General features: G+C 66.3%; 46 protein-coding genes (1 of these 46 only partly in view). 25 read left to right on the forward strand and 21 right to left on the reverse strand.

The window, feature by feature from the left end; genetic code table 11:
* The 3 genes in view from F8197_RS00535 to F8197_RS00545 are tightly spaced (at most 22 nt apart) and all read left to right on the forward strand, a layout consistent with a single transcriptional unit that may run on beyond the window.
* On the forward strand, positions 1–179 hold the 3' end of the coding sequence (locus F8197_RS00535) for a tetratricopeptide repeat protein (RefSeq protein WP_193333293.1). It extends 475 nt beyond the left edge of the window; only the last 179 of its 654 coding nucleotides appear in the window; its start codon lies off the left edge, out of view; it ends in the stop codon at positions 177–179.
* Between the two features lie 22 nt (positions 180–201).
* Positions 202–867 (forward strand): response regulator, encoded by a 666-nt coding sequence (locus F8197_RS00540; RefSeq protein ID WP_152879102.1) that lies wholly within the window; start codon positions 202–204, stop codon positions 865–867.
* The gene (locus F8197_RS00545) at positions 864–2,255 is read left to right on the forward strand and encodes a sensor histidine kinase (protein ID WP_152879104.1); all 1,392 of its coding nucleotides are present in this window, start codon (positions 864–866) and stop codon (positions 2,253–2,255) included. Before F8197_RS00540 ends, F8197_RS00545 begins: the two co-directional genes overlap by 4 nt.
* Before the next feature lie 18 nt (positions 2,256–2,273).
* Here F8197_RS00545 and F8197_RS00550 read toward each other — a convergent pair whose 3' ends face one another.
* Complete coding sequence (locus F8197_RS00550) at positions 2,274–3,113, reverse strand: universal stress protein (protein WP_152879106.1); 840 nt, start codon at positions 3,111–3,113, stop codon at positions 2,274–2,276.
* Positions 3,114–3,134: 21 nt separating this feature from the next.
* Positions 3,135–3,680, reverse strand: coding sequence for a MaoC/PaaZ C-terminal domain-containing protein (locus F8197_RS00555; protein WP_152879108.1), 546 nt, complete (start codon positions 3,678–3,680; stop codon positions 3,135–3,137).
* Between the two features lie 138 nt (positions 3,681–3,818).
* Between F8197_RS00555 and F8197_RS00560 the strand changes: the two genes are divergently transcribed.
* The 6 genes from F8197_RS00560 to F8197_RS00585 all read left to right on the forward strand — a co-directional run bounded on the left by F8197_RS00560 (position 3,819) and on the right by F8197_RS00585 (position 13,042).
* Complete coding sequence (locus tag F8197_RS00560) at positions 3,819–5,597, forward strand: alpha/beta hydrolase (RefSeq protein ID WP_152879110.1); 1,779 nt, start codon at positions 3,819–3,821, stop codon at positions 5,595–5,597.
* A 7-nt stretch (positions 5,598–5,604) separates the two neighbouring features.
* On the forward strand, positions 5,605–6,069 hold the full coding sequence (locus tag F8197_RS00565) for a universal stress protein (RefSeq protein WP_152879112.1): 465 nt from the start codon (positions 5,605–5,607) through the stop codon (positions 6,067–6,069).
* Between the two features lie 21 nt (positions 6,070–6,090).
* The gene (locus F8197_RS00570; protein WP_152879114.1) at positions 6,091–6,951 is read left to right on the forward strand and encodes a universal stress protein; all 861 of its coding nucleotides are present in this window, start codon (positions 6,091–6,093) and stop codon (positions 6,949–6,951) included.
* Positions 6,952–6,967: 16 nt separating this feature from the next.
* Positions 6,968–9,466 (forward strand): cation-translocating P-type ATPase, encoded by a 2,499-nt coding sequence (locus tag F8197_RS00575; RefSeq protein WP_152879116.1) that lies wholly within the window; start codon positions 6,968–6,970, stop codon positions 9,464–9,466.
* 139 nt (positions 9,467–9,605) lie between these two features.
* The gene (locus tag F8197_RS00580; protein WP_152879118.1) at positions 9,606–10,646 is read left to right on the forward strand and encodes an HD domain-containing phosphohydrolase; all 1,041 of its coding nucleotides are present in this window, start codon (positions 9,606–9,608) and stop codon (positions 10,644–10,646) included.
* Between the two features lie 11 nt (positions 10,647–10,657).
* Positions 10,658–13,042: a hybrid sensor histidine kinase/response regulator gene (locus tag F8197_RS00585; protein WP_152879120.1), complete on the forward strand. Its 2,385-nt coding sequence runs from the start codon at positions 10,658–10,660 to the stop codon at positions 13,040–13,042.
* 38 nt (positions 13,043–13,080) lie between these two features.
* On the opposite strand, the gene F8197_RS00590 is transcribed toward F8197_RS00585, so the two are convergent.
* Complete coding sequence (locus F8197_RS00590) at positions 13,081–14,430, reverse strand: chloride channel protein (protein WP_152879122.1); 1,350 nt, start codon at positions 14,428–14,430, stop codon at positions 13,081–13,083.
* A gap of 243 nt (positions 14,431–14,673) precedes the next feature.
* Here F8197_RS00590 and F8197_RS00595 point away from each other — a divergent pair, with 243 nt between their 5' ends.
* Together F8197_RS00595 and F8197_RS00600 are read left to right on the forward strand one after the other, a co-directional pair.
* On the forward strand, positions 14,674–15,303 hold the full coding sequence (locus F8197_RS00595; protein ID WP_152879124.1) for a phosphatase PAP2 family protein: 630 nt from the start codon (positions 14,674–14,676) through the stop codon (positions 15,301–15,303).
* A gap of 160 nt (positions 15,304–15,463) precedes the next feature.
* The gene (locus F8197_RS00600; protein ID WP_152879126.1) at positions 15,464–16,636 is read left to right on the forward strand and encodes an aldose epimerase family protein; all 1,173 of its coding nucleotides are present in this window, start codon (positions 15,464–15,466) and stop codon (positions 16,634–16,636) included.
* A 4-nt stretch (positions 16,637–16,640) separates the two neighbouring features.
* On the opposite strand, the gene F8197_RS00605 is transcribed toward F8197_RS00600, so the two are convergent.
* The 4 genes from F8197_RS00605 to F8197_RS00620 all read right to left on the reverse strand — a co-directional run bounded on the left by F8197_RS00605 (position 16,641) and on the right by F8197_RS00620 (position 23,066).
* Positions 16,641–17,756, reverse strand: coding sequence for a hypothetical protein (locus F8197_RS00605; protein WP_152879128.1), 1,116 nt, complete (start codon positions 17,754–17,756; stop codon positions 16,641–16,643).
* 8 nt (positions 17,757–17,764) lie between these two features.
* Positions 17,765–20,491, reverse strand: coding sequence for a TonB-dependent receptor (locus tag F8197_RS00610; RefSeq protein WP_152879131.1), 2,727 nt, complete (start codon positions 20,489–20,491; stop codon positions 17,765–17,767).
* 133 nt (positions 20,492–20,624) lie between these two features.
* Entirely contained in the window at positions 20,625–21,923 is a 1,299-nt protein-coding gene (locus F8197_RS00615) for a hypothetical protein (RefSeq protein ID WP_152879133.1), read from the reverse strand.
* A gap of 75 nt (positions 21,924–21,998) precedes the next feature.
* Entirely contained in the window at positions 21,999–23,066 is a 1,068-nt protein-coding gene (locus F8197_RS00620; RefSeq protein WP_152879135.1) for an alkene reductase, read from the reverse strand.
* A gap of 98 nt (positions 23,067–23,164) precedes the next feature.
* Between F8197_RS00620 and F8197_RS00625 the strand changes: the two genes are divergently transcribed.
* Positions 23,165–24,073, forward strand: coding sequence for a LysR family transcriptional regulator (locus F8197_RS00625; protein WP_193333294.1), 909 nt, complete (start codon positions 23,165–23,167; stop codon positions 24,071–24,073).
* A 194-nt stretch (positions 24,074–24,267) separates the two neighbouring features.
* Complete coding sequence (locus F8197_RS00630; protein ID WP_152879139.1) at positions 24,268–24,636, forward strand: response regulator; 369 nt, start codon at positions 24,268–24,270, stop codon at positions 24,634–24,636.
* A gap of 17 nt (positions 24,637–24,653) precedes the next feature.
* On the opposite strand, the gene F8197_RS00635 is transcribed toward F8197_RS00630, so the two are convergent.
* The 4 genes from F8197_RS00635 to F8197_RS00655 form a co-directional block, all read right to left on the reverse strand.
* Positions 24,654–25,286 carry an ABC transporter ATP-binding protein gene (locus F8197_RS00635; RefSeq protein WP_152879140.1) on the reverse strand — a complete coding sequence of 211 codons (633 nt, stop codon included), beginning with the start codon at positions 25,284–25,286 and terminating at the stop codon, positions 24,654–24,656.
* Between the two features lie 9 nt (positions 25,287–25,295).
* Positions 25,296–26,555, reverse strand: a complete 1,260-nt coding sequence (locus tag F8197_RS00640; protein ID WP_152879142.1) for a hypothetical protein — start codon at positions 26,553–26,555, stop codon at positions 25,296–25,298.
* A 307-nt stretch (positions 26,556–26,862) separates the two neighbouring features.
* Positions 26,863–27,318, reverse strand: a complete 456-nt coding sequence (locus F8197_RS00650) for an RES family NAD+ phosphorylase (protein ID WP_152879144.1) — start codon at positions 27,316–27,318, stop codon at positions 26,863–26,865.
* Positions 27,315–27,800 carry an antitoxin Xre/MbcA/ParS toxin-binding domain-containing protein gene (locus F8197_RS00655; RefSeq protein WP_152879146.1) on the reverse strand — a complete coding sequence of 162 codons (486 nt, stop codon included), beginning with the start codon at positions 27,798–27,800 and terminating at the stop codon, positions 27,315–27,317. The genes F8197_RS00650 and F8197_RS00655 overlap by 4 nt, the downstream gene beginning before the upstream one ends.
* A gap of 165 nt (positions 27,801–27,965) precedes the next feature.
* On the opposite strand from F8197_RS00655, the gene F8197_RS00660 reads away from it, so the two are divergent.
* A complete protein-coding gene (locus F8197_RS00660) occupies positions 27,966–30,167 on the forward strand; it encodes an OsmC domain/YcaO domain-containing protein (protein ID WP_152879148.1) in 2,202 nt (733 codons plus the stop codon).
* Here F8197_RS00660 and F8197_RS00665 read toward each other — a convergent pair.
* From F8197_RS00665 to F8197_RS00675, 3 genes are all read right to left on the reverse strand, one after another.
* Complete coding sequence (locus tag F8197_RS00665) at positions 30,164–33,268, reverse strand: efflux RND transporter permease subunit (protein WP_152879150.1); 3,105 nt, start codon at positions 33,266–33,268, stop codon at positions 30,164–30,166. The two genes, F8197_RS00660 and F8197_RS00665, sit on opposite strands and share 4 nt — an antisense overlap.
* Entirely contained in the window at positions 33,265–34,560 is a 1,296-nt protein-coding gene (locus tag F8197_RS00670; protein WP_152879152.1) for an efflux RND transporter periplasmic adaptor subunit, read from the reverse strand. The genes F8197_RS00665 and F8197_RS00670 overlap by 4 nt, the downstream gene beginning before the upstream one ends.
* Before the next feature lie 84 nt (positions 34,561–34,644).
* On the reverse strand, positions 34,645–35,262 hold the full coding sequence (locus tag F8197_RS00675) for a TetR/AcrR family transcriptional regulator (RefSeq protein ID WP_152879154.1): 618 nt from the start codon (positions 35,260–35,262) through the stop codon (positions 34,645–34,647).
* A gap of 92 nt (positions 35,263–35,354) precedes the next feature.
* On the opposite strand from F8197_RS00675, the gene F8197_RS00680 reads away from it, so the two are divergent.
* The gene (locus F8197_RS00680) at positions 35,355–36,920 is read left to right on the forward strand and encodes a TolC family protein (RefSeq protein WP_152879156.1); all 1,566 of its coding nucleotides are present in this window, start codon (positions 35,355–35,357) and stop codon (positions 36,918–36,920) included.
* 2 nt (positions 36,921–36,922) lie between these two features.
* Here the strand turns inward: F8197_RS00680 and F8197_RS00685 are convergent, their stop codons facing one another.
* On the reverse strand, positions 36,923–37,852 hold the full coding sequence (locus F8197_RS00685) for a LysR substrate-binding domain-containing protein (RefSeq protein ID WP_152879158.1): 930 nt from the start codon (positions 37,850–37,852) through the stop codon (positions 36,923–36,925).
* Between the two features lie 120 nt (positions 37,853–37,972).
* On the opposite strand from F8197_RS00685, the gene F8197_RS00690 reads away from it, so the two are divergent.
* Positions 37,973–38,986 (forward strand): NAD(P)-dependent alcohol dehydrogenase, encoded by a 1,014-nt coding sequence (locus tag F8197_RS00690; RefSeq protein ID WP_152879160.1) that lies wholly within the window; start codon positions 37,973–37,975, stop codon positions 38,984–38,986.
* Here the strand turns inward: F8197_RS00690 and F8197_RS00695 are convergent.
* From F8197_RS00695 to F8197_RS00705, 3 genes are read right to left on the reverse strand one after another with little or no spacing between them, the layout of a single operon-like run.
* The gene (locus tag F8197_RS00695; protein ID WP_152879162.1) at positions 38,970–40,505 is read right to left on the reverse strand and encodes an efflux transporter outer membrane subunit; all 1,536 of its coding nucleotides are present in this window, start codon (positions 40,503–40,505) and stop codon (positions 38,970–38,972) included. The genes F8197_RS00690 and F8197_RS00695 overlap by 17 nt on opposite strands.
* On the reverse strand, positions 40,502–43,624 hold the full coding sequence (locus F8197_RS00700; protein ID WP_152879164.1) for an efflux RND transporter permease subunit: 3,123 nt from the start codon (positions 43,622–43,624) through the stop codon (positions 40,502–40,504). The genes F8197_RS00695 and F8197_RS00700 overlap by 4 nt, the downstream gene beginning before the upstream one ends.
* Entirely contained in the window at positions 43,621–44,805 is a 1,185-nt protein-coding gene (locus F8197_RS00705; protein WP_152879166.1) for an efflux RND transporter periplasmic adaptor subunit, read from the reverse strand. The genes F8197_RS00700 and F8197_RS00705 overlap by 4 nt, the downstream gene beginning before the upstream one ends.
* A 130-nt stretch (positions 44,806–44,935) precedes the next feature.
* Here F8197_RS00705 and F8197_RS00710 point away from each other — a divergent pair, with 130 nt between their 5' ends.
* From F8197_RS00710 to F8197_RS00720, 3 genes are all read left to right on the forward strand, one after another.
* Positions 44,936–45,613: a response regulator transcription factor gene (locus F8197_RS00710; protein WP_152879168.1), complete on the forward strand. Its 678-nt coding sequence runs from the start codon at positions 44,936–44,938 to the stop codon at positions 45,611–45,613.
* The gene (locus F8197_RS00715; protein ID WP_227012001.1) at positions 45,606–46,991 is read left to right on the forward strand and encodes a sensor histidine kinase; all 1,386 of its coding nucleotides are present in this window, start codon (positions 45,606–45,608) and stop codon (positions 46,989–46,991) included. Before F8197_RS00710 ends, F8197_RS00715 begins: the two co-directional genes overlap by 8 nt.
* A 155-nt stretch (positions 46,992–47,146) precedes the next feature.
* On the forward strand, positions 47,147–49,732 hold the full coding sequence (locus F8197_RS00720; protein ID WP_152879170.1) for a bifunctional aconitate hydratase 2/2-methylisocitrate dehydratase: 2,586 nt from the start codon (positions 47,147–47,149) through the stop codon (positions 49,730–49,732).
* A 54-nt stretch (positions 49,733–49,786) separates the two neighbouring features.
* Here F8197_RS00720 and F8197_RS00725 read toward each other — a convergent pair whose 3' ends face one another.
* Both F8197_RS00725 and F8197_RS00730 read right to left on the reverse strand, forming a co-directional pair.
* Positions 49,787–50,242 carry a hypothetical protein gene (locus F8197_RS00725; protein WP_152879172.1) on the reverse strand — a complete coding sequence of 152 codons (456 nt, stop codon included), beginning with the start codon at positions 50,240–50,242 and terminating at the stop codon, positions 49,787–49,789.
* 46 nt (positions 50,243–50,288) lie between these two features.
* Positions 50,289–51,146: a TonB-dependent receptor domain-containing protein gene (locus F8197_RS00730; protein WP_193333295.1), complete on the reverse strand. Its 858-nt coding sequence runs from the start codon at positions 51,144–51,146 to the stop codon at positions 50,289–50,291.
* A 442-nt stretch (positions 51,147–51,588) separates the two neighbouring features.
* Here F8197_RS00730 and F8197_RS00735 point away from each other — a divergent pair, with 442 nt between their 5' ends.
* Positions 51,589–52,461, forward strand: a complete 873-nt coding sequence (locus F8197_RS00735; protein WP_152879176.1) for an alpha/beta fold hydrolase — start codon at positions 51,589–51,591, stop codon at positions 52,459–52,461.
* Positions 52,458–52,901 (forward strand): MarR family winged helix-turn-helix transcriptional regulator, encoded by a 444-nt coding sequence (locus F8197_RS00740; protein WP_152879178.1) that lies wholly within the window; start codon positions 52,458–52,460, stop codon positions 52,899–52,901. The genes F8197_RS00735 and F8197_RS00740 overlap by 4 nt, the downstream gene beginning before the upstream one ends.
* On the opposite strand, the gene F8197_RS00745 is transcribed toward F8197_RS00740, so the two are convergent.
* Positions 52,887–53,795 (reverse strand): LysR family transcriptional regulator, encoded by a 909-nt coding sequence (locus F8197_RS00745; protein WP_152879180.1) that lies wholly within the window; start codon positions 53,793–53,795, stop codon positions 52,887–52,889. The genes F8197_RS00740 and F8197_RS00745 overlap by 15 nt on opposite strands.
* An 85-nt stretch (positions 53,796–53,880) precedes the next feature.
* Here F8197_RS00745 and F8197_RS00750 point away from each other — a divergent pair, with 85 nt between their 5' ends.
* From F8197_RS00750 to F8197_RS00765, 4 genes are all read left to right on the forward strand, one after another.
* Entirely contained in the window at positions 53,881–55,047 is a 1,167-nt protein-coding gene (locus tag F8197_RS00750) for a mandelate racemase/muconate lactonizing enzyme family protein (protein WP_152879182.1), read from the forward strand.
* 142 nt (positions 55,048–55,189) lie between these two features.
* The gene (locus F8197_RS00755) at positions 55,190–56,515 is read left to right on the forward strand and encodes a dicarboxylate/amino acid:cation symporter (RefSeq protein ID WP_152879185.1); all 1,326 of its coding nucleotides are present in this window, start codon (positions 55,190–55,192) and stop codon (positions 56,513–56,515) included.
* A complete protein-coding gene (locus tag F8197_RS00760; protein WP_152879187.1) occupies positions 56,512–56,973 on the forward strand; it encodes an NAD(P)-dependent oxidoreductase in 462 nt (153 codons plus the stop codon). The genes F8197_RS00755 and F8197_RS00760 overlap by 4 nt, the downstream gene beginning before the upstream one ends.
* Before the next feature lie 87 nt (positions 56,974–57,060).
* Positions 57,061–57,465 (forward strand): hypothetical protein, encoded by a 405-nt coding sequence (locus F8197_RS00765; protein ID WP_152879189.1) that lies wholly within the window; start codon positions 57,061–57,063, stop codon positions 57,463–57,465.
* Positions 57,466–57,505: the final 40 nt, after the last annotated feature.

The raw sequence follows: 57,505 nt of genomic DNA on the forward strand, positions 1-57,505 counted from the left end.
TCGACGCCAATTATTTTTACGGCGATTACCTGTTTCGCAAGGGCGACTATGCGGAAGCAACCCGCGTACTGAACAAGGCGTTGCAGGCGCCCGCGCGGCCCGGGCGCGCCATCGCCGACGACGGCCGCCGCAAGGAAATCGATCAACTGCTGGACAAAATCGCGGCGAAAGCCAAATAATGCACAGCAAGGGGGAGACGCATTGAGAATACTTTTGGTCGAGGATGACCCGCTCATCGCGCAGGGCCTGCTGGTGGCGTTGCGGCAGGCGCATTACCTGGTCGAGCATGTCGGCGACGGCGTCGCTGCGGTCGCTGCCGTGGCCGACAATCCCTTCGACCTGATGGTGCTTGACCTGGGCTTGCCCGGGATCGACGGCACCGAGGTGCTGAAAGCGGCGCGCCGCGCCGGCAACCCGATTCCCGTGCTGATCCTGTCCGCCCGCGACGCCATGCGCGACCGCGTGGAAGGGCTGGACCTGGGCGCCGACGACTACCTGGTCAAGCCGTTCGAGCTCGACGAGCTGCTGGCGCGGCTGCGGGTGCTGGGCCGGCGCCGTACCGGCCGCCTGGTCAACCAGGTGCAGGTAGGCGCGCTCAAACTGGAACCGGAAAACCTCGGGGTGCAGTGGCAGGGGCAGGGCGTGGAGCTGCAGCGGCTCGAGTTCATGTTGCTGCTGCAACTGGCCGAGCACCCGCAGCGCGTGTTCAACCGCACCCAGCTCGAGGAACTGCTGTACGGCTGGGGCGAGGGTATCGAGAGCAACAGCATCGACGTCCATGTGCACCACGTGCGGCGCAAGATCAGCCCGGGAGTCATCAAGACCATCCGCGGCGTCGGTTACCGCCTCGGCGACCTGGCCGCATGACGACCCGGCTCTATTCCGGCCGCTGGCGCCTGGTGGGCGCCACCCTGCTGTGCATGCTGCTGATCTTTGCCGGCATCGGTCTTGGCGCGCACCACGTGGCGCGCCGCGAATCGGACGAGCTCTTCAGCGCCAGGCTGGCCACGTCCGCGCGCGTGCTCGAGGCGCTGGTGGCGCACCAGCTGTCGTCGGCGACCATCAGCCGGCCGCTGGTGATTGCCTTGCCGCACGAGCTGGAAACCGATCCCAGCAACCTGCCGCGCGTGTACGGCCACCGCTACGAAACCAAGATCGCGTTCCAGGTGTGGCGCGACGACGGCGCCCTGCTGGCCAAGTCGGCGTCGTCCCCGGTCGCGGCGCTGGCGCCGCTGAAGGCCGGTTTTTCCGAACAGATGATCGACGGCGTGCCGTGGCAGGTGTTTGCGCTGCGCTCGGCCAACGTGTGGGTGCTGACGGCCGAAAAGGACGAGGTGCGCCAGGAGATGTCGCACGACATCGGCATGTCGATCCTGACGCCGCTGGCCGTGGGCGGCGTGTTCATGCTCATTGCCGTGAACCTGCTGCTGCTGCGCAGCATGCGGCCGCTGTCGCAGCTGGCCGCCCGCATCGCCGCGCGCAAGCCGGAGTCGCTCGAGCCGCTTGCGCTGCCGGCCACGCCGGTGGAGCTGGCGCCCATCATTACCGAGCTCAATCACCTGCTCGACCGCATCCGCGCCGCGTTCGAGCGCGAGCAGCGCTTCCTCAACGCCGCCGCGCACGAGATCCGCACGCCGATCGCCGCCGTCCAGCTGCACATGGAAAACGCTCTGCGCGCCGAGGGGCCGCAGCAGCTGCAAACGTCGCTGCAATGCGCGATGGACGGTGCCCGCCGCACCAGCAAGCTGGCCGAGCAGCTGTTGGCGCTGGGCCGCCTGACCGCCGGCAACGATGCCGAACCAATGCGCCGACTGTCGATGCCGGAGCTGTGCTGCGAGGTGATCGGCGCGGTCGAGCCGCTGGTAGCGCGGCGCGGCCAGACCGTGGGCCTCGACGTACAGCAGCCGTGCCACGTGCTTGGCGAGCCCACCCAGTTGCAGCGGCTGCTGCAAAACCTGATCGACAACGCCTCGTCGCATGGTGACCCGCACGGCGACATCGCGGTCACGCTTGACGTGGTGGACGGGACGGTACTGCTTGGTGTGGCCAATGACGGTCCGCCGATCGCCGAGTCAGAACTGGCGCACATCTTCACGCCGTATTATCGCGTGCCCGGCGCGCAGTCCGGCGGCCACGGCCTGGGACTGGCGATCGTCAAGGAAATCGTCGAACAGCACCACGGCCGCATCGTGGTACAGCCGCGCGCCAACGGGCGCGGCACACTGGTCCAGGTCAGCCTGGATGTCGTGGCCTGACCATGCGCCAACCCGGCGTCAGTGCGCCATCAGCACCGGCACGGTCATCGACTGCAGCACGCGCCGCGTGACGCCGCCAAGCAGGATTTCGCGCCAGCGCTGGTGGCCGTAGGCGCCCATCACCAGCAGGTCGGCGCTCTGGTCGGCCGCCAGCGAGAGCAGGGCGGCGCCCACGTCGTAGCCGGCATGGGTGACCTGCTGCACGACCTCGAGCCGCACGCCGTGCCGCGCCAGGTACGGTGCGATGTCGGTGCCGGGCAGCTCGGCCAGCTGGCCATCCCTGGCCCGTTCGAACATTGCCAGCGTGACCTTGGCGCTGTTGCGCAGCAGCGGCAGGGCATCGGTGACGGCGCGCGTGGCCGCGCGGCTGCCGTCCCAGGCCACCAGCGCGTGGCGGTCGAGGTGGTGAAAGGCGCCCGCGTACGGCACCAGCAGCACCGGCCGTCCGCCGTGCAGCGCGAGGTGCTCGGGCAGCTGGCCCAGCATCGACGGGCCGGTCAGGGCCGGGTCGGTCTGGCTGAGCACCACCAGGTCGGCAAAGCGCGCCTGCTGCACCAGTCCAGCGTCGGCCTCGTCGTTGCTGCAACGCCGCTCGTAGCTGATGCCGGCTGTACGCGCCTGTTGTTCGAAACGGTCGAGGGCGAGCTCGGCATCGCGTTTGAGTTCGTTGAGGTGGTCCTGGGTGAGCGGGCCGCCGTACGTCATGTTCATGTTGCGGTAATACTCTGCCGTGATGCCGGTCAGCGCGCAGCCGACCAGGTGCGCCTCCTCGGCTGCCGCCAGGTTGACGGCCAGCGCGATGCGCGCTGGTGCATGCGGCGACTGGTCGACATGGACCAGGATGGTTTTGTAGGACATGGCATTCTCCTTCGGGAACGGTCAGGGTGGGACGGAATGGGGGGTGCCGGTGTTGTACCGGGCCAGCAGCACCGCCAGCGCGGCCGGCGCCGTGCGCGTGAGCTGCGCCGCGCGCGCGCGCGGCCAGCGCACCTTGACGGCGGGGGGCAGCACGGTGGCCACGCCGGTCAGCACCAGGGCGCCGCCCTGGTTCCTGATCTCGCAATCGAGCGTGACGTGGCCACTGCTATCGTCCTTGGCCGTGACGGTGGCCGTGACGCGCAGCTCGTCGCCGAGGTGCACGGGCCGGAGGAACTGCAGCGTTTGCGCCAGGTAGATGGTGCCCGGTCCGGGCAGCGCGGTGCCCAGCAGCCGCGAGACCAGTGCCGCGCTCCACATGCCATGGGCGACCACGCCGTGGAATGCGGTCTGGCTGGCGTAGTCAGGATCGAGATGGGCGGGGTTAATGTCGCCCGAAACCACCGCGAACGCCAGGATGTCTTCCTTGCCCACTGTGCGCGCCAGGCGCGCCGACTGGCCGATGTGCAGCTCGTCGTAGGTGATGTTGTCGATGGTGTCGTGGTCCATGGCCGTCTCTGCTGTGTGGGTGCGATGGTGGCGCAAACAGTGTAGGACGGGGTGATTGGCGAAGTATTTGATTTCGATCAAATACTTCCCACGACATCAATCAGCATAATCACTGCACATCCTTGAACGGGAGCGCATATGAAGTCATCGCCGCTACGTGTCGTCGCGCGCCAGTCGCCCGCGCTGGTGCCGCCTGCTTCGGCCGCATCGCTGCGACCGGACGGCCAGGACCCGCTGGACATGTCCTTCAAGAGCCTGGTGGCAAGGGCCACCGGCGGCATCTCGCCGCTGGCCATGGGACTGGCGTTCCAGGACTGGTACCTGCACCTGCTGGTGGCGCCGGGCAAATGTGCTGAGCTGGCCGGGTGCTGGGCCGGCGCCCTTGCCGGGGCACCCGCCGGCACCGAGCCCGGTGACGACCGCCGGTTTGCCGATCCGGGCTGGAGCGCCTGGCCGTTCCACCGGTACGCCTGGAATTTCAGGCAGGTCGAACATTTTTGGCAGCGCGCCACCAGCGGCGTGGCCGGGGTGGGCCCGCACCATGCCGAGGTGGTGCGCTTTGCGGCGCGCCAGCTGCTCGACATGTGGGCGCCGTCAAATTTCCCCTGGACCAACCCCGAGGTATTGCGCGCCGCCTGGGCGAGCGGCGGCGCCAGCCTGGCGGCGGGCTGGCGCAACTGGCGCCAGGATGCGTGCCGCCACCTGGCGCCACCCGGCGCTGCCGTCTCCGAGCCGCTCGGCGCGCCTTACGTCCCCGGTGTTGACGTCGCGCTCACGCCCGGGAAAGTAGTGTTCCGCAACGCCCTGATCGAGCTGATCCAGTACAACCCGCAAACCGACGCCGTCTACCGCGAGCCCGTGCTGATCGTGCCGTCCTGGATCATGAAGTATTACATTCTCGACCTGTCGCCGCACAACTCGCTGGTAGGCTATCTGGTGCGCAAGGGCCACACGGTGCTGATGATTTCATGGCGCAACCCGGACGCTGGCGACCGCGATCTGGGCCTGGCCGATTACCTGCGCCAGGGCTTGCTGGCCGGGCTGGCACAGGCCGGCGCCGTGGGCGGCGGCGCGCCGGTGCACGCGGTCGGCTACTGCCTGGGCGGCACCCTGCTGGCAATGGCCGCCGCGCTGCACGGCGACGACCAGGTGGCCGGGCGCAAGCCGCTGCCGGCCCCGCTCGCGTCCATCAGTTTGATCGCGGCGCAGACCGATTTCAGCGAACCGGGCGAGCTGGGCCTGTTTATCGACGACAGCGAATTGGCCTTTCTCGACGCCCTGATGTGGGAGCAAGGCTACCTGACCGGCGACCAGATGGCGGCGTCGTTCCAGTTGCTGCATGCGCGCGACCTGGTGTGGTCGCGGATGATGCGCGAATACCTGCTGGGCCGGCGCAGTGCGCCGAACGACTTGATGGCCTGGAACGCCGACAGCACGCGGCTGCCGTTCCGCATGCACAGCGAGTACCTGCACCAGCTGTTTCTGCGCAACGACCTGGCCGAGGGCCGCTACCTGATCGACGGCAAACCGGTGCTGCTATCGTCGATCATGGCGCCGATGTTCGTGCTGGCTACCGAACGCGACCATGTTTCGCCGTGGCGGTCCGTCTACAAAATCCACCAGCTATGCGATGTGCCGGTCGAGTTCGTGCTGGCCTCGGGCGGCCACAACGCCGGCGTCGTGTCCGAACCGGGCCATCCGGGGCGCAGCTACCTGAGCCTTGCCACCGGGCCGGCACGGCCGCGCCGCACCGTGGCCGCGCAATGGGTTGAACACGCGCACCGCACCGAAGGGTCCTGGTGGCCGCACTGGCAGCACTGGCTGGCGCGGCATTCGTCGCCGCACAAGGTGGCGCCGCCCGCGCCGCCGGCACCCGTGCTGGGCGCCGCGCCCGGGCTGTACGTCGTCCAACCATGACGGGGCAATGATGTTTACCCATATTTTATTTCCCACCGATGGCGGTGCACCGTCGCTCGAGGCGATCGTGCCGTGCGCGCAACTGGCCAGGTCGCTCGGCGCGCGCATCACGGTGCTGCACGTGTCCGCGCCGCTGCATTTCGTCGCCATGCGTCCCGCCCTGCTGACTGACATGGCGCCGCTGTACGCGGTGCACCGCCGCGGCGTAGCGCATGCCTGCGCCGAACAGGTGGCCGCTGCCGCCAGATACCATGGCGTGACGTGCGACACGCTGGTGGTAGAGCACGAGTTGCCGTACCAGGCGATTGTCGAGGCCGCCAGCAGCCATGGCTGCGACCTGGTGGCGATGGCCTCGCATGGCCTCGGCGGCTGGCGTGCGCTGCTGATCGGCAGTGAAACCCACAAGGTGCTGGCGCACAGCGCCGTGCCGGTGCTGGTATTGCGTCAGCCCGCAGGCGACGCAGCGCGGTGACCATTTCTACAGGAGGGCACCATGTCCTATCGAACCATACTGGTTAACGTCCAGCCGGGGCCGCACAGCGAGCAAATTGCCGCCTGCGCATGCCGTTTGGCGCATGCCCATAACGCCCATATGGTAGGCCTGGCCAGCACCGGCCTTAACGAACTGGTGTACCAATGCAACGCGGCCGCACCTGGCGTGGCCTTGCTGCCGGACGACCTGGGCGTATTTCAGGGCAGTGCCAGGCAGGCCCTGCAATCATTCTCGGCGCTGGCGGCGCGCATGGGTGTGGCATCGCCCGAGCAGCGCCTCACCGACGACAACCTGCTTGCCGCGCTGGCCCAGCAGTCGCGCTATGCCGACCTGGTCGTTGTCGGACAGGAGACCGATCCCTGCGCGCTGCGGGCCCCGGCCGGCGCCTTTGCGCCCGAGCACCTGATACTGCACAGTCCGCGCCCGGTGGTCGTGGTGCCGGCGGCGGACAGCCAGCACCGTCACCGCACCGGCACGCAAATCGGCGAGCGCCTCGTGCTGGCCTGGGACGGCGGCATGGCGGCCAGCCGAGCAGTGGAAGCGGCATTGCCGCTGCTGCGCCAGGCGACGCTGGTCACGCTGGCCGTGTTCAATCCTGGCGCACATTACAACGCCCACGGGGCGCTGCCCGGCGCCGATCTGGCCACCTACCTGGCGCGCCATGCTGTGTCCATCGAGATCGTGGTGCGCGAGGCCGGCGACGCGGTCAGCGATGCCCTGCTGGGCCTGTGCGGCGAGACTGACGCCGACTTGCTGGTGATGGGGTGCTACGGCCACGCGCGGCTGCGCGAGCTGCTGCTCGGCGGTGTCTCGCGGGCGATCCTGCACCACATGACATTGCCCGTGCTGATGGCACATTGAGTGGGGCCACCACATCATGGCCGTGCCGACCACCGCCGAACCGGCCGAGGGGCTGACCAGCGCCGAGGCTGCTGCCCGGCTCGCCGCGCAGGGCGCCAACGCATTGCCGGCCGCGCGCGAAGAGAGGCGCTGGCGCCTGCTGGTGGAGGTGGTCACCGAGCCGATGTTCCTGCTGCTGGCGGCTTGCGGCGCCATCTACCTGCTGCTCGGTGACCGTGGCGAGGCGCTGATGCTGCTCGGCTTCGTGGTCATCGTGGTCGGCATGACGTACGCCCAGAAGCGCCGCACCGAACGCTCACTCGCCGCATTGCGCAGCATGGCGTCGCCGCGCGCGCTGGTACTGCGCGACGGCCGGCCGCAACGCATCGCGGCGCAGGGGCTGGTCGAAGGCGACCTGGTGCTGCTGGCCGAAGGCGACCGGGTGCCCGCCGACCTGGTGTTGCTGGCCGCGTCCAACCTGGCGTTCGATGAATCGATGCTCACTGGCGAGTCGGTGCCGGTGTCGCGGTCGGCAGGTGCGACGGTGCACGCGGGTACCCTGGTCACCGGCGGCACCGGGCGCGGCCGCGTGGCTGCCACCGGGGCGCGCAGCGCCATCGGCCGCATCGGTGTTTCGATGGCGACCATCGCGCCGCAGGCAACACCGATCCAGCGCCAGACGCGCCAGGTGGTTCGGCAGGTGGCCACTGGCGGGTTGTTGCTGGCAACGCTGCTGTGCCTGCTTTACGGGTGGCTGCAAGGAGACTGGCTGCGCGGCCTGCTGGCCGGCCTGACCCTGGCAATGGCGGTGCTGCCCGAAGAACTGCCGGTAGTATTGACGTTATTCCTCAGCATTGCCGCCTGGCGACTGGTGCGCCGGCGGGTGCTGGCGCGCAGCATGCCGGCCATCGAGCAGCTTGGCGCCACCACCGTGCTGTGCGTGGACAAGACCGGTACGCTGACAGTCAACCGCATGGCGCTGGCACAGCTCTGGTCTGAGCGCAGCGGCGCGATGGTGCCCGGCGCCAGCATGCCGGCGGACCTGCGGGCGTTGCTCGAACACGCGGTGCTGGCCAGCCACCGTACCGCGTTCGATCCGATGGAAGCGGCCCTGGGTGCGGCTGGCGACCAGTGGGGTGCGGCTGCGCCAGCATCATGGCAACCGCTGCGCGACTACCCGGTGGCGCCGACGCTGCTGGTCATGTCGCGCGCGTGGCGGGCGCCGGGCCGGCTTGCTGCGGTGGCCGCCAAGGGCGCGCCCGAGGCGGTTGTGGCCTTGTGCGGGCTGGCGCCGGCACGGGCGGCTGCCGTGACGGCGCAGGTGGCCGCTCTGGCGCAGCAGGGCTTGCGCGTGCTCGGCGTAGCGTGCGCTACGGCCGATGCGGCCGCGCTGCCGGCGGTGCAAACCGGCTTCGATTTCACGTTTCTCGGCCTGGTCGCGCTGGCCGATCCGCTGCGGCCCGAGGTGCCCGCCATGGTGGCGCAATGCCATGCGGCAGGCGTGCGGGTGGTGATGATCACCGGCGACCATCCGGCTACTGCCATCGCCATCGCGCGCCAGGCCGGCATTGCCACTGGGGCGGCCGCTGCGGCCTGCCTGAACGGGCCGGAACTCGACCGACTCGACGCGGCGCAACTGGCCGCGCGGCTGGCGGCTACCTCGGTGTTTTGCCGCATCGCGCCGCAGCAGAAACTACGGCTGGTGCGCGCGTTCCAGGCGGGCGGCGCAACCGTTGCCATGACTGGCGATGGCGTTAACGACGCGCCCGCCCTGAAGGCGGCCGATATCGGCGTCGCCATGGGCGCGCGCGGCACCGACGTCGCCCGCGAGGCTGCCGCGCTGGTACTGCTGGGCGAAGACTTCGGCGCGCTGCTGGCCGCCGTGGGCGAAGGTCGGCGCCTGTTTGCCAACCTGCGCAAGGCGCTGGTGTTCATCGTTGCCATCCACGTGCCGATCGTGGGGCTGTCGGTGCTGCCCGTGCTGTGGCACGGGCCGATGTTGCTGATGCCGGCGCACATCCTGTTCCTGCAACTGATCATCGACCCCGCCTGTTCGGTGATCTTTGCCGCAGAGCCGCTCGAGCCCGGCGCCATGCGCCAGCCGCCGCGCAGTCCATCCATGCAGCTGTTCGATCGCGCGGTCCTGCGATGCGGGCTGTTGCAGGGAGGCGGCCTGCTGGGCCTGCTGACCGGCATGTACCTGTGGCTGCAGGACGCGGCCGACATGGCCCGCACGGCGGTTTTCGTGACCCTGGTGCTGGCCAACCTGGGGCTGATTTTCAGCAATCGCCGCTGGCGCGCCGCCGAGGTGCGACCGACTGCCAGGCGCAACCGCTACCTTGCGGTCGGCAGCCTGCTGGCAGCGGCGGTACTGGCGCTGGTGCTGGGTGTGGCGCCGCTGCGCAGCCTGTTCGCATTCGTACGGCTCGACCTGCCAACAGTCGCGGTATGCATGCTGACCGCCGTGCTCGGTGTTGCCTGGTTCGAGTTGGTCAAGCTGGTGGCAGGCAGGGGGCTGGCCGGACCTGGTCTTTGACGTGCACGTAATTTGCAACAGGAAATTATTATTAGGTAAATTTCAAGCAAGCAGTTGTTGATTTGAGGCATAATTACCCTCATAAAAGATGGCCGTTCGACCGCATGTTGATCACGGCCGCAAACAAGTGGGTGATGCGATGAAAGTCCTGGTAATCGACGACGACCAGATCAACCTCGATCTGTTTTGCCTGATGCTGAGCATGCTCGACATGGCCACCCCGGTACCGGTTCGGCACGCCCAGGCCGCGCTGGACTGGTGCGCCGACCATACGCCCGACCTGGTGGTGGTCGACTACCTGATGCCCGACATCGACGGCCTGGCGTTTCTGCGCCGCTTCCGCGCCCTGCCGGGCATGCGCGAGGTGCCGGTGGTAATGGTGACCGGCGCCACCGAAGTGGCGATCCGCCACGAGGCGCTGCGTTTGAGCGCCAACGATTTTCTGACCAAGCCGGTCAATGGTATCGAATTCAATGTGCGTATAGGCAACCTGCTGGCGCTGCAACACGCCCGCCAGCAACTGGCGCAGCGCGCGGAGACGCTCGATATTGCCGTGCGCAAGGCCACTGCCGACATCGTTGCGCGCGAACACGAAGCCATCCACCGCCTGTCCCGTGCCGCAGAATTTCGTGATGCCGATACCGGTTTTCACCTGTCGCGCATGGCGGAATATTCGCGCCTGATCGCCGTCCAGCTGGGCCTGCCGGAAGCGGAGTGCGACCTGGTGCGCGATGCGGCGCCGATGCACGACATCGGCAAGGTGGGCATTGCGGACGCGGTGTTGCTCAAGCCCGGACCGCTCAACGACGAGGAGCGTGCCATCATGCAGCGCCATCCGCAGATCGGCGCCGACATCCTGGCCGGCAGCGAATCGCCGCTGCTGCAGGCCGGCGCCGTGATCGCCATCAGCCACCACGAGCGCTACGACGGCAGCGGTTACCCGCACGGCCTGGCCGGTGAAAATATTCCGCTGTACGGACGCATCATTGCCGTGGCCGACGTGTTCGATGCCCTGACCAATGCCCGGCCCTACAAGCCTGCCTGGTCGCTCGAACGGGCGATCGGCTATTTTCATGAGCAAAAGGGCAGTCACTTCGATCCTGCCTGCGTGGATGCGCTGCTGCGCGACATGGATGCCGTGCTGGCGATCCAGCAGCGCTTCCAGCACGCTGGCGTCTGAAGTCTTCGACCATGCCCGATTCCCGGCGCTCCCGTACCCTCATCATCGCCACCGGCGCCGCGCTGTTATTGACCATCGGGGCGACGCTGGGGGGAGCGTTGTACGGCGCCAGGCACAGCGAGGTCGAAGAATGGCGCGAACAGCTCGACGGCACCGCCTTGCTGCTGGCCGAGCAGACCGCGCACGAGATGAGCGCGGCCGAACTGGTGCTCGACGGCATGCTCGAGCGCATCCGCCTGCTAAACGTGCGCGATGGCGGCGACCTGCGCCGGCGCCTCGGCGGCAGGGAGGAGTTCGAACGTCTGCAGGAGCGCAACCGCGTCCTGCCGCAAATCGATGTTGCCAGCATTGTGGCGGCGGACGGCCAGGTCGTCAATTTTACCCGCAGCTTTCCCGCGCCCCCGATCAACCTGGCCGAGCGCGATTACTTCCAGGCGCACCGCGCCCGCGCCGACCTGGGCCTGTACGTCAGCGCGCCGGTGCGCAACAAGGGCAATGGCGCCTGGACGTTCTACCTGTCGCGCCGTATCGCCGCGCCGGGCGGCAGCTTTATCGGCGTGGTGCTGGTGGGGATTTCGAGCCGGCAGCTCAGCAGCTTCTACAGCAAGATCAAGCTCGATGGCGAGGGTACGGTCACGCTGTTCCGGCGCGACCGCACCGTGCTGGCGCGCTGGCCCGCGAACGATGCCCTGCTTGGCACCGTCGCCCGCGATGTGCGCAGCTACGAGGACATCGAGCGCCAGCTGCGCATTGCCGGCACTGAGGTCACGACGATGGCCGCCGAGCGCGTGATACCGCATTACCCGCTGATGATCAAGGTGGCCATCCCGGAGCGGGTGTTCCTTGAACAATGGCGATTCTTTGCCCGCCAGCTGGGACTGGTAGGCATGGTGTGCGCCCTGGCGGTGCTGGTCGCGTGCGTGACGGTCTGGCGCGCCATGCGCAAGCGTGATCTCGCGCTGCGCGAACAGCGCACGCTCAAGGCGGCAGCCGACCACGCCAGCGAAGCCAAGTCGATTTTCCTGGCCATGATGAGCCATGAAATCCGCACGCCGCTGACGGCAATCATCGGCTTCGCCGAGCAACTGGCGCAGCAAGGGCGCACCGAAGCGGGCGAGCTGGGCGCCATCATTGCCCGCAACGGCCAGCACCTGTTGCGGTTGATGAACGATGTCCTGGACATGTCGAAAGTGGAGTCCGGCAAGCTGGTACTCGAGCAAGTGCCGTTTGCGCCAGCCGAGGTGCTCGAGACTGTTTCGGCGCTGATGCGCGGCGCGGCGCGCCAGCGCGCCATCGCCTACAACGCCGCGCTGCGCGAGCCAATGCCGGCGCAGGTGCTGGGCGATCCTACGCGCTGGCGCCAGATCCTGCTCAACCTGGTCTCGAACGCCATCAAGTTTACCGAGCAGGGCGCGGTCGAGGTAACGCTGTGGTACGACCAGGCGCGTGAAGTCCTGATCTGCAGCGTGCGCGACACCGGTATCGGCATGAATGCGCAGCAGGTCGCCGCGCTGTTCGTGCCGTTCAACCAGGCCGACAGCACCGTGGCGCGGCGTTTCGGCGGCACGGGCCTGGGTTTGTATCTGGTACGGCAACTGGCCAACGCCATGGGCGGCGACGTGACGGTCAGCAGCAGTCCGGGCGCCGGGACCACCATGACGGTATCGGTGCAGGCGCCAGTGGTTGCAGCGCCGGCGCTGGCCGCCGCGGCGTGCCCGGAACGCACGCCGCCACAACTGGCCGGACGGGTGCTGGTCGTCGAGGACGGCGCCGACAATCGCATGCTGATCCGCGCGCTGCTCGAGGGCATGGGCGTGGAGGTACTGGGCGCCGACAATGGCGCGCAGGGCGTCGAACGCGCACTGGCGACACTGCCCGACCTGGTGCTGATGGATATTCACATGCCGGTGGAAGATGGAGTGACCGCCACCGGGCGCCTGCGCCAGGCCGGCTTCCAGCGGCCGGTGGTGGCGCTGACCGCCGACGTCATGGTGGCAGACCGCGCACGCTACCTGGCCGCCGGCTTCGACGACTGCCTGGCCAAGCCGATCGACCGCGCCGCCTTCGAGCGCGTGGTGGCGCAGCACCTGCCCAAACCGGCGCTGGCGGCACATTTTTCCGACTTGCCAGGGTTTGCAGCGCTGACCAGGACTTTCCGTGACGGCATAGCGCAGCGGGTGGCCGGGATTGCTGCCGCGCTGGCCGGCGGCGACCTGCCGGCCGCGATTCACGAGGCGCATTCGATCAAGGGCTCGGCAGACACGTTCGGCTGTCCCGAAACCGGGCATTGCGCGCAAGTGCTGGAAGCGGCCTGCCGCAGCGGCGACCGGGCCGGCGTGGCCACGGCACTGGCAGCACTGGAGCAGGCCAGCGCGCGCGAGGCCGCCTGCGCCTGAAACTTGTTCCTGCTCCAGCCCTGGCCGCAGGGGGCGGCTCAGTTCGACGCAGGACCAGCGCCGTGCTGGCGCCGGGGCGGCAGCTGGATCGTCGCCAGCGCCGAATACAGCGGCGGCGTCAGCACGCGCGAGACGGTGCTGGCGATCACCGCGCACGCCATCAGGCTCAGTACCATGCCGTGGCCATCGACCATTTCCATCACGATGATGAAGGCGGTGAGCGGCGCCTGCGTGGCCGCTGCCAGAAAGCCCACCATGCCCAGCGCGATCACGGCCGGCGCATACGGGTAGTTGGTCAGCCACGCCACGTCATGGCCCAGCGCCGCGCCGATCGACAGCGACGGCGCAAAGATCCCGGCCGGCACGCCCGACCACGCGGTCACCCAGGTGGCGATGAATTTAAACAGCGCGAAGCCGCCCGGCACATGGCCGTTGCTGTCCAACAGGGCACGCGTGGCCTCGTTGCCGCTGCCATAGGTGGCGCCGCCGGTTACCGCACCGATCACCGCCACGGCCAGGCCGCAGCCGATGGCGAAGCGCACCGGGTAGCGCTGGCGCCAGCGGCTCGGCGCGTCGGGCGACGTGCCGCGCAAGGAAGCCAGCAGCAGCCGGGCGAACAGGCCGCCGGCCAGTCCCGTCACCAAAGTGACCAGCAGGCCCGGACCCACCAGGGCCAGGCCGATCGGGCCCGGGTGGATCACGCCGAAGTGGGTGCCGTTGCCATAGACCGAGACGGCAATCAGGCCGGCCAGCACGATGCCGGAGACAATCAGGCCGCTGTTGCGCTGCTCGGGTGTGCGCGACAGTTCTTCGATGGCGAACATCACGCCGGCCAGCGGCGTGTTGAACGCTGCTGCAATGCCGGCCGCGCCACCGGCCACCAGCAGCGAGTGCGCACTGACGCCGCTGCCGCGCGGCAGCCAGCGGCGCGCGGTGAGCATGATGCCGGCGGCGATTTGCACCGACGGCCCTTCGCGGCCCAGCGACAGGCCGCCCAGCAGGCCGGCCGAGGTGAGGCCGATCTTGGCCAGGCTCAGTTTCAGCGACACCAGCAAGGGGCGCCTGCCGCCCGACAGCGCCGGGTCGAGCGCGGCCATCACCTGCGGAATGCCGGAGCCGCCCGCGCCGCGCGCGTAGCGCCGCGTGACCCAGACGATGGCGCCGCACAGCAGCGGTGTCCACAGCAGCGGCAACCACCAGCCCACGCTGGCGATATCGAGAAATAGTTCCAGCGCCTGCTCGGCCAGCCTGGTAAAACCGACCACCACCAGCCCGGCGACCGCCGCCGCGCCCACCACCACGGTGCGGGTGATCCATACCTCCGGCGAGGCGAACTCGCGGCGAAAGGCGGTGCGCATGTCGTGCGGGGTTTTGTCTGGCGGCTGCATGGGGGAGTTTTGGGCAAGGGGAGCGTCATTATATTCCGATGCGGGCGAAGGCGTGCTCGGCTGGCGGCGAACCGTACGCCATGCGCGGTATTGTTCTGCTAGCATAAAATCCATTCATGCACATTTTTTTGCGGCGATAGACTTGATACCAGCGATCCTCCCTCATCCCATCAGCCGGTGCGCCGCAGCGGCCACTGCCGGCAGCCTGCTGCCGTTCGTCCACGCCCTGATCGTGTCCGCGCCATGACGGCCGGCCTGTTCGACACCCTGCGCGAACTGAACCTGTCCTGGTTCGCCGCCATCAATGCCGATGCCGGCCTCGATGGCTGGCAACTGGCTGGCGCCCTGTTTGCGGCCGAACGGGTAATCTTGCTCGCGCCCCTGGCGCTGGTGGTGTTGTGGCTCACCGGCCGGCGCGGCACGCGCCAGGCAGCGGTGGAGGCAGCGCTGGCCGTGCTGTGCGGCCTGACCGTCAGCGGCGCGATCGGTGCGTTGTGGTTCCACGACCGGCCGTTCGCGGTCGGCATCGGCCAAACCTTTCTCGCCCATGCGCCCACCAGTTCCTTCCCCAGCAACCACGGCACCATCATGCTGGTAACGGCCCTGATGCTGGCTACCAGCGCGGCGCCGTCGGCTCGGCGCTGGGGACTGGTGCTGCTGCCATTGGCCGTGCTGGTCGCATGGTCGCGGGTATTCGTAGGCGTGCACTGGCCGCTGGACATGCTGGGCGCCCTGGTGCTGGCCGTGGCGCTGGTGGCCGTGTTCCGGCTGCACCTGCTGACGGCGCTGAGCGCGGCCGTCACGGGCTGGGGTGTGGCGGTGCACCGCCGTCTGCTCGCGCCGTTGATTGATCGCGGATGGTTGAGACCGTAGTTCGGAGTTTTGGTGGATAATACAAATGTTGCCATTTGCGCCAGCGCCGTTTTGCGCGACGCAAATGGCACCTGTCCAGCGTAGCGCCGGATGTTCATCTAACAATTGCGGTCGCGGACCTGGTCCGACGGCCTGCATATCTAAAGAGACTGCCAACGACATGAATATTTCCATCAGACCCGCAACGACGATCCTGCTCTCCACCCTGGTCGGCCTCTCGGCCTGCAGCCAGCTGCCAGCGGGCGACAAGGCCTCCGCCATCTCGGCTTCGCGCGCCACGTTCGGCACGCTGTCGAACGGCGCCAAGGTCGAAGCGGTCACGCTGAAAAACGCCGCCGGCATGTCGGCCACGCTGATTTCGTACGGCGCCACCGTGCAAAGCCTGCGCTTCCCGGACAAGCAGGGCAACGCCGCCGACCTGGTGGTCGGCTACGACAACCTGGCCGGCTACGAAACCACCCCGGGCTTCACCAACGTCACGGTCGGCCGCTACGCCAACCGCATCGCCAAGGGCACGTTCGCACTCGATGGCAAATCCTATCCGCTGTCGCTGAGCGAACCGCCGAACACCCTGCACGGCGGCACCATCGGCTGGGACAAGCGCAACTGGGTCGTCAAATCAGTGGACCAGACGGCCGACAAGGCCTCGGTCACCTTCACCCTGACCTCGCCGGACGGCGACCAGGGCTTCCCGGGCACCGTCGTCGCCGACGTGACCTATGAACTCAATAACAACAACGACCTGACCATCCGGTACGGCGCCACCACCGACAAGCCGACCGTGGTGAACCTGACTTACCACAGCATGATCAACCTGTCGGGCATTCCGGCCTCGCGCCTGGCCACCGACGCCGATCTCACCATCGAATCGGACGCCATCCTGCCGGTCGATAAAACCCTGATCCCGACCGGTACGCCGCTGCCGGTGGCCGGTACGCCGTTCGATTTCCGCACGCCCGCCAACGTCACCGCGCGCGCCCGCGCCGAGCACCCGCAGCTGGCGCTGGCCAACGGCGGCATCGACCACAACTACGTTCTGCGCGGCGGCAAAACCGCCACGCCGAAACCGGCCGTCACGCTGGAAGACCGCCAGTCCGGTCGCGGCCTGAAAATCGCCACGACCGAACCGGGCATGCAGGTTTACACCGGTAACTTCCTCAAGGGCGAAATCGTGGGCAAGGGCGGCCAGCGCCTGACCAAGTACGAGTCGATCAGCTTCGAGGCGCAGGGCTATCCCGACGCGCCGAACCAGCCGGCGTTCCCATCGACGCGCCTGGACCCGGGCCAGAACTACTCGCAGACCACGGTGTTCCACTTCTACCAGCTGAAGTAACCCGTTACTGCGGCGCTACCCAGTTCGATTCGCTGGGCGGCGGTGGCGCCGCACTGGAGAGCAGCTTGCCGGTATCGGTATCGTAGCGGAAGGTCTCCACCACCTGCCCGGTCGCCACCCGCACGATGCCGGCGGCCAGGTCGTCGATCACGCTGATGGTCACCGGCGCCTGGCCCATGCATGCGACCGTGGCGCCGGTCTCGAATCCCCGGTTTTCCTGCGCCGGTTTGATCACGCAGGGCGTCGCCCCCGCGCGGCCCAGTTCCAGCCACCCTTCGGGCGTGATGCGGTGCTGGTAGATCGGCCGTCCCCGTACATCCCTGGTTGTAAACAGTTCGCCACGGCCGTAGGTGCGGCCCTGGCCGTCCAAGCTTTTCACCCCCACCACGTTGTGCGTGAGCAGACCGCGCTCGTCAATGTAGTAGTGGCCGATCTGGGTGCCGGCGTTGAGCGGCCAGCGCAGGTGCATGTGCATGTGTGGCGGCGCGTCGGTATGGCCGTGCGGGTAATTGGTGTCAAAGCCCATCACCTGGATCGCGCCCAGCTTTTCCTGCGCCACGAAGTCGCCCAGGCCGGTGCGCCGTATCACTTCGCGCTGGGCGAACTGCAGGTTGTCGGCCGCGCGCCGTTGCAAGGCTGGGAAGGTGCCGCTGGCATAGGCGCCGGCGCGGCGGGCAAGGTCGGCGTGCTCGAAGCGCAGCACCATGCCCGGCTCCACGATATGGGTGGCGAATTCACCGGCCGTCACGGCGTCGCCGGCAACCGGCGGCACCCACACGGTGACGCTATCGCCGTCGACCGTGAATGGCAGGTCGCCGCTTTCGAGCACAACGCGCCTGACGCTGCCGGGCGCAGCGCGGAAGCGCAGATCCAGCGTGCGCCGCGCGGGCAGCGCCAGGGCCACCAGCGTTTCGCGGCGGTTGTCGCGGGCCAGGGCGGGGTCGCCCAGCACCGTGCAGGCGGCGCAACTGTCGGCGAGCAGCGTGACCGGCGCCATGCCGGCGTGGCCCGGTTGCTTGACGAACTTGAGGACCACGGTGACCTGGCCGTCATCGGCCATTGCCGCCGGTGCGGCGATGATCAGCGCGCCGGTCAGCGCTGCCATTAAGGCGATATGCATGCGCGCCATCACAGGTCCGCCTCGTAGGTCAAACCGACAAAGACCGTACGGCCCACCGGGAAGTAATTATTCAACAGTTCGCGGTGGGCGCCCTGGCGCACCACGAACGGTGCGCGCGTCAGGTTCTGGCCTTGCACCACGGCGCGCAGCGAGCGGCTGAGCTGGTAGCTGGCCTGTACATCGACCTGGTTGCGCGCCATCGCCACCAGGTCGCGCTCGCGCGTGTCCTGGTCCACCGATTCGAGCGCCTTGCCGATGCGGTTGTACGACAGGCGCACATCGAGCGGACCGGCCGCATACGACAGCGTGGCGTTGGCGATAAAGTCCGGCTGGTGGATCAATCCGGACGAGCGGCGCGTGGCCGGGCCGCCGTTGGCCACGCTCGCGGCGCTCATCGGCTGGTTGAAGAAGCCCTTGAGCCAGGTGACATTGGTCGAGAAGCCCAGCCCGCGCAGTGGGCGCGGCAGGAACATGAAGCGGTCGGCGATGTATTGCAGCTCGATGCCGCGCAAGCCCGCCCTGGCGGAATTGAGCGGCTGGGCGATGGTCACCTGCGAGTAGGTCCGGCCCTGGTAATCGGTGGCGGGACCGACAGCGCTGGTGGTGAAAATCTCGTTGCGGATATCCTTGTAAAATGCCGCCGCAGAGACGATGCCGCCGCGCGGCAGGTACCATTCGTAGGCCACGTCATAGTTCCAGGCCTCGCGCGGCGCCAGTGCCGGGTTGCCCTGGTTGACGGTCAGGCTGCCGTCGGTGCCGACCGAAAACGTCTTGCGTGCCGCGTACTGGGCGAAGTCGGGACGGCCGATGGTTTTACTCACGCCACCCTTGATGCGCATGTCGGCGTCCAGCTGGTACGTGGCCAGCATGGATGGCAGCAGGAAGCGGTAGTCGCTGCTGCGGCTCGATGGCGTGTAGGCGGTGCTGCCTGCTGCAGTCGGGGCCTGGTAGCCGTCCACCTTGACGTCGGTGCGGTCCTCGCGCACGCCGGCCAGCAGCATCCAGCGCTCGCCTTGGTAAATACCCTGGGCATAGAAGGCTTTCACTTTTTCGGTATCGCGGTAATCGTCGGCGAAGTTGTTGGCCAACTGGTTGGTGGCGATGAACGATGAAGCGTAGGTACTGGTCAGCTGTGCCGCGCGCTGGCGGTCGGGCAGCAGGTAGCCGGCCTGCGGGGTTTCATAAGTGGGGAAACGCGCTGGTATCAGCACACTGGCCAGCGTACCGATGGTCTGCTGGGCGGCCACGTCGCGCGGCACCAGTTCCTGGTAGCGCACGTCCCAGGCCTGCGTGGTCCGCGTCAGGTTGACGCCGAGGTTGAAGCCGAAGCCGCGATCGCCGGGTTTGAAATTGTGCTTGTAATCGGCGCGCACGAAATCGACGTTGTTATCGAGGTCGCGGTTGATGTCGCGCCAGTACAGGCCCTTGTAGTTGGCCGGATCGGTGGCCGCTTGCGGGTTGTCGAAGGCGAGTCGTGGCGCGCCGCCCGCCATCGTGTACGAATATGCCAGCGCGGGCAGGGTCTGGGCGGTGGTGGTGCCGGCCCTGGGATTGGTGGTGTACTTGATCATCTGGCGGTACTCGCGGTACGTCGCCTTGGACGACGATGCCGTCACGCCCACGTCGGCATTGGCGCCCGCTTCGAACAGGCCGTCCACCGTAAATAGATTGGTACGGCGCTTGACCGGCTGATAGGTAAACCCCTGCTGGACGTCGCCCAGCGCGTAGCGCCCGCCGGTGGCGGTGGGCACCACCGCCGAGCCGGGGCTGGTGAGGGTTTCGTAGCGCGTCTCGGTATCCTTGTCGGCATAGTGGCCGGCAAAGGCGGACAGGCGGCTGCGCGCGCCGAAGCGGTATTCGAGCTTGGTATTGAGGCTGGCGCGCTCGCGCAGGTTGTCGAACGCGAAGTCCTGGTTGCGCACCGGCGCCGGCTGTCCCGTCGCCGACAGGTTGTTGAACGGGGTGCGCGCACCGTTGGCAGTAAAGTATGTCCAGCCGGCGCCGCTGGTGTCGCCGGGCAGTTCCGAGAAGGCGTTCGACGGCAGCCGTTGCAGTTCGGCGGAGACCACGATGCCGAACTGGCGGTGGTCGCCGAAGATGGCGGCGCCGGTGGCGTCGGCGCGGCCCGAATTCTTTTGATCGGACAGGAATTTGCCGGCGCTGGAATTGCGTCCCGCGAAAGCGTTGGCGACAAAAAAGCGGTCCTGGTCGCGGGCAAACGCGCTGCGGCTCACCAGGTTGACCTGGCCGCCCAGCGCGTGCGGGTCGTATTCGGCGGTGACGGTCTTGATGGCCTGGATTTGCGACACCAGCCCCGCCGGCAGCATTTCCAGGCGCGCGCCGCGGTAGGTCTGGTCGGCCGAGGCGATCGGCACGCCGTCGACGGTCACCAGGTTGTAACGGCTGTCCAGGCCCCGGATGGTGGCGCGCTGGTAGATGTCGCGGTTCTTGGTGGCGTCGCCGCCGCCCACCACCGACAGGCCGGGAATGCGGCGCGACGCTTCTACGATATTGAAGTCGGGCAGCTGGCCGATATCGTCCTGGCTGACGGCATCGACGATCTGGCGCGTCGCCTTCTTGGTTTGCACGGTGGCGTGTTCGGCCGCGCGCAGACCGCTGACAACGACCTGCTGCACATCGCCTTCCGCCTCCTGGGCGTAAGCGGGTAGGGTGAGCATCACCGCCGCCGCGAGCGGCAGCAGGGGAAGGGGGGCGAGACGGTGTTTGATACGCATTATGACTGCTCCATGGGGGCTGGTTCGAGTGGATCCGGTTGCTTTCCGGTCGATGAAGATCGGAGAAAATGGTAGCAACGCTGAACCGGCCCCGGAGGCCTTTAACAGTCAGTTTTAACGGTGAAAAATACGGTTATTTGATGCGCACGCCGATCACCTGGACGTCGGTGGTGCCCGATGCGCGCAGTGCGCATTGCAGCAGGATTTCGAACGGCCGCACGCTGCCATCGGGCCGCATCGCCCTGGTCAAAACAGCGCGCAAACGGTCGCGGTCGAGCAGGAAATCCATGCCGGCCTCGGTGCCGACCGACGAGGTACCGCCGATCATCAGCACGTGGCCGTTGCCGCTCAGGTTGGGGGTATAGGCCAGCACCGCGAAGCCGTGCTTTTCGCGTTCGGTGCCGGCGAATTCGATCAGCGCGCGCTCTCCGGCGGCCGGGGCGTCGTTGCGCACCAGGATTCTGTCGTTGGGGACGTCGAGGTCGATGTGGTAATTGAGGCGGTCGCGAAACAGCGATACCCACGGGTTGGCGTCGGCAGTGCCCACCAGTACCGCGTTGGACTGCTTGAGTTCATTGAGTTGCAGGTCGCGCGCGTAGCGCACCCGCAGGCCGCGCGGTGCATTGGCCGCCAGCTTGCCCAGCTCCACCGCCAGCGTGACCGAGATCACACCCGTGTAGCGGCGCCAGTGGAAGGGCGGCGGCGCTGGACCGTGGACGTTGTTGGTCGACGCATCGAAGCGTTTGGCGATGTAGTCGTCGAGCGAAATCTGGCGGCCGATGGCCCGCTGGTGCATCACCAGTTCCGAGTCGGCGGGAATGAACAGCGTTTCGTGGCCGGCGAACAGCAGCGACTTCCAGAACGCGTCCACCGGATCGGTTGATTTTTCGGGCGCGGCAAACGCACCGACGATCGCCACCAGCAGCAGTGCGGCAAAAACGCCGAAGATGGTGCGGTACTTGTGGACGCTAAGCAGGTTGCGCCAATGGCGCGGTGCAGGCGATGATTGAATATCCGGCCGCGGTTCGGGTGAGATATCGGTGGGATCGAGCACGAACGGCGCCGGCGAGGCGGCAGCTGGCGCAACAGCGTCATTGGCGACAAACACCGGGCTGTACGAACCGCGTGGAATGGCGATGCGCACCGGATCGCCCAGGCCTTCGCTTTCGTAATACTTGGCCAGGCGCTTCCTCAGCATCGCCGCCGTGGTGCGCACGATGGTGTCTTCGGCCGGAATGTAGTTGTCGGGCCGGCCGAAGACGTGGATGCCGATATGCTGTTCGGTCAGGCGCACGGTCTTGTGGGTGAGTACAGTCTCGCACACGTACGCCAAAAACGAGGAGAGCCGCTCGCTGCGGGAGAATTCGGCGCTTGCCAATACCTTTTCCAATGCCACGCGTTCGGCCGACGGCGCTTCCGGTTCCATGTCCATCGGCGCAGGATAACAAGCCGGTATGACAGGGGCATGACAGGCGCGCCGTCATCCGGCCTGGGTTCAGGCGACGATTCAGGCTTGTTCGGCCAGTGTCGGATAGTCGGTATAACCAACCTCGGTGCCGCCGTAGTAGTTGGCGTGCTTCGGCGCGTTCATCGGCGCATCCTGCTGCAGGCGGGCGATGAAGTCGGGGTTGGCGAGCACCATCTGGCCGTACGCTTCCACGTCGGCCAGACCGCTGGCAACGTCGGCGCCGATCGCCTCGCGCGGCCGGCCGGGGCGGTTCAGTACCAGCGTGCCTTGCCAGGCAGCGCGCAGATCGCGCAGCAGCGTTTCGTCGCCCTGGTCCATCAGGTGCAGGTACGCCAGGCCCAGTTTGTCCAGCGCCGTCACCAGGTGGCGGTACAGGGCTGGACCTTCTGCGCCTTCGGCGATGCCGCCGGCCGTGCTGCCGGGCGAGAGGCGGATGGCGGTGCGGTCGGCGCCGATTTCGTCAGCGACGGCCGCCGCCACTTCCAGCGCAAAGCGTACGCGGTTGGCAATGTCGCCGCCGTACCGGTCGCTGCGCGTGTTGGCGTTGGGTGCGAAGAACTGGTGCACCAGGTAGCCGTTGGCACCGTGGATTTCCACGCCGTCGGCGCCAGCTTCAATGGCGCGGCGCGCGGCCAGGCGGAAGTCGGCCACGGTCGCCTGCACTTCGGCGGTGGACAGGGCGCGCGGCACCGGGATGTCCTGCATGCCGGTGGCGGTAAACATCGGCGCGCCGGGGGCGACCGCCGACGGCGCGACCGGGGTGCGGTGGTGCGGCGTGTTGTCCGGGTGGGACATGCGGCCAGCGTGCATCAGCTGGATGAATAAACGGCTGCCCTGGGCGTGCACGGCGTCGGCCACCGGCTTCCAGCCGGCGACATGGGCGTCGGTGTAGATGCCGGGGGTAGACAGGTAGCCCTGGCCGTCGTCGGACGGCTGCGTGCCCTCGGTAATCACCAGGCCCACGCTGGCGCGCTGGCCGTAATACAGCGCTGCCAGTTCGCCGGGCGTGCCGTCGTACCGGGCGCGCGAGCGCGTCATCGGGGCCATGGCCACGCGGTTGGTCAAATCGTAGCGTCCGGCGCGGACAGGTTGAAACAGTGTGGTCATGATGGTCCTTTCGTGGAGTCGATGCGCTATCATGCACTGCTTATCCAGTGGGATAAATACGGTTTATTGCAATACACTGATCCAAAAATGGAGCAATGATGGCGTTCTTGAACGATATGGCGATCTTCGTGGAGGTGGTGAAGGCCAGGGGCTTTCGTGGCGCGGCCGAGGCGCTGCACATGCCCAATTCCACCATCTCGCGCCGCATCGGCCTGCTGGAAAAGGCCATCGGCCTGCGCCTGCTTCACCGCACCACGCGCAAGGTCGAACTGACCGAGGCGGGGCAGGTGTATTACGAGCGCTGCAAGCGCATTGTGGACGAGGCGCGGCTGGCGCATGAACAACTGGGTGACATGCTGGCGCAGCCCACCGGCACCCTGCGGGCGTCGCTGCCGGTCGATTTCGCGGTGATCTACATGGCGCCGCTGATCGCCGAATTTGCGCAGTTGTACCCGGGCCTCACGTTCGACTTCGACCTCACGCCGCGCCAGATCAACCTGGTGACCGAGCCGTTCGATGTCGCCATCCGCATCGGCGAGCAGGAAGATTCGCACCTGGTGGCGCGCCATTTGGCGTCGTTGACGCCATTTTTGTATGCGTCGCCCGCGTACCTGGAACGCGAGGGAGAGCCGGCCACGCCGGCGCACCTGGCGGGCCACCAGTGCTTCAACATGAATAAAGACGGGCTATGGAACCTGCACGGCGGGGACGAGGTGGCGCAGGTGGCGGTGGGGTGCCGCTACACGCTCAACAGCGTGGGGATGTTACGGCGCCTGGCCACGCTCGACCAGGGCATCATCCTGATGCCGCCGGCCATCGTGGCCGACGACGTGGCGGCGGGCCGGCTGCGCCAGGTGCTGCCGGCATGGCACGGCAAGCCGGTACCGGTGTATGCGGTCACCGAGACGCGGCTGCTGCCGGCCAAGACCCAGCGCTTCATCGAATTCATCAAGCAGCGGCTGGAAGCGGAGCATGGAACTCGCCCACCCGCTGCTGCACGCCCATGACGTTGACAAACGCGCGGACCGAGGGCCTGTGTGGCTGAAAGAGGGGCGTCCCTGTTGGAAGCAAGCACGCGCCCGATATGGCCCGGAATGCTATGATGTCTTTATGTAAAACGATTTACCTCGCCAGCGTTCAGCCACGCGTTACCGCTTTCTTGAATTACCAGTGACATAGCCGCTTACAGCAGGACCGGAATATGGGACAACTTTTAGCGCCACGTCGGGTCTTGATCGTCGACGACAATTGCGATGCCGCCGACATGGTCGGCGCGCTGCTCGAGGCCTGCGGCTGCGCCATCATGGTGGCCTACGGCGGACAGCAGGCGCTGGCCATGGCCGACGACTTCAAGCCCGACGTCATTTTCCTCGACATTAACATGCCCGGCATGGACGGCTACCAGGCCGCCACCGCGCTGCGCCAGCGTGCCAGCGGCAGCACCGCCCGCATCGTGGCGCTCACCGCAATGAACGACGCCGCCTCCCGCGCCACCATGGCCGCCGTCGGCTTCGACGGCCACCTGGCCAAGCCGGCGTCGCTGGAGTCGTTGATCGGGGCCACGCGGTAGGAGCGGCGCACCGGCGGCTATATCTCGGCAGCCGGTCCCGACAAACTGTCGAATGTCAGTACCTGTGCGCCCACCGCCTTGGCAAACGCCTGGTCATGGCTCGACACGAACACCACCGCATTGGCGCTCTTTTCGCGCAGCAGATCGACCAGCACCGCGTGCGCATCGACATCGAGACCGTTCGACGGTTCATCGAGCAGCAGCACGGACGGCTCGCCGATCCACGCCGCCGCCAGCATCAGCTTCTTTTGCGTACCGAGCGACATGTCGCCACAGCGCGTGCCCAGGTGGCGATCCAGGCCGAAGCGTTCGACCACCGCATGCACCTGCGGCGTAAGCGTGCAGCGCTTGGCCTGGGCGACGAACGCCAGCAATTCGCTGCCGGTGATGAACGGGTAGATCGGGCATTCGTCGGGCGCGTACGCGAGCCGCAGCTTGGCCTCGATCGGTTCCTGGTGCAGCGCATGGCCGTCTATCCACACGGCGCCGCTGTCCGGTGGCGTGACGCCGGCCAGCACCCGCAGCAGCGTCGATTTGCCCACGCCATTGGGACCGCGCAGCATGTAGGCGCCGGGCTGGCAGGTCAGGCTGATCGAGCGCAGCACCTGCCGCGCGCCAAACGATTTACACACTTGTTCAACACGCAGCATGGGAATTCCTCAAGTCAGGCAAACGAAGGTAGCAGCAATCCACAAGCCGGTCACGATGGTGCCGATCACCACGGCGTGGCGGTCGGTCACCAGGTGCGGCACCGACAATGCCGCCAGCAGTACGAGATACGACGCGACCGAGGCGGCGGCATGCCCGGGCGTGGTCGCCCCCATGTTCCAGGCAGCGATGGACAGCACCGCCAGCAACGGCAGGCAGCACACGGCCACCACCGCCAGGTCGAATGGCCGCCACCAGCGCGGCGCCAGCGGCAGCGCGCCGAAATAGCTGGCGCTGTCGACATGCGTGAGATGCAGGAAGCGCAGCATGCCGCTCATGATCAGCACCACCACGCCTTGCGCGATCACGATGGTGGGGAAGCTGCGCGCGTCGCCCTCGAATATGCGGGCCAGGCTCCAGGCGCCTGCCGCGATGGCCAGTGCCGTCAACGTTTTGCCGGTCAACTCGTTGCGGCGTTCGCGCCAGAGCAGCGCCAGTGACAGGTGCAAAGGAGCGAAGTGCGCGACTGCACCGGCGCCGCTGCCGGTGCGACCGATACGCGGCGCCTGTATCCTCTTGCGCGCGGTTGGGTCGGCAGGCGGGGGACCGCGCCACAGCACCACCAACGCGCAGGCGCCGACCAGCACTTCGATGGCCAGTGCAGCACGCGTGCCGAAACTGGCGGCGAGCAGCACGCACGCCGCCACCAGCACCAGCGTTTGCAGGCTGGCCAGCCGTTGCTCCAGCACGGCCACCTGCACCAACAGGGCCAGCACCAGCACATCGCCCAGCAGCAGCGTGTGCACGAGCGGGCGATGGTGGCCGATAGTGACCGCCATCGCGCCGATCGCCAGCAGCAGCAACGGTCCGTTGGCCAGTACCAGTACCAGCACATCGACGTGGCGCAACTGGCGCGCCGTGAACGGCAGCGATTTCAGGAACGCCATGAACGGCCCGCCCTCGATCTGCGCGCGCTGCATGCCGGCCCACAGGCCCGCGAACGCCAGCAGCGCCGCCAGGTGCAGGCTGCGCTGGAGCACGTCATGGTGCGGCGCCAGCAAGGAGAGCAGGGGATAAGCCAGCGTGGCGATATTGCTGAGCAGCGAACTGCCCAAGGCCGCGCTCAAGCCAAAGAACAGTACGGCCGCCTGCCAGCGCCGCAGCAGCAGACGTGCAGTGGTGGTTGCGTACCAGCGCAGGCGGTGGGTGAGCAGGGGGAGGGCGAAGATGGTGGGCTCCAGGTCGTGGCACCGTCGCGCCGTCAGTTTCAAGTTCCTTTCGGCGCAATCGCCGGGGGCAGGGCTGCTGCCGCATCGGCAGGCGTGGAGCGAGCGCCTATCTCGCGCAGTTCTGGCCGCGTCGGCAGATCACCCGGCAGCCTGAAATCCCACGCCAGGCCGGCACACTCCATGCCGCGCAGTACCCACCATCCCGGATCCCATTCGCCTTCGGCAAGGCCAAGGCGGGCCGACCCCGGATAGGCGTGGTGATTGTTGTGCCAGCACTCGCCCATTGTCAAGAGCGATGTGAGGTGGATGTTCCGGCCTTGCGCCGCTGCGCCAGGCGACCGGCCAAGCGCTACTTTGCCAGGCGCCGGTCGAATGAAAATGGCCGCAATGCCGTCAGTTGCACCTGCGGGTAGTCCGGGTGCATGGGATTGATGACGAAGTTGGCTTCTTCCGGCACGATCACTGATGGAATTTTCATGGTCAGGGTGTCGCCGCGACGTAGCCAGTCGCCGCCGAACGATTGCGCGGTGGTCGACAGCGGCAGTGCATCCCACCCGTCTGGCAACACCTCGGTGTCGGGCGCGTACACCGCGCTGGCATCGGGCAGGTCCACCGCCACCAACACCAGCGGTGGCCAGGGCGTTGTTCCCAGGTGCACTAGCTTTTCGAGCGAGGTGATGGCGATGGTGCTGCCGCAATACAGCGCCGGCAGGCCGATCGGATTCCAGCGCCCGCCATACATGGCCGCGCCGGAACAGTGCCTGTCGAGCGCGTATTTGCGGTGAGCGATCCGCCAGAGTCTCATAGCGCACCGCCAGTGGCGATGGCGTTGAGCACCTGGCGGACCGCGATGGCGCCGGGCTCGGTATCGAGATAGTCCATGGGCGCCGTATCGTGGAACGTCAGGTTGGGCGTGCGCAGCCAGGCTTTGGCGGCCTCTTCGTCGTCGAACACTTCTTGTGCCAGGCTCATCAAGTCCGCCAGCCGCCACATCCGCTCCGAGGCAGCTGCATCCATCAACGCGCCACGCTTGACCAAGGTGTGGGCTGTGGTTTCCGGCAAGCGTGCAATGCTGCGAATACGCTGGGCCGGAACGTCGAAATAGATGCCGGCATCCTTGATCATGCCAGCGGGAAAACCGATGCGTATCGCATCGACCGCATCGCTGCCTCCCGACAGCTGCATCAGTTCGGCGAAACTGGCGGGCTTGACTTGGTCGGCGGGATCAAGGGGCGCGGTGCGTGGGGCGCGGGGAACGCTACTACCGGTATGGGCCTTCTCTGTCATGATAACCTCCGTATGGAAGTTCAGGTTATACCTTTTGGAGGTCTGTTGCAAGTGCCACCGCGCTGCCGCCAGCTGACGCTTGTCCCTACGCAAACCCCGCAGCCGCGCCGATTTGACCGATAATGCTGGCTATCTCATTTTTAGCACCAGAATTGGAAGCCTCCCATGGAAATCAAGGTCAACTTTCTCGACAAGCTGCGGCTCGAAGCCAAGTTCGATGATTTTACGGTCATCGCCGACCAGCCCATCCGCTACAAGGGCGACGGTTCGGCCCCCGGCCCGTTCGACTATTTTTTGGCGTCGTCTGCCCTGTGCGCAGCGTATTTCGTGAAGTTGTATTGCAATACGCGCAATATCCCGACCGAGAATATCCGTCTCTCGCAGAACAACATCGTCGATCCGGAAAATCGTTATAAACAGATCTTCAAGATCCAGGTCGAGCTGCCGGCCGATATCTCCGACAAGGACCGCCAGGGCATCCTGCGCTCGATCGACCGCTGCACCGTGAAAAAAGTGGTGCAGGAAGGCCCCGACTTCGTGATCGAAGAAGTGGCCAATCTCGACGCCGACGCGCAAGCGCTGCTCACGCTTAACCCGGATGCCGCCGCCCGCACCTTCATTCCGGGCAAGGACCTGCCGCTCGAACAGACCATCGCCAATATGTCGGGCGTGCTGGCCGACCTGGGCATCAAGATCGAAATCGCCTCGTGGCGCAACATCGTGCCCAACGTGTGGTCGCTGCATATCCGCGACGCCCATTCGCCGATGTGCTTCACCAACGGCAAAGGCGCCACCAAGGAAAGCGCGCTGGCCTCGGCGCTGGGCGAGTATATCGAGCGCCTGAACAACAACCACTTCTACGCCGGCAGCTACTGGGGCGAAGACATCGCCAACGCCGATTTCGTCCACTACCCGAACGAGCGCTGGTTCAAGCCGGCCCGCCGCGACAAGCTGCCCGCCGAGATCCTCGACGACTACACGCGCGACATCTACGACGCCGACGGCGAACTGCGCGGCTCGCACCTGATCGACACCAACTCCGGCAACGCCGCACGCGGCATCTGCGCGCTGCCGTACACGCGCCTGTCCGATGGCGAGACCGTGTACTTCCCGTCCAACCTGGTGGAGAACCTCTACGTCAGCAACGGCATGAGCGCCGGTAACACGCTGGTCGAAGCGCAGGTGCAGTGCCTGTCCGAGATTTTCGAACGCGCCGTCAAGCGCGAAATCCTCGAAGGCGAAATGGCGTTGCCGGACGTGCCGCAGGAAGTTCTGGCCAGGTACCCGGGCATCGTGGCCGGCATCAAGGGACTGGAAGAGCAGGGCTTCCCGGTGCTTGTAAAAGATGCGTCGCTCGGTGGCGTGTACCCGGTCATGTGCGTCACGCTCATGAACCCGCGCACCGGTGGCGTGTTCGCCTCGTTCGGCGCCCACCCGAGCCTGGAAGTGGCGCTCGAACGCAGCCTCACCGAACTGCTGCAAGGCCGCAGCTTTGAAGGCCTGAACGACCTGCCGCAGCCGACGTTTGCCAGCGAAGCGGTGACGGAACCGAACAACTTCGTCGAACACTTCATCGATTCGAGCGGCATCGTCTCGTGGCGCTTCTTTAGCGCCAAAGCCGACTACGATTTCGTCGACTGGGACTTCTCGGGCAAAGGCGAAAATTCCAACGCCGAGGAAGCGGCCACGCTGTTCGGCATCCTCAAGGACATGGGCAAGGAAGTCTACACGGCCGTGTACGACGACCTGGGCGCGGTGGCCTGCCGTATCCTGGTGCCCGGCTACTCGGAAGTCTATCCGGTGGAAGACCTGGTCTGGGATAACACCAACAAGGCGCTGCTGTTCCGCGAAGACGTGCTCAATCTGCACCGCCTGGACGACGACGCGCTCGAAGCGCTGCTCGAACGCCTGGACGACAACGAGCTCGATGAATACGGCGACATCGCCACCCTGATCGGCATCGAGTTCGACGAGAACACAGAATGGGGCCAGCTCACCACGCTGGAACTCAAGCTGTTGATCAACCTGGCGTTGAAAAACTTCGACGAGGCCAAGGAACTGGTCGAGTCCTTCCTGCAGTACAACGACAACACGGTCGAGCGCCGCCTGTTCTACCAGGCGCTCAACGTGGTGCTGGAAGTGGAACTCGACGACGACATGGACCTGGAAGACTACGAAGTCAACTTCCGCCGCATGTTCGGCGACGCGCGCATGGACGCGGTGCTCGGCTCCATCGCGGGCACGGTGCGCTTCCATGGCCTCGCGCCAACGAGCATGCAGCTCGAAGGCCTGGAGCGCCACGCGCGCCTGATCGACAGCTACAAGAAGCTGCACGCGGCGCGCGCGAAGGCGGCTGCGCGCGCCTAGTGGTGTAACACCGGCGCTGTCCCACCGGTCGGCGCCGCATCCGGCGCCGGAGGCGCGATCTTGAACCAGATCGCATACATCGCCGGCAGGAACACCAGCGTCAGCACGGTGCCGGCGATGGTGCCGCCGATCAGCGTATAGGCCAGCGTGCCCCAGAATACCGAGTGGGTGAGCGGGATGAACGCCAGCACGGCGGCGAGCGCGGTCAGGATCACGGGCCGCGAGCGCTGCACCGTCGCTTCCACCACCGCGCGGAACGGATCGAGCCCCGCCTTCTGGTTGTCGTCGATCTGGCCGATCAGGATCAGCGTGTTGCGCATCAGGATGCCCGACAGCGCGATCAGGCCCACCAGCGCATTGATGCCGAACGGCTGCCCGAACAGTATCAGCGTCGGCACCACGCCGATCAAACCCAGTGGACTGGTGAGGAACACCATCACCATCGCCGCGATCGAGCGCACCTGGAAGATGATGATCAACAGCGTAATGGCCAGCATGATCGGGAACAGCGGCAGCATGGCTTGGGTAGCCTTGCCCGATTCCTCGATCGAACCCGCTTCAACGATGCGGTAGCCACTGGGCAGCCTGGCGACGATCGGCTGCAGCTGGGCGGTGATGGCGCCGGAGACGTCCGGCGGCTGCAAGCCGTCGGCGATATCGCCGCGCACGGTCATCGTCGGCACGCGGTCGCGGCGGCGCACCAGCGGTTCTTCGAACTTCACGTCCACCGTGCCCACCTGCGAGAGCGGAATGCGCTGGCCGTCGGCGCCCGATAGCGTGAAGTCGGCGATGCGGGCCGGGTCGAGCCGGTTGTCGCCGGCCGAGCGCGCCATGACCTGCACGGTGCGGATATCTTCCCGCACGGCCGTCAATGGCAGGCCATTGAGCAGGAATTGCAGCTGCTGCGCCACTGCGGTGGAAGTCAGGCCCACCGCCTGCAGGCGATCCTGCTGCAAGGTGAAGTGCAGCGATGGTGTGCGCACGCCCCAGTCGTTGTTCACGGTGCGCATCATCGGGCTCGCCTCAAGCACATGCTGCACGTCTGCCGCGATGTCGCGCACCCTGGCCGGATCGGGCCCGCTCACGCGGTAGGCGACCGGGTACGGTGAGTACGGGCCGAACACCAGTTGCGTCACGCGCACCCGCGCTTCCGGCGCCAGCCCGGCGGCGACCACCTCGCGCAGGCGCGCTTTCAAGGCGTCGCGCTCGTCCTGGCTGTCGGTGCGGATCACGATCTTGGCGAACGACGGATCGGGCAGTTCCGGTCCCATGGCAAGATAAAAGCGCGGCGCGCCCTGGCCGATGTAGGCGGTGACGATTTTTGCTTCCGGCTGCCTGGCCAGCCATGCCTCCACCTTGGCGGCGGCGGCGCTGGTCTGGCCGATCGCCGTACCTAACGGCATCTGCACTTCGACCAGCACTTCGGGCCGATCGGAGACCGGGAAGAACTGTTTCTTGACCACGGCCATGCCGCCGATGGCCAGCGCGAACAGGCCCACCACGGCGCCGGCGACGACCCACTTGCGGGCGATCACGCGGCCCAGCAGGTCGCGGAAGCGCCGGTAGCGTGGCGTGTCGTACAGCGCTGCGTGGCCGCCTTCGACCTTCTTCAACTGCGGCAGCATCTTCACCCCCAGGTACGGCGTAAACACCACCGCCACCACCCACGACGCGATCAGCGCAATGCCGACGATCCAGAACATATTGCTGGTGTATTCGCCCGCCGATGAGCGTGCAAAACCATTGGGCATGAAGCCCACTGCCGTGACCAACGTACCGGCCAGCATCGGTGCGGCCGTGTGGCTCCAGGCATAGGCCGAAGCGGCAATGCGGTCGTAGCCTTCCTCCATTTTGACCACCATCATTTCGATGGCGATGATGGCGTCGTCCACCAGCAGGCCCAGTCCGAGGATCAGGGAGCCGAGCGTGATGCGATCGAAGTTCTTGCCGGTGGCGGCCATCACGATGAATACCACGGCCAATGTCAGCGGCACAGCGGCAGCGACCACGATGCCCACGCGCCAGCCCATGCTGACGAAACAGACCACCATCACCACCAGCAGCGCCACGAAGAACTTGACCATGAATTCATCGACCGCCGATCCGATATTGACCGCCTGGTCGGTGACCTTGGTCAGCCCCATGCCCAGCGGCAGTTCGGCGTTGATGGCGCCCACCTCCGTGTCCAGCGCCTGGCCCAGGTCCAGGCCATTCCAGCCGTCGCGCATCACGATGCCCAGCAACAGGGCCGGTTCGCCGCCGTTACGCAGGATGAAGCTCGACGGGTCTTCGTAGCCGCGCTTGACGGTGGCAATGTCCGACAGCTTCAAGGTGCGGCCCTGCACCACGATCGGTGTGTCCCTGATTTTTTGCAGCTGGTCGAACGCGCCGTCCACGCGGATGAACACCTGCGGCCCCCTGGTATCGACCGAGCCGGCAGGCGTCAACACGTTCTGGTTGTTCAGTGCGGCGAACACCTGCTGCGGCGCCACGCCCAGCGTGGCCAGGCGCTCGTGCGAGAACTCCACGTAGATGCGCTCCGGCTGCTCGCCGACGATATTGACCTTTTTGACCCCCGGCACGTGCAACAGGCGCTGACGCAGCGTTTCGGCGTCGCGCACCAGCAGGCGCTGCGGCTCGCCCTTGGCCTTCAGCGCGAACAGCGCGAACGTGACGTCCGCGTATTCGTCGTTGACCATGGGGCCGATCACGCCCTGCGGCAGGTTGCCCGCCTCGTCGCCCACCTTTTTGCGGGCCTGGTAGAACTGTTCCTGCACCTCGGCCGGCGGCGTGCTGTCCTGCAGTGTCAGCGTGGTGAATGCGAGGCCGGGGCGGGTGTAGGTTTCGCTGCGCTCGTACCAGCGTAGTTCCTGCAGGCGCTTCTCGAGTTTTTCCGCCACCTGGTCCTGCATTTCCTGCGCGGTGGCGCCGGGCCAGGCGGTGATCACGGTCATCACCTTGACGGTGAATGCCGGGTCTTCCGCGCGACCGAGCTTGAAGAACGAGACCACGCCCGCGACCGAGATCAGGAAGATCAGGAACAGGGTAATCGCGCGCTCACGCACGGCCAGCGCGGAGAGGTTGAAGCGGCCCGCGCTCATTGTCTGGCTCCGGCGCTGGTAATTGGTGCAGGCGCAGCCGACGCCGCCGTCACTGCAGATGTAGCCGCCGTTGCGGCTGGCGGAGCCGCTGCGAATACCGGTTCTGCGACCAGCCGTACAGCTTGGCCTTCGCGCAGCAAGTGCGCGCCCAGCGCCACGATGCGCTCGCCGGATTTGAGCGGACCGGTAACGATAGCGACGTCGTCCCCCAGGCGCTGCACTGCCACCGGCCGCCACGTGACCTGCGCTGGCTGGCCCTGGACCAGCCACACGCCCGGACCCTTGCCAGCGTCGTGCAGGGCGCCCATCGGTACTGACCACGCGCTACTTCTTGCCTGCTTGTCAGTGCTGGAGCCGGCCTTCGTCGCCGATTTGGTGTCACCCCCCTCGGCGGTGGCGGCCGACCCGACAGCCGAATTACCTGCTTCATTGGCCGCTGCCGGTGTCGCATCGGGCAGCTCAATCGTAACGGTCGCACCCAGTGGCGCGGCGGCCAGCGCCCCTTCCAGTACGTATCTCGCTTCGTAGGTGCGGGTGGCGCGGTCGGCAGTGTCGGACAACTGGCGCAGGCGTGCCGGCACTGCCTGTCCGGTCTGTCCGAACAGCGTGGCCAGCCCGGTCGATCCCAACCGGGGGCGCAGCGTCTCGGGCAGCGCGATCACGGCTTCGCGGCTGCCGGCGCGCGCCAGGCGCACCACCGGCTGTCCGGCGGCCACCACCTGGCCCGGTTCGGCCAGGGTGTCCATGACGATGCCGTCGGCATCGGCCACCAGCTCGGCGTAGCGGCTGGCGTTGCGCGCCACTTCGGCCTGGGCTTCGGCTGCCTTCAACTGCGCATTCGCGGCGTCTGCGGCTGCCGCCACCTGGTCATAGGCGGAGGCGGAAATGGCGCCGGTGCCGCGCAGGTCGCGGTAGCGCGCCTCGTCCTGCGCGGTTTGCCGGGCGCGCGCCCTTGCTGCGGTGACTGCTTCCAGTTGGGCGCCGGCAGCCAGTTTCAGGTCGACCGGATCGATGCGCATCAGCACCTGGCCACGTTTTACGTGCTGGCCCGTATCGACCAGCCGTTCGAGGACTTTGCCCGCGACCCGGAACCCCGGTTCACTCTGGACGCGGGCGGCGACGGTGCCGGTAAACGTCCGCGCGCCGCGTGCGGCCTCGCTGAGCGTGGCGGTGCGCACCAGTGGCGCTTGCGTGCGTGGATCGGAGGGGGCCGGCTTGTCGCAGCCCGCCAGCAGCAAGGCGGGCAGGCAAACGGCGGACAAGGCAGCGGTGGCGACAAGACGGCGAGGCATAGAAATCCCGTGAGTGAACAAAACAGGATTTCATTTTGAGACTAGTGACCAAATATGTCAACGGTCACAATCGATTTAAGAGTGTCATCTCGACAAGCTTCGCAGCACCAGGCTCGATAGCTGGGCCGGTGCGTGGTCAACGGAGTCGAAGCTGTATTGCAGCAGCAGCGGATTGAGATACGGCCGCAGCACCAGGTAGATGGCGCTCACCGTTTCGTCCAGCGGCGTCTTGCGTTCGAAGTCTTCGTTCTCGCGGCCCAGGCGCAGGATGTCGGTCAGGATGCCCTGGATGCGCAGCTCGTAGCGCTGCGCGGAATCCCATCGCTCCGAGGCGGCCGAGGAGGCGATGTCGAACAGCTTGCGGTCCTCGAAAAACAGCCGCATGCTCGATGCCACGATGGTCTTGAACAGGCGGCGCAGCTTCTCGGGCGCGCCGTCGGCGCCATCGACGGCAGTGCGGACGTCGGTCTCGATCTCGCACAGGCAGGTGGCGCAAATCTGTTCGCCGATGGCCTGCTTCGATTCGAAGAACTTGTAGATATAGGCCTTGGAAAAACCGATCGCCTTGGCCAGGTCGGAGACCGTGGTCTTCTCGTAGCCGTACAGGCGGAAATGGGCGGTGGCGGCGCTGACGATCTGGTCGCGCACGTCATGGTCTGCCGGGCCCCGGGTCGGGCCATGGTTGATGTTTGCAGTAGTCATGGCCGACAGCTTAACCCCCATCCCCGATTTTCACAATAAGTGACTAAATCATGATATAGTCACTCTCATCTTTTCTTCTTTAGTGAACTGCCATGAACCCGATCCGACCATTGATTGCGCTGGCGGCAGCCTGTTTTGTGACAGGCTGCGCCACCGCTCCGGCCGTGGGGCCCGACTATGCGCGCCCCGATCTGCAACTGCCGCAGCATTACCTGACCCCTTCCACGGAACCGTCGGCCGACCTGTCCCGGTGGTGGCAGCGCTTCGACGACCCGCAACTCGACCAGCTCATTACGCTGGCGCTGGCGCAGAATCTCGACCTGGCGCAGGCGGCGGCCCGGGTAGCGCAGGCGCGGGCCGGCCTTGGCGCCGCCCAGGCGGCGCTGCTCCCATCGGCGAACGTGAACGCCCAGGCCGCGCGCGCCTACCAGTCGGTGGAAACGCCGCTGGGCCGGGTGCTCGATTCGCAGCCGGGATTTGACCGCTATGGCAGCGCCTACGAAGCAGGCGTCGGCGCCGGTTGGGAAATCGACCTGTTCGGCGGACTGCGGCGCGGACACGAGGCGGCACTGGCCGAGTACGAGGCGTCCGCCGCTGGCGCTGCCGCCGCCCGGCTGGCAGTGGCCGCCCAGACTGCCGACACCTACATCACCTTGCGCGGTCTGCAAGCGCGGCTTGACATTGCGCGCCACCAGGTGCGCACCCAGGAAGACCTGCTGGCCACGCTCAAGCTCCTGCTGGACAAGGGCCTGGTCCCCGAGCTGCAAGTGCACCAGGTGGAAGGCGCGCTGGCGCAGGTGCGTTCCTCGGTCCCGGTGCTGGAAGCTGCGCAGGATACCGCCATGAACGCGCTCGACGTCATGCTGGGCAGCGCACCGGGTACGCATCGTGCGCAACTGGCGATGCCAGGCGCGAATGCAGCAGGCCATGCGGCCTCAAATTCAGCTGCAAATCCAGCTGCAAATCCAGCTGCCAATCCGGCGGAAAATACAGCTGCAATTCCGCTCACGATCGCGAACGCAATCCCGGTGGCGGCGCTCGTCATGGCCACTGGCGCCCCGGGCGACCTGCTGCGCCGCCGCCCCGACCTGATCGTTGCCGAGCGCCGGCTGGCCGCGTCCAATGCACGCATCGGCATGGCAATTGCCGAGTTCTATCCGAAGTTTTCACTGAGCGGGATGATCGGCAGCGCCACCGCCATCTCGGGCGGCAACCTGTTTACCAGCGGCGCCAGCGAAGCCTCGGCCGTGCTGGGACTGCGCTGGCGCCTGTTCGACTTCGGCCGCATCAACGCCCAGATCGCCCAAGCGCGCGGGCAGGAGGCCGAAGCACTGGCGGCCTACCGCCAGTCCGCACTGCGCGCCACGGCCGACGTGGAAAATGCGTTGACCGACATGAATCAGCGCAACCGCCAGGCCGCCACGCTGGAGCAGGGCGTGCAAGCGTGGCAGCAGGCACGCCAGGCGTCGTTTTCCGCTTACCAGAAGGGCGTGGTGAGCCTGATCGAGGTGCTGCAGGCGGACGACAAGCTGCTGCAGGCATCGGACCTGCGCGCGCAGGCGCAAGCCGAAGCAGCGCGTGCCGCAGTGGCGGCATTCAAGGCGCTCGGCGGCGGTTGGCAGACTGCGTCGGAAGCCGAGGCCGTGGCGCAGCGTTAAGCTCAGGGAGCCGGCGAGCGCGCATCGAAGATGTCCGGCCGGTTCTCGGCCAGCGCCACCAGGGTATCGACGGCCACCCTGACTTTCGGCTGCAAATGCCACGTCTTTTGCCACAGCACGTGGATCGGCATCGTGCCGCCGCTGATGTCGGCCAGCACTTGCACCAGGGCGCCGGTGCGCAACGCGTCGCCCGCCAGCCAGACAGGAAACTGCGCCAGGCCGCAGCCGGCCAGCGTGGCTTGGAGCAGGGCGTCACCGTCGGGCAGCTCGTGGCGCACCGGCACTTCGTGCGGGGCGATGGCGCCCGTTGCATCCTTCAACAGCCAGGTGGACCTGGCCGTGCGGCGCCAGCCTGCCAGGCAGTCGTGCGCGGCCAGGTCGGCGTGGCTGCGCGGCGTGCCCTTGCGCGCCAGGTAGGCGGGCGCTGCGCAGATCACCATGTGCTGGTCGCCCAGCCGGCGTGCGATCAAATCGGAATAGTCGCCCAGCGCGCCGATGCGCACGGCCAGGTCGATGCCTTCGGCAACCATGTCCACCGCCTGGTCGCGCAGCGTGAACGACAGGTCGAGTTTTGCGTGGTGCGCCGCCAGTGCCAGCAGCGGCGGCACGATGTGGCGCCGGCCAAACGTGGTGGGCAGGTCGATGCGCAGCCGGCCCACCGGTTCGCGGTGGCCGGTGGCCAGGAACGATTCGGCCTGGTCGAGTTCTTCCAGCACGCGCCGGCAACTGAGCAGGTAAGCCTCGCCCTCGGTAGTGAGATCGATGCGGCGCGTGGTCCGGTGCAGCAGCTGCACCCCCAGCCGGGCCTCCAGCCGCGAGATGCTTTTGCCGACGGCGGAACCGGTCACACCCAACAGCGCCGCTGCGGCGCTCATGCTGCCCTTGTCGATCGCGAGGACGAACTCGCGGATGCCTGCAAAACGGTCTTCCATGGGATTGTGGACTTCGGGGATGGAAAGACTGGAATCATAGCTACTTACTGAACGCGAGGGAAGTAATTAGACTGCTTTCTCGTTGAGCACCAACCGGTCCTCACGCTACAGGAGAACACGATGAAGGCATGGCTGCTGAAAGATTTTGGTTTGAACAACCTGCAACAGGGCGAGGTGCCGACCCCGGTACCGCAGGCCGGCGAACTGCTGGTAAAGGTGGGGGCGGTATCACTTAACTTCCGCGACAAGGCGATTGTCGATGGCATCTACGAGCCGCACCTGGTGCCCAAGTCGCTGATCCCGGTCTCGGACGCGGTGGGCGTGGTGGTGGCCGCCGGCGTCGGCGTTACCCGCTTCGCCGTCGGCGACCGCGTCAACTCGCACCTGTATTCGCGCTGGATCGACGGTGAACCGGGACCCGACGAACCGGCCTACTGTTTCGGCATGCCGCTGCCGGGCGGACTGGCCGAATACATGATCATCCACGAAGACAGCGCCGTGCGCGCACCGCAGAACATGACCGACGAGGAAGCATCGACCCTGCCGATTGCAGCGCTTACGGCCTGGTATGCGCTGATGGACGTCGGTCGCCTGCAACCGGGCCAGACCGTGCTGGTGCAGGGCACCGGCGGCGTCTCGATCTTTGCCGCGCAGATCGCCGCCGCCCACGGCGCCCGCGTGATCGCCACGTCCAGCAGCGACGCCAACCTGGCCAAAGCGAAAGCGTTCGGCGTGAGCGACGGCATCAACTACCGCACCCACCCGGACTGGGAGCGCGAGGTGCTGGCGCTCACCGGTGGCAAGGGCGTGGACATCACCATCGACGTGGCTGGCGGCGCAGGCCTGAACCAGTCGGTGCAGGCGACCAAGGCTGCCGGCGTGATCGCCCAGGTAGGTTTCCTGACCGGGCAGACCACGCAGCTGCAACTGATGCCGGTGATCTTCCGCCAGACCACGATCCGTGGCATTGCGGTGGCGCCCCGCACCTCGTTCGACCGCATGAATCCTTTCCTCGACCGGCATGGCATCAAGCCGGTGATCGACCGGGTGTACGCGTTCGACGAGGCGGTGCAGGCGTTCGAGCACCTGGCCCGGGGACCGTTCGGCAAGGTGGTGATCAAGGTGGCGGACTGACAGCTGCGACGTCGGCGCCGTTATCCGTGCGATGCCACCAGCCGCCACCAAGCGCCTGGAACAGCGCCGCCGCGTCACCGAGCCGGCTCGCTTCGGCCTGGGCCAGCGCCAACTGCGCCTGCCACGATTCCTGCTCGGCGGCGATCAGGGCCAGCCGGTCCAGGTAGCCGTTGGCGTGCTGGCGCACAGCCAGGTCGCGCATGGTGTCGGCGGCGTCGCGGGCTTCCTGTGCCGCCGCCAGCGCGTCGTTGCCGGCGTCGATCGCATGCAGCACGTCGGCCACGTTCTGGTACGCCTGCGCCACGGCCGACTGGTACGCGGCCACGGCGGCGCGCATCGCTGCATTGGCGGCGCGCTCGCGGTGTTTCAGGGTGCCGCCGTCGAACAGCGGTTGCAGCAGGCTGGCGGTCACGTCGAAGAATTTACCGCTGTTCCAGAACATCTGGCCGAACTGGCTGGCCGCGCCGCCTGCCGTGGCGCTGATGGAAAACTGCGGCAGCCGCGCCGCGCGCGCCACGCCCGCCTGCGCGGTGGCGGCGCGCAAACCCTCTTCGGCCATGCGGATGTCGGGGCGCTGCTCGATCAGTTGCGATGGCAGCGACAGCGGCAGTTGCTGCGGCAGCTGGAACGACGCCAGCGTAAACGCCGGCACCGCGCCGCCGGGCGCCACGCCGGCCAGCACCCGCAGCAGTTCGCGATTCTGCTCGAACTGCAGGCGCAGCGGCGGCAGTTGCTGCCTGGCCTGGGCGGCGGCATTCTGCTGCGCCGCCAGTTCCTGGCGGGCCGTGTAGCCGGCATCGCGCTGGCGGCGCGCCAGCGCTACCGCCTGGCCGCTGGCGGCAATCATCTGTTCCACCACGTCGATCTGGCGCCGCAGCAGCGCGTCCTGGAATGCCGCCGCCGCGATGTTCGACGCCAGCGTAATGTAGGTCGCCTCCAGTTGCAGGCGCTCGGCCCGCTGCTGCGCCGCCAGCGAGGCCGTTTCCAGCCGGTTGGCGCCAAACACGTCGGGCGTGTAGCCCACCGTCAGCTGGGCGGTGTGGAAGTTGTACAGCACCGGTGCGGTGTACGGCGCCTTGCCGCCTTCGCTGGCGGGCGTGCCTTCTTTCGTGCTGATCACGGTGCCGTTCCCCTGGATGCCGGGCGAATTGCCACCGAGGTTGCCGGCCACCTTGTTGCGCGCCGGCGAGTAGCCCGCCTGCACGGTCGGATAGAAATAGCCGCGCTGGGCGAGCACATTTTCCTGCGCCGCCCGCAACGCCTCCTGCGCCTCGCGCACCGACGGATTGGCGCGGAATGCCTGCTCCACCAGGGCGTCGAGCGCCGGGGAGCGGAACAGCGTCCACCAGTCGCGCTGGATATCTTGTTGCAGCGCGTAGCGTGGCGCCGCTTCCGTGGTGGCGGGCGTGTCGGTATAGGCCGCCGGCAGTGCGATGGCAGGGCGTTTATGTTCGGGACCGACGCTGCAGCCGGCAGCCAGCAGCGCCAGGGCGCCGACGGTCAGTAAATGTTTGTTCATGGCGTGGCCGGGTCGGGAAGGGCAGGTTGTTCCGGTTCGGAGAAATTCCCGAACAGCTTGAGCGCCAACGGCAGCACCAGCAGGGTGAAAATGGTGCCGCTGATGATGCCGCCGACGATCACGCAGGCGAACGGGCGCTGGGTTTCGCTGCCGATGCCCTGCGAGAGCGCGGCCGGAAGCAGGCCCATGCCCGCCATCAGCGCCGTCATCAGGATCGGCCGCAGGCGCACCACCGCACCTTCGGCGATCGCCAGGCGCACGGCAGCGCCTTCGCGCACGCGCTGCATCACTTCTTCCACCATGATCACGCCGTTCTGCACCGATATGCCGGCCACCGCGATGAAGCCCACGGCTGCGGACACCGACAGGTGCAGCCCGCCGAGCGCCAGCGCCGCGAAGCCGCCGATCATGGTAAACGGCACCATGCCCAGCACCAGCGCCGCCAGCCGTACCGAGCGGAAGGCCCAGAACAGCAGCGAGAACATCAGCAAGATGGTGAGCGGGATGATCACCGCCAGGCGCTTGGTGGCGCGCTGCGAATTTTCAAACTGGCCGCCCCAGGTGATTTCGTAGCCGGCAGGCAGATGCAGCTGTTCGGCCACCTTGCGCTGGGCCTCGTCGATGAAGCTGCCCTGGTCGCGGCCCGACAAATTCATCTTGACGATCACCGTGCGCGAACCGGCTTCGCGCAGGATGCGCGAAACGCCCTGGCGGATCTCGATGGTGGCCACGTCGGCCAGCGCCACCGTGCCCGGGCCGTCGCCCACCCTGGTGCCCGGTACCGACAGTTGCAGCGCGCCGATGGCATCCACACTGGCACGGTCGGCCGCGCGGATGCGCAGCACCACGTCGAAGCGGCGGTCTTCCTCGAAGTAGCTGGTGACGGCGTTACCGGACAGCGCCTGCTCCACCAGCGCATTGACGTCGCCGACCGTGATGCCATAGCGCGCCAGGCGGGTGCGGTCGGGGGTGACCACCACTTCGCTCTGGCCGCCGATGCGCGTGGCATCGACGTCCACCGCACCGGGAATTTTCTCGATGATTTCCACCAGGTGCTGGGCGTGGTTTTCCAGGATGTTCAGATCGCTGCCGCTGATCTTGGCGACGATCTCACCGCGAAAGCCCGACAGCGATTCCTCCACGTTGTCCTGGATGATCTGCGAGAAGTTGGTGGTCAGCCCCGGTATCTGCGCCAGGCTGGCCGACATGCTGGCCACCAGCGCCTCCTTGTCGGCGAAGCGCCACTGCTTGCGCGGTGTGAGGTCCACCAGCGTTTCCAGGTTGTTCGGACCTTTCGGGTCGGAGCCGTCGTCAGGACGGCCGGCCTGGCTGATCACGTGGGACACTTCCGGATATGCCAGCAGCTTGGCGCGCACCAGGCGTTCGACATCCTTGGTGGTCTCCAGCGACGCCGACGTGGGCAGCGTGATGGTGAGCCAGATATTGCCCTCGTCGAGCTTGGGCATGAATTCGCTGCCGAGGCGCGGCGCCAGCGCAAACGCGATCACCACCGGGATGGCCGACAGCCATAATATCGGTTTTGCACGGCGCATGGTGCGTTCCAGCAGAGCGCCGTAGCGCTGCTGCAGGCGCTCGAGCCACGGCTTGTGCTTTTCGCTGAGCGGACGCTTTTCGATGGTGCGCGCCAGCAGCGTGGGCAGCAGTGTAAAGGTCAGCAGCACGGAACCGATCAGGGCAAATGTGAGCGTGAGCGCGACCGGCGTGAAGATTTTCCCTTCCACGCGCTGGAAGGTGAAGATGGGCACAAACGCGACGATGATGATGGCCTTGGAGAATAGCACCGGGTGCGCCATGTCGCGCATGGTCCGGTGCAGCACCTGCATGCGCGACTGCACCGAATTGATCTCGCCGGTACCCATCAGCGCCATGCGCACCATCAAGGCTTCCACGATCACCACCGCGCTGTCGATGATGATGCCGAAATCGACAGCCCCCAGCGAGATCAGGTTGGCCGACACGCCGTAGGCATTCATCAGGATGAACGCAAACAGCAGCGACAACGGAATCACGGTGGCGACGATCAGCGCCGCGCGCCAGTTGGACAGGAAGATCGCCAGCACCACAATCACCAGCAGCGCGCCGATCACCAGGTTTTCCGCCACCGTGAATACCGTGTGTTTGACGAGATCCGTGCGGTCGTAGATCGGCACGATTTTTACTCCGGCGGGCAGGCGCTTTTCCAGCTGCGCGATGCGCTCCTTGAGGTCGGCGTTGATCTTGGACGGATTGCCGCCCTTGGTCATGGTGACGATACCTTCCACGATGCTGTCGCGCTGGTCGGCGCCGACGATGCCGAAGCGCGGGCGCTCGCCCGTTTGCACCTTCGCCACGTCGGCCACCGTGATGGCGCGGCCCTGGCGCGCAGCGATCACCACTTTTTCGATATCGGCCAGGCTGGCGTACAAGCCGGCCGAGCGCACGATCAGCGTGGCGTCGCCCAGGCTGGCCAGGCCGCCGCCGGCGTTGCCGGTGCCCTGGCCGATGGCCTGTTTGAGCTGGTCGAGCGTGACCTGGTACTTGCGCAGCAAAAACGGGTCGGCCTCCACCTGGTATTCGCGGATGGCGCCGCCGAAGCTGGTGATGTCGGCCACGCCCGGCGTCATGCGCAGCGCAGGGCGGATAGTCCAGTCCTGCAGGGTGCGGATCTCGGTTTCCGACAGGCCCGGCGCGTCGATGGTGTAACGATAGACTTCACCCACGGCCGTGGACAGCGGCGCCAGCTCGGGCTTGACGCCGTCGGGCAGGTCGGCGCCGGCCAGCTTTTCGATCACCTGCTGGCGGGCGAAATAATTGTCGGTGTCGTCGGCAAAGGTGAGGGTGACGATGGACAGCCCGGTCATGGTCACCGAGCGCACGTTGGTCAGACGCGGAATGCCGGCTACTTCGCGCTCGATGGGCAGGGTGACGGTGCGCTCCATGTCCTCGGGCGCCTGGCCGGTCTGTTGCGAGATCACCCGTACCTGCACGTCCTGCACGTCGGGGAAGGCTTCGATGGGCAGGTTCGACAGCGCGTAAAAGCCGAAGCCCGTCAACGCCGCCACCAGCACCAGCACGAACACGCGCTGGCGCAGCGCGAACACGATCAGGCGGTCGATCATGGCGCGTTCCCGGCGCGCGCGCTCATTTCGGCGTCGAGCAGCAGGGCGCCGGTGGTGACCACGCGCTCGTTTTCATCCAGACCCTTGCCGACATAGCTGCTGTCGCCGCCGCGCGTGAGCAGCGTGACCTGGCGCCGCTGGTAGCGGCCCGGCGCGGTCTCCACGAACACATAGGTGTACAGGCCGCGGTTGACCAGCGCGCCGTTGGGTACGCGCACCGCGTGGCCGCTTTCCTGCAACAGCGCGGCGCGCACGAACATCTCGGGCAGCAGCTTGCCGGCGGCGTTGTCGAGCCGCGCGCGCACCACCACGCGGCGCGTGTCGGGATCGACCGCCTGGCCGCGCTGCATGACGGTGGCGGTGAAATGCTCGCCGGGATACGCATCGCTTTCCACGTCCACGCGCACGCCGGGGCGCACCTGCGCCACCAGCGCTTCGGGCACATCGATCAGCAGCCACAGTTTGCGCGGATCGGTAACCACGAACAGCGGCGAGGATGAATCGGGACCCACTTCCAGCGCGGGCGTGATCGCGCGCTCCACCACCACGCCGGCAATCGGGCTGACGATTTCGAGGCGCTGGCCGCGCACGCGCATGCCGGCCGCGTTCAGGTTGGCCATGCGCTGGCGGGCGCGCGCCGATTCCGCTTGCGCTTCCACCAGGTCGGCTTCCGCCGCTTCCAGCTCGCGCCCGGCGATGCCTTCGCCCGCGCCCAGCACCCGTGCGCGCTCGACCACCAGACGCTTGCGCGCCTCGTCGGAGCGAGCCTTGTCCACGTCGGCCTGCGCGGTGCCCAGTTCCGGCGCGTCGATCTCGGCCAGTAACTGGCCGGCACGCACCTGTTCACCGAGCGCCGCCTTTACCAGCAACACGCGGCCGGCCAGGCCGGAGCCCAGGCGCGCGGTGGCGTCTTCGTCCACGACCAGGCGCGCGTTCAACGCCGCCCCCATCGGCACCGGCAGCGCCGGCATGGGCTGGGCGCGCAGCATGTCCAGTTGCGGGGCGCCAGCCGCGAAGCGCAATTCCTGCGTGCCGTTGGCGACTGGTGGCGGCGCGGCTGACGCGGTTGACGTTGTGGCGACGCTCTTGGCCTGCGTGGGCTGCGACCACAGGTAAGACCCCGACACCGCTGCTGCTGCCAGCACCAAGGCGCCAGCTCCCATCCAGTACTTGTTCTTCATCGGTTTTCCGTTGGTTCCGGCCCGTCCCGTCAAACAGGGCGGCCTCGGTTACAATGCGCGGCGTAGTGCCAGCGTTGCGCCGCATGTTACTGGCGCTACCTTGCCTGAACCTTGCCCTCATAGATTGCCGATGCCGCTCCTGATTGTTGAAGACGACCGCGAACTCGCGCATGGCCTGTGCAGCTCACTGGCCCAGTCGGGCTACGCCGCCGATGTTGCCGCAGACGGCCGCGCGGCGATGGCCGCCTGCGCTGCCAACACCTACGACCTGGTGATCCTCGACCTGGGTCTGCCCGACATGGACGGCCTGGAAGTGCTGCGCCGCCTGCGCGCGGGCGGCCTGGCCGCGCCGGTGCTGATCCTAACTGCGCGCTTCGATCTCGACGACCGCGTGTCGGGGCTTGATGCCGGCGGCGACGACTACCTGGCCAAACCGTTCGAGCTGCCCGAACTGGAAGCGCGGCTGCGCGCGCTGCTGCGGCGCGGCCTGCCGCAGGTGTCGCGTGTAAGTTTTGGCGATATCGATTTCGAACCGGCCACGCGGCAGGCGAGCGTGCATGGTCGCGAGCTGGGGCTGACCGCTGCCGAAGCCACGGTGCTGGGAATGCTGCTGCGCCGCCCGGGCCGGGTGGTGAGCAAATCGCAGTTCGTCGATGAACTCTACGACCATGCCGACGAGAAGAATCCCGCCATGATCGAAGTGTTCATCAGCCGCCTGCGGCGCAAGCTGGCCGACGCGCAGTCCGACGCGATGATCCGCGCCTTGCGTGGCCTGGGCTACCGCATCGAGGCTGGCGCCCATGGTTAATCTGGCGCGCCCGAGTTTGCGGCGCCGCCTGCTGCTGCACCTGTCGGTTCCTTTGCTGCTGGTGCTGGCGCTGGGCGCCGTCGGCGGCATGGCCATTGCGCGCCACGTGGGCAATGTGGTGCACGACCGCTGGCTGCTCGATTCGGCCATGACGCTGGCCGCGCAAGTGAAGGCGCAAGACGGCCATGTCGCACTGGCGCTGCCGCCGGCGGCCATCGAAGTGCTGGAGTGGGACCGGGTGGACCGCATCTACTGGCAGGCATCGTCCACGCGGCAGGGGACCTTGCTGCGCAATGCCGCATTGCCGGCGCCGCCGCGAGCACCGGCTCTGAACCAGCCGCGCTACTACGACGCGACCGTGAATGGCACCAGCGTGCGCGTGGTGGCGCTGGAGCAGGCCGCGCCCGGCGGCGTTGACGACACCGTGCGCATCCTGGTGGCCGAGACCATGCAAAAACGCGAACACATGGCCGGCAAGCTACTGGCGCAATGGGCGCCGCTGCAAATCGCGGTGCTGCTGCTGGCCGGCGCCTTCATCTGGCTGGCGGTCACCCGCAACCTGCGCAAGGTGGACAGCATTGCCGCCAGCCTGGGCACGTACGACGCCGACAGCCTGGTGCCGATCGCCGACACTGACCGCATGCCGGTCGAAATCGAACCGCTGACCACTGCCATCAACCGCCTGATCCTCAAGCTGAGCGAAGAACAGGCGCTGCAAAAGCGTTTCATCTCGAACGCCGCCCACCAGTTGCGCACACCGCTGGCGACGCTGCAAGTGCAAACCCAGCGCGTGCTGCGCGAGCACGACCCCGTCAAACACAACGACGCGCTGGGCGATGTCGATCGCGCGGTAGGCCGGCTGCACCACGTCACGCAGCAACTGCTGACATTGATGCGCTCCGAGCGTGAAGGGGAAAAGCACCTGCGCCACGTGCCGGTGGACCTGGCCGCGCTGGCGCGCCACGCAGTGGAGCGCTGGGCCGACAGCGCGCTGGCCAAAAATATCGACCTCGGTTACGAGGGGCCGGACCAGGGCGTGATGCTGGCGGGAGAACCGCACCTGCTGGGCGAACTGCTGGGCAACCTGATCGACAACGCCATCCGCTATACGCCGGTCGGCGGCACCGTGACGTTAGCGCTCGCCGAACACCCGTTGCGGTTGACGGTGGAAGACGACGGCCCCGGCATCCCCGCACACGAACGGGCGCTGGTGCTTGAACGCTTTTACCGTGGCAGCAACAGTGACGTGGCCGGCGGCTGCGGCCTCGGCCTGCCGATCGCCCGCGAAATCGCCGCCCGGCATGGGGCAAAACTGCGGATCGAGGCGGGGGCGCAGGGGCGGGGAACGCGGGTGGTGGTGGAAATGATAACGGTTTGAGGCGCGATGGCATTTGATTTGTTGCTATGGAGATGCAAACGCCGCGACGTCTCCTATTATATGTCTTATATAAGACTCGTTGAGGTACAATAGTGGCCGGAACAGGTGAAATTGGCCTGCTTCCTTCCGCTATCCACCCTGAATGAGAGTTTTTCATGCTAGCTGCCTACCGCCAGCACGTCGCTGAACGTGCATCCCTCGGGATCCCTGCGTTGCCTTTGTCCGCCGCTCAAACGTCGGACCTGGTCGAACTCCTGAAGCATCCGCCAGCCGGCGAAGAAGAATTCCTGGTCGATCTGATCACCAACCGCGTACCGGCCGGCGTCGATGATGCCGCCAAGGTCAAGTGCGCGTTCCTGGCCAGCGTGGCCAAGGGTGCGGAAACCTCGCCGCTGGTCTCGCGCGAGCTGGCGACCCGCCTGCTGGGCACCATGCTGGGCGGCTTCAACATCAAGCCGATGATCGACCTGCTCGACGATCCGGTCGTCGGCGCCATCGCTGCCGAAGGCCTGAAAAAGACCTTGCTGATGTTCGATTACTTCCACGACGTCAAAGAGCTGGCCGACCAGGGCAGCGCACGCGCTCAGGAAGTACTGCAATCGTGGGCCGACGCCGAGTGGTTTACCTCGCGTCCGGAAGTACCGCAAAGCCTGACCATCACCGTGTTCAAGGTCACCGGCGAAACCAATACCGACGACCTGTCGCCGGCACCGGACGCCACCACCCGTCCCGACATTCCGCTGCACGCGCTGGCGATGCTGAAGAACCCGCGTCCCGGCATCAACCCGGAAGAACCGGGCAAGATCGGCCCGTTGAAACAGCTCGAAGCGCTGAAGGCCAAGGGCCACCTGGTCGCCTACGTCGGTGACGTGGTCGGTACCGGTTCGTCGCGCAAGTCGGCTACCAACTCGGTGCTGTGGTTTACCGGCGAAGACATTCCGTTCATCCCGAACAAGCGTTTTGGCGGCGTGTGCCTGGGCACCAAGATCGCTCCGATCTTCTACAACACCATGGAAGACGCCGGCGCGCTGCCGATCGAACTCGATGTCACGCAAATGGAAATGGGCGACGTGGTCGAACTGCGTCCATACGACGGCAAGGCACTCAAGGATGGCGTGGTGATCTCCGAATTCACCGTCAAGTCGCCCGTGCTGTTCGACGAAGTGCGCGCCGGTGGCCGTATTCCGCTGATCATCGGCCGTGGCCTGACCACCAAGGCGCGTGAAGCGCTGGGTCTGCCGGCCTCGACCTTGTTCCGCCTGCCGCAAAACCCGGTCGATAGCGGCCGTGGCTTCTCGCTGGCGCAAAAAATGGTCGGCCGTGCATGCGGTCTGCCGGAAGGCGAGGGCATTCGTCCTGGCACCTACTGCGAACCGAAGATGACCACCGTGGGCTCGCAAGACACCACCGGTCCGATGACCCGCGACGAGCTGAAAGACCTGGCATGCCTGGGCTTCTCGGCCGACCTGGTGATGCAGTCGTTCTGCCACACCGCCGCCTACCCGAAAGTGGTGGACGTCAAAATGCACCGCGAACTGCCAACCTTTATCGAAAACCGTGGCGGCGTGGCACTGCGTCCGGGCGACGGCGTGATCCACTCGTGGCTCAACCGCCTCTTGATGCCCGACACCGTCGGCACCGGTGGCGACTCGCACACCCGTTTCCCGATCGGTATCTCGTTCCCGGCCGGCTCGGGCCTGGTGGCGTTTGCCGCAGCGACCGGCGTGATGCCGCTCGATATGCCGGAATCGGTACTGGTGCGCTTCAAGGGCACCATGCAACCTGGCGTCACCCTGCGCGACCTGGTCAACGCCATTCCGCTGTACGCGATTCGCCAGGGCATGCTGACGGTGGACAAAAAGGGCAAGAAGAACATCTTCTCCGGCCGCATCCTGGAAATCGAAGGACTGCCGCAGCTGAAAGTGGAACAGGCGTTCGAACTGTCCGACGCGTCGGCCGAGCGCTCCGCTGCCGGTTGCACGGTGCACCTCGATAAAGAGCCGATCATCGAGTACATGACCTCGAACATCACGCTGATGAAGTGGATGATCGCCAACGGCTACCTCGACCAGCGCACGCTGGAGCGCCGCATCAAGGCCATGCAGGCCTGGCTGGACAAGCCGGAACTGCTGGCGCCGGACGCCGACGCCGAATACGCCGCCGTCATCGAAATCGACCTGGCCGACATCCACGAGCCGATCGTCGCCTGCCCGAACGACCCTGACGACGTGAAGACCCTGGCCGACGTGGCCGGCGCCAAGATCGACGACGTATTCGTCGGTTCGTGCATGACCAACATCGGCCACTTCCGCGCCGCCTCGAAGGTCCTGGAAGGCAAATCGGACATCCCGGTACGCCTGTGGATCGCGCCGCCGACCAAGATGGACCAGCAGGTGCTGACCACCGAAGGCCACTACGGCACCCTGGGCCGCACCGGCGCGCGCATGGAAATGCCGGGCTGCTCGCTGTGCATGGGTAACCAGGCGCAGATCCGCAAGGGCGCGACCGTAATGTCCACGTCCACCCGTAACTTCCCGAACCGCCTCGGTATCGAAACCAATGTGTACCTGGGGTCGGCCGAACTGGCGTCGGTCTGCTCGCTGCTGGGCCGCATCCCGACCCGCGAAGAGTACATGCAGCACACCGGCGTGCTCGATGCGAATTCGGCCGACATCTACCGCTATATGAACTTCGACAAGATCGAGGAATTCAGCTCGGTGGCCGATACCGTGAACGTGTAACGATTGCGTGATCGAAAAAACCCCGACCAGCCCGCGTGGCTGGCCGGGGTTTTTTTATTCGCGCAGCGGCGACACCGCCAGGTACCACCAGCAGAGCGCAGCTGGCAGGGTGCTGGCAACCAAAAACACGGCGCCGATGCCGATGACCTGCAGCGTCTGGCTCGATCCGGAGCCTGCCAGGGCAGCACAGCCCAGGCCCAGCACGAGCGCGGTCAGTAAGGCGATGGCAGCCGCACCGGCCAGGAACCGGCGCAGGCGACGCAACCCCAGCTTCATCAGCAGCAACCCGGCCGCGTAACTAACCGGCACGGCAAGCAGGTACATGAACGGTGCGGCTATAAAGACCAGCCCTACGGCACGCATTCCTGAATCATCGACGTGTTCGGCATCGAGGCTGCCCGTTGGCTCTGCATAGAGTTCAGAAGCAGCCATTGCCAGGATGGGTAATAACACAATAAAGGCGGCGGCATAACTTGCCGCAACCGGATGGGGCGTGGTTGGATAGCGCATGGTGGATGTCTTGTGCTGGAGGATGCCTGATTATGCGCGACCGCCGCTAAAACCTCCAGGCCAATCCCGCCCGCAGCGTGCGCATCTCCCCCGGATGGGTATGAATATCCGCCACCGGCGCCGCCTCGCCCGGCAGTTGCGACTCGTAGTAGTAATCGATGTCGCTCACGCGGCGGTTGAGCAGGTTGAGCACCTCTACCGTCAGCTTGAGATTGGCTGCCAGCTTGTAGCCGAGCTTCATGTTGACCAGCGTGGATGATGGCGAACGCACCGAGTCGTCTTCCACCAGCGCGCGCGGGCCGAAATAGCGCAACCGCATGCCGCCCGACCACGGTCCGGCTTCCCCCGATACGCCAACCGATGCGGTGCGGCTGATCGAGCCGGGGATGAAGTCGCCGGCCGGGTCGCTATCGCGGAAACGCGCGTGCGACCAGGCCAGGTTGGCGTCGATGATCCAGTCCTTGGCGGGCGAGTAGAAATTGGTCAGCTCCACGCCGTGGCGGCGGCTGGGGCGGCCCGCTTCGGTGGTGCCGGCGTCGCCGATGAAGATCAATTCCGACTCGAGGTCGAGCTGCCAGGCGGCGGTGCGCAGCCACGGCGTCCAGGTGGTGCTGTTGGAGAAGTACAGCGCGCTGCTGCGCTCCTTCACTTCATCCTCGCGCACGGTGGACAGGCGGCGCCGCTCCTCGCTCAGATACAGGCCGACCGGAGAGAGGCGATCCTGGGGCAGTTGCACGCCGATGGCGATCTCCGACGCGAAGGAGCCCAGCTTGTGCTGCCAGGTGCGCTCGGCGTTCAACCCCAGGATTTGCCGGCTCTCGGCCTGGTGAAACTGGTCGCCGTGTTCGGGGTCGTCCAGCACATACGTAAAATTGCAGTACAGGTCCAGGCGCGGCCGGTGCATAGCAGCGGGCGGTTTTCCAGCTGCTTGGCGGTGACCATGCCCTGGTTGGCGGAATCGGCCACGCCGAGGGGGATCAGGCTGGCGGAAACTTTGACTTGCTGGAGCGGCTGGTTGTCGTCGGCGGCGGCGTGGGCAAGCGCGGGCAGGGCGGCCAGCAGCAGAGCAGGCAGCAGCCATGCCGAGGGTAACCTCGCTGCACAGTGGACTATTGAGCTTACTTGCCGGCGCATCGTGACAACGCGCCAGCGCCTGTTTTACCGTTGCGGGGACAGCACACGTTTACCGCCGGCCTCCCGACGCGTGTTTACCGTTTAACTGCGGCCGGTAGCAGCGAGCACCAAAACTGCGCCATGATACCGGGTGCCGGCGATTGTGGCAATTTCACCAAGTCGGTCAAACCATGCTATAAAGTCGTTAACACGTTAACGAAAATGGGAAATTCATGGAATCCGTCAGCATCGTCCTGCCCAACCGGCAAACCATCGCCGCCAGCGTGTGGATCAGCACTGCGCCTCTCGCCGTGGTGCTGGTTCACCCCGGCACCGGCATCGCCCAGCGCTATTACGAGCCGTTCGCCCGCCACCTGGCCGCAGCCGGTTTTCATGTGGTGACCTATGACTATCGCGGCATCGGCCGTTCGCGCCCGGCCAGCCTGCGCGGCATGGACGTCACCATGGCCGACTGGCTCGAGGATGACGTGGGCGCCGTCACGCGCTGGGCCGCCGCGCGGTTTGCTGAACTGCCGCTGCTGGCTGTGGGCCACAGCCTGGGCGGCCACGCGCTGGCCCTGAACAGCACAACAAACCTGCTGCACGGCGCGGTGCTGGTGGCCTCCCACGCGGGTGTGACGGCCACCGTGACCGGGCTGGCCGAGCGGTTGCGTATCCGGTTCGTGATGCGGGTGCTTACGCCGCTGCTCACCACCATTTGCGGTTATATGCCCGCGCGCAAACTGGGCCTGGGGGAGGATCTGCCGGCCGGCGTGATGCGCCAGTGGAGCCGCTGGACGGCGCTGCCCCGGTATTTTTTCGACGATCCCGCCATGGATGCGCAGGCGCGCATGGCCCGGGTACGGGTGCCGCTGCTGGTGCTCGGTTTTGCGGACGATCCGTGGGCCAATCCAGAAGCTATCGGCATGCTGACAGCACCTTTGATCAATACCACGGTGGAGCGGCGCCAGGTCGCTCCGCGCGATGCCGGCCTGGCCGCCATCGGTCACATGGGGTTTTTCCGCCAGCGCGCCGGCGTGTCGCTGTGGCCACAGGTGGTGGACTGGCTGCGCGAGAAGGCAACCGCGCCGAAGGAAGCGCCATGAGCGCGCAGCGCGCCAGGCCGCGCCTGGTGTTCCTGCTCAACCGCGCCCAGCGCGCCTTGCAGCGCTGGGTCGAGACCCGGCCGCAGGCGTGGGACGGCGCCAGTTCGGCGCAGGCGGGCTTGCTGTTCTTCCTGGCCTCGCGCAACCAGGCCACGGTGGGCGAGATCGCGACCGCGCTGGCAGTGGCGCCGGCGGCGGTCACCAACCTTTCCAAGCGCATGGAGGCGGCTTTGCTGGTGGAGCGCGTGAACGATGCGCACGATGGCCGGCTCACGCGCCTGCAACTGACTGCCGCCGGCGCGCAAGCCAGCGTGCAGGCCGGCGCCGTGCTCAAGGAGCTCAATGTGCGGCTGGCGGACGGCTTCTCCGCGGCCGAACTGGACACCGTGGCCCGCTGGCTGGCGCACGTTGCGCAGCTCGAAGCATCAGGCGAGGCTTGATGCCTGCTCGAATTCGCCGGCGATGAAGTCGATAAACGCGCGCACCTTGGCCGGCTGGTTCTGGCGGCTGAGGTAATACAGATAGAGGTCGGCGTCGGGCAGGGTGTAGTCGCGCATCACCTGCCGCAGGCGCCCGCTGGCCAGGTACTTGGCGGCATCCCACTCGGAGCGCTGGACGATGCCGTGGCCGGCCAGTGCCCACAGCATGACGATGTCGCCGTCGTTGCTGGACACGGCCCCGCGCACCTTCACCAGTTCTTCCACTTTGCCCTTCTGCAGGCGCCAGGTGCCGTACACGTCGTCGTTCTGGCGATGCAGGATGCAGCGGTGGCGATGCAGTTCGGCCGGCGTGTGCGGCTCGCCCGCCTTTTTGATGTAGCCGGGCGACGCGCATAAAAAGCGCCGGTTGGCCATCAGCTTGCGGGCGGTGAGGCGCGTGTCGGGCAGCTCGCCGAAGCGGATCGCCAGGTCGTACGCTTCTTCCACCAGGCTGATGGGGCGGTCGGTCAGGTGCAGTTCCACTTCCACTTCCGGGTAGGCATGGGCAAAGCGCGAGACGATGGGCGCGATGCGCGTGCGGCCGAAACCCGGCGTCGCGTTTACCCGCAGCAGGCCCTTGGGCGCGGCGCGCCCGCTGGCGACCGACTCCTCCATCTCGCGGATCTGGTGCAGGATGTGCGAGGCTTGCGCCAGGTACGATTCGCCCTCGTTGGTCAGGCTGATGCGGCGCGTGGTGCGGTTGACCAGGCGCACGCCAAGGCGCTGCTCCATCAGGCTCAAACGCTTGGTGACGGCGGGCGGAGTGACACCCAGCTCCCGGGCGGTGGCGCTCATGCTGCCCAGCTTGGCTAGCAGCACGAAAAAGGTCAGGTCGGGCGCGGTGTCGGTTTTCATTTTAAGTGAATAAAGGTTTCAATTCAGGTGAATTTTAACAGTGTAATTCAAGAGTAGACTGGTTTCACTTTGACAGGAGAACCGCATGAAAATCGTAGAAATCCGCGAAAAAACCGTTCCGATCAGCTCCCCGATCCGCAACGCCTACATCGACTTCAGCAAGATGACCCTGAGCCTGGTGGCCGTGGTCACCGACGTTATCCGCGACGGCAAGCCGGTGATCGGCTACGGTTTCAATTCCAACGGCCGTTACGGCCAGGGCACCCTGATGCGCGAGCGCTTCATCCCGCGCATCCTGGAAGCCGACCCGGCCAGCCTGGTGGACGATGCCGGCACCAATCTCGATCCGCATAAAATCTGGAACTGCATGTTCACCAACGAAAAGCCGGGCGGCCACGGCGAACGCTCGGTGGCGATCGGCACCATCGACATGGCGGTGTGGGATGCGGTGGCCAAGATCGAAGGCAAGCCGCTGTTCCAGCTGCTGGCCGACCGCTACGGCAACGGCCAGGCCGACCGCAAGATTTTCGTGTATGCGGCCGGCGGCTATTACTACCCGGGCCAGGATCACGGCAAGCTCAAGGACGAGATGCGCAGCTACATCGACCGCGGCTACACGGTGGTGAAAAAGAAAATCGGCGGCGCCGATCTCGACGAAGACCTGCGCCGCATCGACTCGGTGCTGAGCGTGCTGCAGGACGGCCAGAAACTGGCGGTGGACGCCAACGGCCGCTTCGACCTCGACACGGCGGTGAAGTACGCCAAGGCGCTGTCGCAGTACGACCTGTTCTGGTACGAAGAGCCGGGCGACCCGCTCGACTTCGAACTGCAAGCCACGCTGCGCAATTACTATAAAAACCCGATGGCCACCGGCGAAGACCTGTTCTCGATGCAGGACGCACGCAACCTGATCCGCTACGGCGGCATGCGCGCCGACCGCGACTGGCTGCAATTCGACTGCGCGCTCAGCTACGGCCTGGTCGAATACCTGCGCACGCTCGACATGCTGCGCGAACACGGCTGGTCGCCCAAGCGCTGCATCCCGCACGGCGGCCACCAGATGTCGCTCAACATCGCGGCCGGCCTGGGGCTGGGCGGCAACGAGTCGTATCCCGACCTGTTCCAGCCCTACGGCGGCTTCCCGGATGGCGTGACCGTCGATAACGGCCACATCCTGCTGCCGGAATTGCCCGGCATCGGTTTCGAGGGCAAGGCCGACCTGTATCGCGAAATGGTCAAGCTGGCCGCCTGATACTTTTAGTGCCACCCGTGCAGCGGGCCAGAGAGCTTGCGCCGGGTGTGTTGCATTCCACATAGAGCATGCGTCGGGCGCGGGCAGTACGGCTTGCGGGCCCCGGCCCGTGCTCGCCCAAAGTTTGATGGAGGAGACCACCATGCTTGCGCAACGCATCAGAAAACTGGCGTCCACGCTGTACATACAAGTCATCATCGGCCTGGCTGCGGGCATTTTGCTCGGGCATTTCTATCCGAATATCGGCGTCGAGCTCAAGCCGCTCGGCGACCTGTTTATCAAGCTGATCAAGATGCTGCTCGCGCCGATCATCTTCGCGTCGGTGGTGGTCGGCATTGCCCGCATGGGAACCGTGAAGGAAACCGGACGGGTGGGCGCCAAGGCCATGATCTACTTCGAGATCTGCTCGACGGTCGCACTGGTGTTCGGGCTGGTGGTGGTCAACCTGGTGCAGCCGGGCGTGGGGATGAATATCGATCCCGCCCACATCGACACCGCGTCCATCAAGAGCTATACGGCGGCGGCCGAGCATCACACCACGCTGGACTTCCTGATGAATATCGTGCCGGCCAGCGTGGTCGGCGCTTTTGCGCAGGGCAATATGCTGCAGATCATCCTGTTCTCGCTGCTGTTCTCGTTCGCGCTCAGTCGCCTCGGTCCCAAGGTCACGCCGCTGGTGGACGGCCTCGACATGTTCTTGCAGGGCATGTTCGGCGTGGTGCGCATCGTCATGCACCTGGCGCCGATCGGTGCGTTCGGCGGGATCGCGTTCACGATTGCCAAGTATGGCATCGGCACGCTCAACTCGTTTGCGGAGCTGATGCTGGCGGTGTACGTGACGTGCTTCCTGTTCGTGGTGCTGGTGCTCGGCGCGGTGATGCGCTATTGCGGCGTGCCGCTGTGGGGCTTTCTCAAGTACATCAAAGATGAAATTCTGATCGTGCTCGGCACCGCCTCGACCGAGGCCGTGCTGCCGCAAATGCTGATGAAGATGGAAGCGATGGGCTGCGAGAAAAAAGTGGTGGGACTGGTGCTGCCTACCGGCTACACTTTCAATGCCGACGGCACGGCGATCTACCTCACCATGGCCGCCATTTTCATCGCCCAGGCCACCAACGTGGACATGACCTTGTGGGATCAACTGGTGATCCTGGGCGTGATGCTGCTGACTTCGAAGGGCTCGGCCGGGGTGGCGGGGGCGGGCTTCGTGGCGCTGGCGGCCACGCTGGCCTCGATGAACAAGATTCCACTGTCGGGACTGGTGCTGCTGGTGGGGATCGACCGTTTCCTCAACGAGGCGCGGGCCGTCACCAACCTGATCGGTAATGGCGTCGCCACCATCGCCGTCGCCAAATGGGAAGGGGCGCTCGACATGGACAAGATGCGCCGTGCGTTTGCCGCGCCGCCACCGGCGCAGGAATCGCCCACGTCGGAGCCTGCGCCAGACCACTACCGAAAGCCCGTATGACCGTACATCTGCTATGTGCCACCCCGCTGTTGCCGGCGATTGCCGACCGCGCGCAGGCCGAGTTCAACGCCGTCACCATGCAGGAACGGCAGTTGACCACGGCGGAAACCCTTGTCGCGCTGGCGGCACATCCGACCATCGCCGCGGTGCTGGTGTCCAGCCGTATCCGCTTCGATGCCGACGCCATCGCCATGCTGCCACCGCACGTCAGGCTGATCGCCACGTGCAGCGTGGGCCACGAGCATATCGACCTGGCGGCTGCCGGGCTGGACGTGTTTCGCGCCGAGCCGGACTACGATTTGCGCCTGCGCGATCTGCCCAACGTCTTCCTCACGCCGCACATGGGCACCGCCACCGTGGAAACCCGCGCCGCAATGGGCCATCGAGCGCTCGACAATGTGGCCGATTTTTTGCGCGGAAGCACACCGCGCGACGCGCTTTGGCATGGGTCAAGTTGATGATCGGCTGCGCCAGGGGGAGCGTCGATCGTTGAACTAGAATGCAGAGTCATTTGGATTTTTTTTCAACACTCACGTGGAGGAATCATGGCTACCGAATTCGATCCATTCTGGTTATTCAAGCTGCCGCTGTCGGGCGACGTTATGCAGCGCATCAGTTTGCCGTGGTTTTCTCCCACCTTCAATTTCGCCGGCGACGCCGGGATCGAGAAGCAAGTGGTGTCGGAGGTGGCCAGTTACGGCAAGCAGATAGGCTGGCTCAACGAACTGGTCATCAAGCTGGCGGAACAGCAGGCGGTCGATGTCGATGTACTCAAGAAGGTGAAAAAAGCGGTAGAGGACATCGACGAGATCAAGAAGATCCACGCGTCCACCATGCTGCACACGGCGGTCGATGCCCTCAAGCAGCTCGAAGCCAGCGAACCGCAGTTTTACAAGGAGCTGATCAAGCGGTGCGCCGATGAGGCCGCCCGCCCCGATGCTTCACATTAGCCCAGCTGGCCTGTTCCGCCGGCTTGCTGGTAATGGCCTT

It is taken from the genome of Duganella sp. FT27W, assembly GCF_009295655.1.
Lineage (GTDB): Bacteria > Pseudomonadota > Gammaproteobacteria > Burkholderiales > Burkholderiaceae_D > Rugamonas > Rugamonas zoogloeoides.

Bases quoted from the DNA above. Each gene is read 5' to 3' on its own strand.
- F8197_RS00545 (WP_152879104.1), top strand. From the start codon at position 864: ATGACGACCCGGCTCTATTCCGGCCGCTGGCGCCTGGTGGGCGCCACC.
- F8197_RS00550 (WP_152879106.1), bottom strand. From the start codon at position 3,113: ATGTCCTACAAAACCATCCTGGTCCATGTCGACCAGTCGCCGCATGCA.
- F8197_RS00555 (WP_152879108.1), bottom strand. From the start codon at position 3,680: ATGGACCACGACACCATCGACAACATCACCTACGACGAGCTGCACATC.
- F8197_RS00560 (WP_152879110.1), top strand. From the start codon at position 3,819: ATGAAGTCATCGCCGCTACGTGTCGTCGCGCGCCAGTCGCCCGCGCTG.
- F8197_RS00565 (WP_152879112.1), top strand. From the start codon at position 5,605: ATGATGTTTACCCATATTTTATTTCCCACCGATGGCGGTGCACCGTCG.
- F8197_RS00570 (WP_152879114.1), top strand. From the start codon at position 6,091: ATGTCCTATCGAACCATACTGGTTAACGTCCAGCCGGGGCCGCACAGC.
- F8197_RS00575 (WP_152879116.1), top strand. From the start codon at position 6,968: ATGGCCGTGCCGACCACCGCCGAACCGGCCGAGGGGCTGACCAGCGCC.
- F8197_RS00580 (WP_152879118.1), top strand. From the start codon at position 9,606: ATGAAAGTCCTGGTAATCGACGACGACCAGATCAACCTCGATCTGTTT.
- F8197_RS00585 (WP_152879120.1), top strand. From the start codon at position 10,658: ATGCCCGATTCCCGGCGCTCCCGTACCCTCATCATCGCCACCGGCGCC.
- F8197_RS00590 (WP_152879122.1), bottom strand. From the start codon at position 14,430: ATGCAGCCGCCAGACAAAACCCCGCACGACATGCGCACCGCCTTTCGC.
- F8197_RS00595 (WP_152879124.1), top strand. From the start codon at position 14,674: ATGACGGCCGGCCTGTTCGACACCCTGCGCGAACTGAACCTGTCCTGG.
- F8197_RS00600 (WP_152879126.1), top strand. From the start codon at position 15,464: ATGAATATTTCCATCAGACCCGCAACGACGATCCTGCTCTCCACCCTG.
- F8197_RS00605 (WP_152879128.1), bottom strand. From the start codon at position 17,756: ATGCATATCGCCTTAATGGCAGCGCTGACCGGCGCGCTGATCATCGCC.
- F8197_RS00610 (WP_152879131.1), bottom strand. From the start codon at position 20,491: ATGCGTATCAAACACCGTCTCGCCCCCCTTCCCCTGCTGCCGCTCGCG.
- F8197_RS00615 (WP_152879133.1), bottom strand. From the start codon at position 21,923: ATGGACATGGAACCGGAAGCGCCGTCGGCCGAACGCGTGGCATTGGAA.
- F8197_RS00620 (WP_152879135.1), bottom strand. From the start codon at position 23,066: ATGACCACACTGTTTCAACCTGTCCGCGCCGGACGCTACGATTTGACC.
- F8197_RS00625 (WP_193333294.1), top strand. From the start codon at position 23,165: ATGGCGTTCTTGAACGATATGGCGATCTTCGTGGAGGTGGTGAAGGCC.
- F8197_RS00630 (WP_152879139.1), top strand. From the start codon at position 24,268: ATGGGACAACTTTTAGCGCCACGTCGGGTCTTGATCGTCGACGACAAT.
- F8197_RS00635 (WP_152879140.1), bottom strand. From the start codon at position 25,286: ATGCTGCGTGTTGAACAAGTGTGTAAATCGTTTGGCGCGCGGCAGGTG.
- F8197_RS00650 (WP_152879144.1), bottom strand. From the start codon at position 27,318: ATGAGACTCTGGCGGATCGCTCACCGCAAATACGCGCTCGACAGGCAC.
- F8197_RS00655 (WP_152879146.1), bottom strand. From the start codon at position 27,800: ATGACAGAGAAGGCCCATACCGGTAGTAGCGTTCCCCGCGCCCCACGC.
- F8197_RS00660 (WP_152879148.1), top strand. From the start codon at position 27,966: ATGGAAATCAAGGTCAACTTTCTCGACAAGCTGCGGCTCGAAGCCAAG.
- F8197_RS00665 (WP_152879150.1), bottom strand. From the start codon at position 33,268: ATGAGCGCGGGCCGCTTCAACCTCTCCGCGCTGGCCGTGCGTGAGCGC.
- F8197_RS00670 (WP_152879152.1), bottom strand. From the start codon at position 34,560: ATGCCTCGCCGTCTTGTCGCCACCGCTGCCTTGTCCGCCGTTTGCCTG.
- F8197_RS00675 (WP_152879154.1), bottom strand. From the start codon at position 35,262: ATGACTACTGCAAACATCAACCATGGCCCGACCCGGGGCCCGGCAGAC.
- F8197_RS00680 (WP_152879156.1), top strand. From the start codon at position 35,355: ATGAACCCGATCCGACCATTGATTGCGCTGGCGGCAGCCTGTTTTGTG.
- F8197_RS00685 (WP_152879158.1), bottom strand. From the start codon at position 37,852: ATGGAAGACCGTTTTGCAGGCATCCGCGAGTTCGTCCTCGCGATCGAC.
- F8197_RS00690 (WP_152879160.1), top strand. From the start codon at position 37,973: ATGAAGGCATGGCTGCTGAAAGATTTTGGTTTGAACAACCTGCAACAG.
- F8197_RS00695 (WP_152879162.1), bottom strand. From the start codon at position 40,505: ATGAACAAACATTTACTGACCGTCGGCGCCCTGGCGCTGCTGGCTGCC.
- F8197_RS00700 (WP_152879164.1), bottom strand. From the start codon at position 43,624: ATGATCGACCGCCTGATCGTGTTCGCGCTGCGCCAGCGCGTGTTCGTG.
- F8197_RS00705 (WP_152879166.1), bottom strand. From the start codon at position 44,805: ATGAAGAACAAGTACTGGATGGGAGCTGGCGCCTTGGTGCTGGCAGCA.
- F8197_RS00710 (WP_152879168.1), top strand. From the start codon at position 44,936: ATGCCGCTCCTGATTGTTGAAGACGACCGCGAACTCGCGCATGGCCTG.
- F8197_RS00715 (WP_227012001.1), top strand. From the start codon at position 45,606: ATGGTTAATCTGGCGCGCCCGAGTTTGCGGCGCCGCCTGCTGCTGCAC.
- F8197_RS00720 (WP_152879170.1), top strand. From the start codon at position 47,147: ATGCTAGCTGCCTACCGCCAGCACGTCGCTGAACGTGCATCCCTCGGG.
- F8197_RS00725 (WP_152879172.1), bottom strand. From the start codon at position 50,242: ATGCGCTATCCAACCACGCCCCATCCGGTTGCGGCAAGTTATGCCGCC.
- F8197_RS00730 (WP_193333295.1), bottom strand. From the start codon at position 51,146: ATGCACCGGCCGCGCCTGGACCTGTACTGCAATTTTACGTATGTGCTG.
- F8197_RS00735 (WP_152879176.1), top strand. From the start codon at position 51,589: ATGGAATCCGTCAGCATCGTCCTGCCCAACCGGCAAACCATCGCCGCC.
- F8197_RS00740 (WP_152879178.1), top strand. From the start codon at position 52,458: ATGAGCGCGCAGCGCGCCAGGCCGCGCCTGGTGTTCCTGCTCAACCGC.
- F8197_RS00745 (WP_152879180.1), bottom strand. From the start codon at position 53,795: ATGAAAACCGACACCGCGCCCGACCTGACCTTTTTCGTGCTGCTAGCC.
- F8197_RS00750 (WP_152879182.1), top strand. From the start codon at position 53,881: ATGAAAATCGTAGAAATCCGCGAAAAAACCGTTCCGATCAGCTCCCCG.
- F8197_RS00755 (WP_152879185.1), top strand. From the start codon at position 55,190: ATGCTTGCGCAACGCATCAGAAAACTGGCGTCCACGCTGTACATACAA.
- F8197_RS00760 (WP_152879187.1), top strand. From the start codon at position 56,512: ATGACCGTACATCTGCTATGTGCCACCCCGCTGTTGCCGGCGATTGCC.
- F8197_RS00765 (WP_152879189.1), top strand. From the start codon at position 57,061: ATGGCTACCGAATTCGATCCATTCTGGTTATTCAAGCTGCCGCTGTCG.